We start from the raw sequence: 57,671 nt of genomic DNA, 5'->3' as shown, positions 1-57,671 counted from the left end.
CGAAGTTGATCTCGAACTGGCCGGGGCCGAGCTCGGCCGTGATCACCGTCGCGTCCACACCTTGCTCGCGCGTGGCCTCCACCATCTCGTGCAGCACGTCGGAAAACCGCGACAGGCGTTCGATGTGCATGTTCGGCTGATCGTCGCGGTCGTCGCTCAGGCGGTCGCGCGGATACTGCGGCATCCCGTCCGCGAGCTGCGCGGCAAACAGATAGAACTCGAGTTCGAACGCGACGACCGGCCGGATGCCGCGCGCCGCGAAGCGCCGCAGCACGCGCGCAAGCACCTCGCGCGGCTCGAACTCGATCGGCGCATCGGTGCCGTCGGAGCTGATCAGCATCTGCGCGAGCGGCTGCCGCTCCCAGCGCACCGGCTTCAGCGTGCCGGGGATCAGGCGGCGCGGCGCGTCGGGGTCGCCGTCGTTGAAGCAGTAATCGCCGATCTTGTAGAGGCCGCCCTGCGTGCCGAGCAGCACGCAGTTCTGCGGCAGCTTCAGCAGCGCACCGGCCGCGACCTTCTCGAGCGCATCGATCGGATAGCGCTTGCCGTAGAAGTGGCCCGGCAGGTCGAGACAGATCAGGTCGACATAACGGATCTCGGGATGCGCCTGCCGGAATGCGCGGACTTCATCGACCAGCACGGGAACGACGTCAGTCATGTCTCATCCTTTCCATGTCTTGTATGGCGGTGCCGCATCGCGGCGAACCGGACACATCGGCATGCGGCACGTCACATGCCCGATGTCGATCAGTACTGCAAACCGGTGGCACGGCGTGACAGCCTGTCCGGCCACCGCGCCAACGACTCAGGTGAACACCCAGATCACGCGCGTCAGCGTGTCGCCCAGGTTCGCGTAACGAAACCGCTGGTGCGCGGGCAACTGGAACGCGTCGTTCGGGCCGAGCGTGACGGGGTTGTCGTCGCCGTCGATCCAGATCGTCAGCTCGCCTTCGAGCACGAAGCCGCCCTGCTCGTCGCTGTCGTCGACGGAGCGCTCGCCGCTGCTCGCGCCGGGTGCGAGATGGCTCTCGAGGATCGAGAAGCGCGAACGCATGTTCGGCGACACGAGGATGTCCGTGATGCCGGCCGCGTAATACACGGTGCGCCGCTCGTCGGGCCGCGTGACCCACGGCACGCTGCGCGGCTTGCTCAGGCTGTAGAAATACGTGGTCGGCACGCCGAGCGCCTCGCCGATCGCGGTGAGATCGGCCACCGTCGGGCGCGACAGCCCGCGCTCGACCTGCGACAGAAAGCCGACCGAGCGGCCGATCCGTTCCGCGAGATCGTTGAGCGTGACCTTGCGATGTTTGCGCAGGTCGCGGATCAGGATCGCCAGACTTTCTATCTCTTCCTGTTCGTTCATGTTGGATTCCGGTGCGTCAGACGGTATCGCGCAGACGGTACCAAACCTTGCCGATCGCTTCCAGCGGCGCGGCGAGGCGGTCGCCGCCGGGGAAGCGCGGGTTGCGGATGCGCTGGTACTGCGCGAGCAGGCGATCGTCGCCGAGCACGGCATCGGCGACCGCGCGGGCACCGGCGAGCGTCGGCAGCACGCCATGTCCCGAGAAGCCCTGCAGCCAGAAGCGCTGGCCGCGGCGGCCGATGTCCGGCGTGCGTCGCATGCTGATGTCGATGTGGCCGCCCCACACGTAGTCGAGCGGCACGCCGCTCAGTTGCGGAAACACGCGTTCAAGGTGCGGGCGCGTCGCCGCCGCGATGTCGGCAGGTATGCCACCGAGATAGGTGCAGCCGCCGCCGAACAGCAGGCGGTTGTCGGGGCTCAGGCGGAAGTAGTCGGGCACGAACTGGTTGTCGATCACGCAACTGTTCCGCGGCAGCAGCGCGCGTGCGACGTCCGGCGCGAGCGGCGCGGTCGCGACCTGATAGGTGCCGACCGGCAGCAGCCGGCGCGACAGTTCCGGATCGAGCCGGTCGACGTACGCGTTGCACGCGAGCACGAGCACGTCCGCGCGCACTTCGCCGTGTGCGGTGCGAGCGACGTGGCCGCCTGCCGTCTCGCGATAATCGAGCACGCGGCTTTGCTCGAAGATGCGGCCGCCGGCCCGTTCGATCGTCTGCGCGAGACCGAGCGCGAGCTTCAGCGGATTCAGATGACCGGCCTCGGGATCGTAAAGCGCGGCGAGATAGCGCGCGCTGCCGATCCACTCGGGCATCTCGTCCTGCCCGATCGCGCGCAGCCGGTCGTAGCCCCAGCGCTGCGCCGCTTCGTCGCGGGCCTGCGCGAGCATCGCGACGCGCCGCGGGCGCAGCGCGGCCCACAGGCTGCCGGGCCGGTAGTCGATGTCGAAGCCGTGACGTGCGGGCAGTTCGCGCACTTCGGCCGCGGCCCAGCGCATGCTGTCCCACAGCATGCGTGCGCCGTCGCGGCCGAGCGAATCCTCGAGCGGCTGCATGTCGCACGACCAGCCGAGCAACGCCTGACCGCCGTTGCGGCCCGATGCGGCCCACGCGACGCGGCTCGCTTCGAGCACAACCACGCGCTTGCCCGCGAGCGCGAGGCGCAACGCCGTGTGCAGCCCGCTGAAGCCCGCGCCGACGACCAGCACGTCGGCGTCGATGCGTTCGTCCAGTTCGGGACGCAGCGGGATCGGCGCCGGGTAGGTGCCGGCGTAGTAGCTTGCGACGTGACGGTCGGACTGCACGAACATGCGGACTCCCGTGAAATTCTCGCCAGTTAATTTCATGAAAAATTAGCACGGCAATTTCACAGAGGCAAGGGGGATTGCGCGGCGAGGCGGACTGGCAATACAGCCCGACGAACTAAAGTTGCGCGCTTTTAAGGCAATCTCGGCGCTATCCAACAATTTGCAGAGATGATGCAACTTGCCTGTTCTATATCTTTTAGCGACTGTCGTGACGAGCGTATCGAGTTCGCGCCGCGCGCTATCCTGCCAAAGCTCAACCGGGAGCAAAAGCGCGCTTTCCAACGCGCCTTCGGCATCAGGATTCCGTCCCAAAAATCTGCTGTAAGTGTCCAGGGCATCGGTGCACTCGTACACCAGCTCCTGTAGCTTGTTTCTCGGGCCGGTCACGGCTGTAAGATCGGGTAACAAGGTAATGTAGTCCGGATACACAATTTCGCGGAGCGCGTAGAACGACGTGTACCCAGGTGCACGAAGCTTCGTTTTGTTTATGGGAAGTCTCATCCAGTCGCGATACTTTTCGGCATACTTCCGCTCGAACAACTGACGGAATTCGCGAGCACAACGGGTCACCACCGTACGCTTATTGACCGCACGCTTGCCGAACTTGACATTCCCAATAGTTACTACAGACTTTCCGGTGTCAGTGTTAATTATGTAAAATTCAATAGTCCTAATGAGATTGCTCCGTTGGGGGCATCCTCTACCGCGCCGTCCACAGGCTCACCGAATTCTGGCCGCCCGCTTAGCCCACGATCTCAACAATGGCGCCGACGAATCGAGTGCACTCCCGGGACTATACTGTGCGTGTTGTATGCGACCGCTCGTCGAATACCGATGGGCATTTTACTCACTGGTAATTTTCTAAGAAGATGAGCAACGGCTCAAATCCTATCGCGTCATTGTCCGCCAAAGACAATCTCACTGAGCTGAAACGCGCCGGCGCGTCGCGCATCCGGTTGAAAAGCTCACCTCCCGGCCGCTTCATGTCGCCGCTTGCGGCGAGTCTCTTCGGTTGTCGTGATACTGATGAAATAACACCGAGCACACCAGTGGCCACGTCGAATCGTATTCGGTGTGGCGAGCCATCGATGGCCTCGGGCACATTCCCACTCAAGTCTGGTTGCGCTATTCACATAAGTCGCTGAGATACACTTCCCACCACGCTCAAGCGCAATATTTTTCATCAGATCAAGCCCAAGCTTGGACGCGTCGCGGCTACATACTGGGCACCAATGCCCCCGAACAACTGCCCCAGGAGCAGCCTCCCAGCGATGCCCATGTTCGCACTCCCATTTCAGGCGCGTCGCCGCGTTTCGGTATGTTTCGGACAAGCACCGACCGCCCAGCTGCGTCGCCCGCTGGCGCATGCGCTCGATCCCAAAGCGCATCGAGTCCCGCTGACACTCCGGGCACCAAGCACCACGAAAGATTCTCGCGCCTTGTGTTTCCCACTCGTGATCAGCACCACACCGGAATCTGTAGTAGGCCTTGCTGCCCTCGTAGACCTTCGAGAGACAAACCCCACCGTGGCTCTTCGCTCGTTCACGTAACCTTCGCAGGCCGTCCTTGTGACGATATGCGTGCACCTTCTCTCGGTCCGAACAAATGCGACACCATGCACCGCGCACGATCTCGGTACCGGAAGTCTCCCATTCGTGTCCAACAGCACACCGGAAACGATAGCGCTCTGTCAGTTTCGTGTAGCCGGTCGACAAACACTTGCCACCTCTCGCTTTTGCAGCGGCTCGCATGCGCGTCATCCCATCCGGATCGGCCATGCGCCTCGAATGTTGCGCCCTCGCGCAGAGTACGCACCAAGAGCCTTTTCGCAGATTCTCGGCGGTCTTCTCGAAAACGTGCCCTGCCTTACATACAAACTGGAGTGGTGAGCCTCGGCCCGCGTACTGCTCCGAAAGACAGCGCCCGCCTGCCTGGCGCGCGAGTTGATGGATCTGACGAAGTACCTCGTCAACGCGACATGCCGGACACTGGACCATCGTATAGAACAGATAGGAGCCGCATCGGCTTGATTCGTGTCCCTTGCGACATCGAAATCGATACTGCGCGTTCCAACCTCTCCATTCTGATTCCAGCAACTTCAGTCCGTATGGACGAAGTGCCTCTCGCATTCGCTTCAACTGATCGAGTGACAACGTTGCTGCTCCGCAAAATTCCTTTCGTCGGCCTACCCGCGCATAGAGGCCCAGAAGTCGACCACCCCAACGTATGATTATCACAAGTTACTCTCGTGAAATCGAGGCCACCCGGGCCATGCTCTGACCAGTCACCGGGAGTTGCGAAATCCTACTTCTCAGATTGCGAAATGACCTCTCCGAAATCGAACCCTTTTAATTTATTTTGCTCTACAAGCTCTCTAAAACGCTCGGATACAAATACTGTAGCAGGACTTTCTTTTAGGCGAAATATATCAGCCCCTTCAATGCGACTCTTCAGAAGAAATATTTTATTAAAAACCGTCGCCTGAGGATAGACTTTGAATTTTGATGCATCCATATCGACAGCATTCTCTATCACCCGGGTTACATGAAATCCGGACATGTCTTTTATCGGGGCCTCGACCTGCAATATCTCCCCGCTGTCACGAAGCACCGGCGCCAATACAACAAGTGCCCTCTCACTAAACACGAGAAACGGAGATAGCATCGTATGAACGTCGCTGGTCTTTTTTCTGCGCGAAGTGCCCCACGTGAGCTTAACGGGGTCATAGTCTCGGCCAAACCCTCGCCCACATAGAGCGGTTGCTCGTATAGCTACGCTATTGTCATATGCGATTTCACCGCCATCATCGACTTGAACGAGAGGCTGAAATGCTTCATCCTGCCTCAAACCGTAAACGTTACTCACGCACCGCCCCACATCCAAATTCCATAAATACCGAGAATCCATCAGCTATTATGGCGCGGTGCAACTCCTCGCGCATCCCGGCCTCACACGGCTCAAGAAAAAATGTCGGCGTGTTACTCTCAGCACCCACGATATCCAGACCGATACTATTTACCTTTCTGCACGGAATCAAAGGGTGTCTCATTCCGCCAGGCTTGACAATGCCCAATCAGAAAAACGGGGCGAACGACGTTGTTAGAGAACTGAACGCTGCCATTTGTCGTTAAAATTAAGAAACTCTTTTTTCTTCACCATCCATTTACCCGCCTTTTCCTTCATCGTGAATCGGGATATCGTCAACATTCCCAATGTCTGGCGAATGGTGAAAACCACCTCTCCGTCTTTGGATTCGACGCTATCTTCAACATCAGTTTCAGGATCGTATGTCGGCGGATCCGAACAACCCAAATCAATCAAACGACCTTGGTTTGTTTTTTCCTGGAACGCCCATTTCTCTAAAATAGCAGAAAGATCTTTCCGTGCACGGTCATCAATACCAGAAACATCGCCACCACTTTTCAGAGCACTATGCTTTTTCTCGTAAAAATCCTTTTCCCATTGATTCATCTCCAACATAAATGATCGCAACGCCGCTCGTGCTTGCTCAACATTATCATCCATCATCTTAAACCTTTAATTATTGAAAATACCACCCATAATCTTCTGCCCATTCTGGAATACGTCATAGATTATCTGCGTAGGCCGAGTGCCACCGTTACCGTAGACGAATTGGATGTCCACATCAGCCGAGCCAGCCCTCTTCACATAAGCTGCGACCCGTCCCTCGAAATCCCTGAACAAACCACGGTTGATGCCTGGCAACTGAGGGAAGACACCGTCCTTTCCACCACTCCCGCCGAGAAGTTTTCCTAGAATGTGGCCCGCATCGTCAGTTGGATACCCCAATAATCTCGCCCACGCTCGAGACGACGCATTCGTTGCGGTTCCGGTGCCGAGGTCCGCAGCCGTGATCGTCGCGGTTGCACGAAGTGGCTGACCGGCGGCCCCACGCGAAACAGCAGGTGTAACACACCATCCCCACGGATCAATCCATCCGGTTGGATTGGGCGCATACGCGTACAGATTGTCACCACCCAACAAGCCGATCGGATCTTGGTTGATGAACCGCCCTACGTCCGGATCATAGTATCGAAACGTGTTGTAGTGGAGGCCAGTGCTGTCGTCGGCATATTGCCCAGCATAGCGCAACGGCTGATCGGTGCGCGCGGCGGTTACTTGCCGGCCGCCTGGTTCGACCTTACCCCAAGCCGCATATTGGCCGGCCCACGCTAGCTCCCCCGCCTCGTCGGTCACTTCGAGCGGCGCCCCCACGAGATCGGTATGGAAGTAGTAGATCCGCGCGGCACGCTTGGCCGTGTCGATTGCCGCTGCAGCCAACGCCTCTGCAAGTACCGCGTCGACGCGCGCCACTGGCGAGTAAGGTGCGTCTGGACTGTACACATAGCTGCTCACACCAGTCTCGCGGACCTCCTGAGCCAGTCGCGCCCCCTCCCAAACAAACCGTTTCGTCTCGGACCGTTGCTTCGCGCCGCGCACATCGAAAGTGGTATCGGTTTTCGCGATGCGCCGACCGAGCGGATCGTAGGCAAAATGAGTTTCGACGACGCCACGCACGTCCTGCGTTCGGACCAGAATCAGCCGGTCCTGCCCGTCATACGTGAAGCGCTGCGTCCGGTTCGCCCCGCGAAACTTTGCCGCCAGATTGCCGAACGCGTCGTATTCAAAGCGCAGGTCCTGCCACATGCGCAGGCGATTGCCTTCGACGTACCCACGACTTCGCCGCTGCGCTTCGTCGAGCAGATTTCCGGCGGCGTCCCAAGCAAATTCCTCGAGCTGCCGGTCCACGGTGTTTGCGCGGCGAGTCAGTTGCCCAGCCGGATCGTAGTTGTACTGCGTGTTGCCGCGTAGGCTGTCGCTCATCTCGATCAACTCGCCGGCGGCATCGTATCCGTAGTTTCGCCACAACTGACCGCGCCCGCGTCCCAACGCTTCAGGTTGGAGGCCAGACGACTGCCAGACCTTACGACCGAGCGGATCATAGGCGGAGCGTTGAGTCAGCCGCCCCTGTGTACGCGTGATCTCGCGATGCAAGTCGTCACGCTCGAAGTCGCTCACCACCTGATCGCCGCAGCGGATCTGGTGCACGTGCCCAGAGCCGTAACGCAACATCTGCAACGTCTGGTTGTGAGGCAACTCGAGCGCCATCACGTTATCGAGTGCATCGAGCGCATATTCGACCCTGCCATTCGCCCCATGCTCGGCAACCAGTCGACCGGCCTTGTCGTATTCGAAGTTCACAACGTCCGGCGAGATCCCAAGTGCTATGCCGACTGACGTCGGCGTCCGCTCTACCCTCACTAACTGGTCGCCCTTGTTGTACTCGAAGCGCGTGACTTCGGTCGGCGAATATTGCACCTTCACATTTCCCATCCGGTCACGTTCCAATCGGATGGTTCGAATCGGACGATCTTGCGCCGAACGGCCTTCTGGCGCACCAACAAAGTCTACAGCCAACAATTCACCAGCTTCCCCATACTCAAACCGCCGCTGCACGCCATCCGGACGGGTCTCGGTCAACAGGCGGCCGCCTGCGCTATACGTGAATGTGTAGTGGGCGTGGCCCTGTCGGAGCTCGCGAAGCCGTCCTTGTGCATCGTAGCGATAGCAAAGCCGCCTTCCGGCGGGATCGATCGTCTCGATTAGCTGCCCTCGAGTATTCCGCAGCAATTGCTGGACGTGTCCGCCACGGTCGACGTGTCTGACCATCAATCCTGCCGCATCGTGCTCGAATGTCTCCGCGCTGCCGTCTGGATACCTAATCTGGCGCGGCTCCCCGGTGGCGCGCAGATCATACGAGATGCGTTGCCCCAGAGCATTCTCGCGCGCGAGCGGCAGGCCGAACGCATCGAAAATCGTCCGCGTCGTTTTGCCGGAACAGTCCGTGTAGCCGACCAGCTCGCCGAGGCCGTTCCACTCCAGCGTCGAACGACCGCCACGCGCGTCGACGTGCGCGATCGGCAACGCGGTCAGCCCTTTCGGATACTCGTAGCGATTTTCCCGACCAAGCGGATCCTGACTCAACAGCAGCCGGCCCTGCGGATCGTATTCCGCGCGCCAGGCCCCGCCGTCAGCCCCAACAATCTCCACGGGCCGCATGCTGTTGCCGTCATAGCGAGTGCGAGTCGTGCGACCGAGTGGATCCGTCTCGGCGACAATCCGACCTGCCTCGTCGTACTCGAACTGGACGGTGCGCTCACCCGGCAGCATCAGCATCACCGGCATGCCAGCGTCGTTGTACTTGATCCGGTAGAGTCCGCCGTCGAAGTCGGTGTACTCGACAATCTGAAATTGTGCGTCGAAGCGCCAGTGCGCGGTGCGGCCATCGGCGTACCGAACGCGAGTTTGACGGCCTTCGATGTCGTATTCGAGCGTCGCGTCCTCGCCTTCGCTGGTGCGTGTCGCGACAACCCGCGGCTGCCCTTCGATCGTCGACCACACGTAACTCGACGTGAAACCCAGTGCGTTCACGTGACTCGCCATCAGGCCGTTGGTATATGCGAACTGGCGCACGACCGCCCCATTTGCATCCGTCACCGACGCCAGTTGGCCGTTCTCATCGTATCCATAAGCGACGGCCAGCCGGCGCTCATTGCCATGAACGAGGGTGACCGCGCTAAGCCGTCCGTGTTCCTGCTCGTAATCGAGCACGGCATTCAATCCGCCGCACGTCAGAATCTCGGTGACGCGGCCGCGGCTGTCGCGCTCGAACTGGCACCACTGTCCCGCCTGATCCTCGATGCGGCGCACCCATGCGATGCGGCCGGAGTCCGGCTCGTATCGGCCGAAGTCGTAATACGTCTCGCCAATGTCATGCAGGATGTAACGTCCATCGGGCGTACAGGTCAGGTATTGCTGCTCGGCTTCGCTGAACGCAGCTTGCCCAGATCTCAGCAGCGGAAACCCACTCTCGCGCCCTTGCGCGTCGGTGTACCAAAGTCGCCCGTCGCGAGCATGTAGACGAAGTTCCCACGGGGCGACCCAGCCGCGCCCGAGCGTCCCCGCATAGTCGATACTGCTCGAATAAAACCGCTTGATCGCGACTGGCATCGGGCTCGGGATCACGAAGTCTGTCTCCGATTCGGCCAACAGGATCTTTCTTCCGGTCGTGACGTCGACCGGGTTGCCGAACATTCCCCCGATCGCCTTGTTGATCGCCGGGCCGGCAACATAGCGCCCAAAGGCTTCTCCAAGGACGAACCCACCGATGAATTTTGCCGCGCACGGTAGAACCGCGCGCGACAAGCCCCCGGCTGCCTTCAAGAGTCCGCCAAGCCCCCCGATCAGCCCCGCCAGCGCGAACGCCCAGTCGGTAGTGGTTCGTAGCCAAGGCGGCACTTCGTCATCAATCGGCAGGTAAGTCTGCGTGCCGCCGTGAAAGAACGTGTCGTGAGAACCGTCGCCGATCGTCGCGCCGCAGGTAATCTTGTCGTCCTTCCGCGCCGCGGGCCGCCCGTTGATGAAGATGTTCGTCGATCCTTGCGCGACAAGCGGGATGGGATTGTGCTTGCTGCAAGCCACGCCGCTCAGCGTCGCATACGCCGCCGAAAGGGAGTTGACGTAGACGTCCGGCGAACCAGTGATGATGTTGCCAGATTGCGAGCTGAACATCTTGCCGATCGACTCGCCTATTGATAGGAGAGCCTGCGCTCCGATACCGGCCATCATGCCCGCCAGCAACGCCACGCCGAATCCGCACGTGAATGTGGCGAACGCGACTGCGGCGATCAGGGCAATGCCCAGCACAGCGCCGACCAGAAAGCCTGCCAGCGCGCTGGTGTGATCGATCGGGTCAGTGACTCGTGCGGCTTCGTACACGATGATGGTCCTTTGCTGTTGTTATGCCGACTCTTGTTCTGCCGGACGGTAGCCGTCGAGCCAGTCGCGCCACAATGCGTCGAGCGTTTCGCCGAAGCTCTTCGCGCTCGACGCGGTAAAGATCAGCACGCGTCCTGAGGCAACAATGAATGCACCTTGCCTTTGAAAAACGGTCTTGGGGCCGTTCCGATAGGCAGCGTCGATGCGCTCCCCGGGCATCCCGTCAGTTTCCGACCCAAGCCGTTCAGTTTGACGCGAAAGCACCCGGTGTCCCTGCAACCGCGATTTGAGCAGCGCGATCTGACGATCGATATACGGCGCAAGGGTCTCTCCGTCCTTGAGCCAGTCGCGTGCGACACTGAGGTTCGGCTGCGCGGCCGTATCGGCCGGCACGAAGAGGTTGGTCGTGCGATCCTCGAAACCGTTCGGCAGAACGATGCTGCCTTCGTGAATCCGGATACGGTTTTCGGAATCCGTCATGCTGGTTCTCTCGTGATGTGTAGTTGTTGGAATGACTGGAAATCAGCGCCCACACGCGCCGACACTCATTTTCCCTGCAGCGCGACGGTGCTTTCCCGACGCAAGCGCAAGCTGCCCGCGAGCAATACGACATGCGCGACGAGCCACGCGTAAAACGCAACGCCGTAGCCGGATATCGGCGTCGCAGCTGCTTCGTTGAAGTACCACTTCGTCGTGAACAGTGAGCAGAGCGCACAGGCGAGCGCAGCGGCCGAAAACTGGCTCGCGCGGGTATGTCGGCTCCGAGCGAGCTGGACGGCCGCAGCCACGTAGAGCGGATTGGCCAGCCATGCTGGATTGAGCATGAACAGTCCCAACCAGCCTTGGGCGAGAACCGACAGCCCGCTGAGCGACGCTTCCTTTTCGAAATACATCGCCGGCATCACCAGCGAGAGGACGTACAGCGCCCCGGATACGCCGAGGACCGTCTCTCGTCTGACACGCGGCGTCGAATCAACAACGTTCATCATTTCCCGAATCCATTGCACGACGCTTCAACCGTCACGCGTGCGTTCAATCCGTCTGGCCGGCCGGCGTCACAACCTTCTCGCCGCGCGCGCGCATCGCTGCGCGTTGCGCCTTCGGATCGAGCGGCGGCCACGGCGCGCCGGCCGTGACGATCTTGCGACGAACCTCTTCGATACGCGTACGCGCCGGCGAGTCCGCGGCCGTATGGTTCTTCAACTCGTTCTGCAGCACCCACCCGTACGACACGCCGAGCTGGCTGGCAATCTTCGGATCCGCGCCGTGCGAGAGGAGATAGTCGACGACGTCCCACTGCTGAATCATCGTCGCCTCGAAGAGTGCGGTCTTTCCAAGCGAATCGCGAGCGTTCACGTTGGCCTTGTGCTCAACCAGCAGCTTCAGCTGGGGCAGCAGCCGGTTCTCTGCAACCGCGAAAATCATCGGCGTGTCGCCGTTGTATTGCCAGTTGGGATCGAGCCCACTGTTCAACAACACGCGCAGGAGATTGGGTGTATCGGCCCGCAATGCAACATCGACTACCGATCCGCCGCTGCTGCCAACCGGCGCCTTGGGATCCGCACCGTTCTTCACGAGCACCGAGATGATTTGGTAGCGCGGATTGGACGCGTCATTCTTGACCGGAACGATTTCCTGCACGGCATACGACAGCAGCGTCGTATTCTTCGCGCCCGGCGCATTCAGATCGGTCTTAGGCGCAAGCTGCTGAACGCGAGTGAGGTCGCCGTCATGAATGGCCTGAGCCAACGTGAGTTGCTGCCCCGAAAAGAAATCTTCCGGTGCGTAACGCTTGAAGCCAGTCATGTTCGTCCCTTGGGCTTGAGTGGGCCACCAGAGCGGCGAGGACACTCCAACGAGTGCGGCAATCGCGCCGGCGGTTATCGCTTTTTTGTATCGCATCAGTGAGATGAATTCAGTTGGGAGACCAGGTCGAGTTGATCCTTCGCGACCTGCTGGTTGATCCCATTCGTCACGTCACCCATCAGGTGACGGCCGACCGTGGTCACGCTTTCACCGTCGAGCGTGACGGGGCTGCCAACCGCCTTGGGCATCAACGCCGCCGTACCGTCGCTGATCGGTCCGAGGCGGCCTTCCTGCAGGCCGGTCAGGATATCGCCGTCGACGCGGTAGGCCGTGATGTTGGCCGGCTGGGCGGTCCCGCCGTATTGCGCGACGGTCTCCGGATTGAGGCCTGCAGCATTGAAGGTCACAGCCGAACCGCCGCTGGCCTCGGCTCCAGCGGACGCCAGGCCACCGCCGAGCGAATGCCCGGTGAAATCGACGCCGGCCGACGCGCCCGTGGTCTCGATGTTCTTGCCGATCGTGACCGCATTGCGGTAATACGGCGCATCGGCGCCGAGCCCTTGCGCCATGTTGTTGCTCATGTCTTCGCCGAAGAGCTGCTGGGTGCCCTTGAACGCTACCGTCGGCTTCATGCTGTCGCCGAAGACATTCGGATCTGGGATGTACATCTGCGACCCGAAGTTGCTACCGCTTTTCTCGAAGTCGCTCGGCTTGAGCCCGAACGCCTTCAGTGCTTCCGGATCGTTGGACGCCATTTTCCACCCAGTCGGCGGCGGATCGTTCGGGTGATACACGTGATCCGCGAGTTTCGCCAGTTGCTGCGCCTTCAGCGAGCTCGCCAGCTTGGCCGCCGCCGCCCGCGTCGCCGGGTCGGGGCTCGCCAGCCCCTTCGCGATCGTCGCCTGCTCTGCGGCCCACTCGAGCGCGAGCGCCTGTTCCGCGGACTGCGCACTGCCGCGATTCAGATGGATGACCGGCCCGTCGAGATAGATGCCGTTCGCGTTGATGACGATCGTTGACGGACCGAAGGTCAGCTTGATGCTGTCCGGCGTCATCGTCACGACGCCATCGCCGACACGATGCTCGATGCCGTCGCTCGCCTGATGGCTTTGCATACCGGGCCCGGCCTTGCTCGCGATGGCCTTCGTATTGATCACGTTCGCCGTGGTGTCGCGAGTCAGCGCGATGGTCTCCTTCAGTCCGCCCTGCGCGATCTGCTTCGTCTCGCTGCCCTTGAGCAGCGACACCGTGCGCCCGCCGGCTTCGACCGTATGCGTTTCCGAATCCTTGATGACAGTGTTCATGTCCTTCTGCGCGTGCAAAAAGACTTCTTGCGCGCCGTTCACGTCGGAGAACCGCAGTTCGTTCGAGCCGGCGCCCTTGTGCGTCTGGCTCTTGATCCCCATCGTCTGCCCGGCGGCCCCGTGATAAGGATTGCCCTGCTCGCCGTTGTAGACGCGGCCCACAATGACCGGATTGTCGGGGTCCCCTTGATTAAACGCGACCAAGACCTCCTGATTGATCCGTGGGATGGCGGCCGCTCCCCACCCGTCGCCCGCCCAAGGTTGGGACACGCGGACCCACATCGAATCCGAGCCGTCCAACTTGCCGCGCCGATCCCAAAGAAAGTGCACCTTCACGGCACTGCCGTTCGTGTGGATTTCTTCGCCCTTTGGGCCGACCACGATTGCCGACTGCGTGCCATGAATGACGGGTTTCGGCGTATTTCTGGGTGACCGATATGGAAACTTCTTTGGAAGCAGAGAAAATGTATTGCGGTACGGCAGTTTGGCGTTGTGTTCCGTGTAATCGTTCACGGCCTCGTGACGAACGTGCAGGATTGCGTATTCCTGATTGTTGGCCATCACTGGATGGTTGGTCACCGTCACACTGCCTGCAGCGCTCATCCGCCACGCATAGCCGCTGCCCGTATACCGATGCGCGCTCGCTTCTTCTGCTTGCATCGCAATGCGTGCGTAACGGTCGCCGTCATCGCCGTGGTCGAATAACGACTGATGTTCGAAACGCTCTGTCGTTTCGAGCCCCGCATGCCGGAGATTCTCCGGCTCGGCCTGCGCCAGCATCAGCGGCGACGACGGGTTCTGGTGATTGAAGTCGCGAAAGGCGATCTTGCCGACACCAAAACGCCGGCCTTCATGCAACTGGTCGATACCGTTGTCTTCACTCGCCGCGCTCGCGTTATACGGCAAGTTGGCCAGCCCGTCGATCGGGCGGAAAACGAAATTCGTATCGCCGATGACAAGGAAGTGCTTTTCCTTCTCGAAGCGGTGCGTCCAGATCAGGCCTTCCTGCTCCATCAGACGCGCACAGAAGTTGTAATAGGACTCCTGGTACATCACGATGTATTCGAGCGGCTTCTGTGCGGTCCGGATGTCGAATTCGAAATCGGTGAACCCGTGATCCTGGAAAATCTCGGTGAGGATGTCCTGAGCGGTCTTGTTCTGGAAAATCCGGCAGTCGGTCGAGCGCGTCAGAAACCAGAACCACGGCGCCACCGTCATTTGATATTGCGTCACCTTGCCCGGGTTGCCCGCCCGGTCGAACGATGTGACGTATCCGTCGAAGTAGCGAATGCTGTCGGCCCCGCCTGACGAGACGATCCGCTCGAGCGTGGATTGCCGGGCGCTTTGGTCGAATCGAATCTTGATCGGTTGCCCGATCAGCTGATCGGGCACCAGATCATGCTGGTGCGACAGCAAATCGAGGTGGATTTCCGGCAACCGATTGACGTGTTCATCGATGACCGCGGTGCTGACCAGCAGCACGTCCGGACCGAGCGGCGAGTCGATGGTCACGTATCGATTTAGCTGAGTCAGTCGAGCAACGCCGCCGGCCGCATTGTTGAGCGCGTCCGCAATCGCGGCCGGCGTTTTGTTCATCAGCGAAAAACCGGTCTGAGCAAGCTGAACCGCGCGTTGCACGGTGTCGATATGGCTTGCGACGCCGGCGAGCGGGCCAATCTGGCCTGCCACCGTGGATGCGACCGGCCCGGCAAGGCCGCCAAGCGCGCTCAGCGAGCCCAACAGATTCCCGCCGGAACCGGCCGGAATACCGCCATTCGGGGCGAAACTCATTTGAATTCCCTTTATTTTCGTCTCAGGTTCTGCCCCCAATTGGCTCACCAGCTTGAGGCCCCGTTACTGTAGGACAAAACGTTTGCCAGCGAAAGATACCTGAAATTCCTTTGCAATTTCCCTGCCGATACTTTTCCACTCGCCAATCAAATAAGTGGTTGGGAACCGACGCAGGGTTCACCGCGTCGCAGTACCGCGCGGGTTTCTGCCGAGACCAATACGATTTGCACGAAGCTGGTGACTGGAACGTACGGGGAAAATAGTCGATCCATCACGCGCCCCAATCCGGCGAGACTGAATTGGACGAAACGAAGCTCGTCGATCACGAGACGAACCTCCAATCCTTGGACGAACGCTGAAGCCGGCTTGCCCGGCATCCAGCGCCGCACCCGTTCAGTCGAGAGGGAGACGAGCGCGTCGAATCGCCGGCCGGCGTCGGGCGCGGACATGCCGAAGCGAGTGCAAAAGCGCTTGAACTCATTGAGGCCTTCGGCGTTCAGTCGTGCTGCCTGCGGAACCAGCCACGACAGCAGTTCCCACTGGTCACCGCGGCGAAGAATCGGCGCGGGACTTGCACTGGGCTGAGCCAACAACTCGATCTCGTCACCAGAGTCCCCATCGCGCACGGCTAACTGGCGCTCGCGCATGTCCGCCAGGTTGCCATTTGTGCAAGACAGCACGATGTCGAGCTGGCGCTGCGCGGCCGGATCAACGGGCTCGCCGCGAGCGTTCACAAGCGCGAGTTCCAAGCCACGCAATCCGTCTGCGCGCGCTCCAGTTGCCTGTCCGCGCAGCACTTCCTGTCCCGTCTTGCCGGGCTCGGAAGGCGGCTTCGGCGCACGCCGGGCTTCGTCGCGCAAAACAACCCAATACGGGCCTGGCGCTGCGCCAAGCGCGTGCTGCAAGGATTCGAAGGGCGGCAGAAGCGCGGCGCCCTGGGCGGTCGTTATACGGACCTGATCAACTGACCAGATCTCGGTCGTGGCCGCGGTCTTCAGCGAAAACGGTTTCAGCGCATAGTACGCTTGCCCAGCCTTCGTTTCGATTGGCTCCGCATTGCTCGAGAACAAGTTGACTACTGGTGTGCAAAACAGCCGGAGATTGTCGGCCGACGCTGCAATCAGTCGTTGGGCGCAACGTGAGTCAGGGTGGACGCCGGCAAGGGCCAAATGCAACGTGATCCTGCGCGCACCGCCCGCCAACCGTTTCAACCGCGCCAAATCCAGATCGAGGTTGTCAAATCGAGCGGGAAACGCACCGTACTCCATCAGCAGATGAAACGGCGTAATCGCATTGTCGCGAGGCGGCGGAAGCAGCGCGTCGGCATCGTCGAAACCTGCGGCCGCCAGCGGCATGTCCACCCAACGCCAACGCCCGTTGCCGTCCAGTTCAACGAAGGCCCGTGTGGCGTGCATCAGCACGCTGTCGGCGAGCGCAGCCACCACCTCCCTCTCCCCCGCCAAGTGCAATCGCACCGTATCTGGAGCGATGGAGAACTGGGCTGACGGTGCCGTGAGCTCAAGGGTGAAAGACAAAATCCCCGTGGTGTCGGACGGCAGTGTCGTTTGCACCGGCGCGACGGTCGACGTCGCGTAACGTACAGCGGAAACGGTCAACGGTACCAACGTGACGTCGGCGGCGGTGCGGAACACCAGGCGGCTATTCGGCGCCACCAATTGGGTGCCGCGTGGAACTATTCGCGGCTCAGTCTGCTTGCTGTCTCGATCCACGCGGAATTGGGCCATCGCACAAGATGGAAACGGCCGCAGGAACGCTCCATGGATCGTGTCAATCAACGCGTGAGTAAACTCCGGCACCTCATCTTCGAGTCGGATGTCGTGCCGAGCGCACATCAACGCGAACGATTGCAGCAGCCGTTCGACGTGTGGGTCATCCGAGTGCTCACCGGACATCGCAAGACGAGCCGCGATTTTGGGGTAAAGCTCGGCGAATGCGCGCGTCGAGCGGCGCAGCAGACCCAACTCACGCTCAAATTGCGGTAGAAGATCCTCGGGTTCGATGGCCATACGCGTTTCAGATAGTCACGCCGATCTTTCAATCGGTACCCTGCTCATGGATAGACGCAGCGATTCTAACCGGGCGTCGCGCACGCTTATCTCGAATTTATCGAGTCGGGAGCGAATCAATCATAGTGTTTGAAATACGCAGGCCATGAGGCATGCCGTGAAACGAGGGCCGCCACTATGGCCCTCGTGACAGCCCTCTGGGCTTCGGGAGGTTCGGTTGCCCATCGCCAAGCGAGCAAAAGCGATGAGCACGCTCTCGAAACTTCTCGGCATCGTAGCAGAGCACGTTCGTTCGTCGACAACGTTTAACGATTGTTCACCGATTGCCAGCGATGCGCTCAATATCGCCCATTCGCAGGCACCGATCTCGAGAACGGTTTCCACGTCGACACAACTCTCCAGTGTGGCCAAACGATCGTCGCAGCGCGTACGTCCCTGTTCCTCGCGCCTCCGACGGCCGACACTTTCGGCCACCTACTCGGTACGCAGGATATGCGCAGGCCCGCCCCAGAAATGGTGTGCGCTTGCAGAACGAAGCTCGCTCGCCTATACCGTACTCGATGCGGCACCTGTAGGAGTTCACAACCAATGCTAGCCGTGCCCAAAGGAGTGCTAGCAATGTTCACTAATACCGCTAGCGTAGTGTTTTGCTCAGCCTAAGCGGTGGGCATCGATAACGTGATATCGCCTGCAGCGCGGCGTCGAAATTCGGAGCTCTGGCGAAAATCGATTGCGGAACAGTCTCGAGCAGGGTGTGGTGCACCCGGCAGTAGTCGGCTGACGGATCGAGCCACTCCCTCTTCCACCGTGATGCAGTGACATCGGCGTCGTTCAGAACAAGACATCTGAAGCAATACACCAAGTACTTCTGGTCGAAGACCCACTCATGCGGCGTCTGGATCATGCTCAGAATGCCGTCGTTGAGCCGCGCAACGCGAGATAGACGGCTCAGGGTTGGGGATGGAACTGGGGGAAAGAGGATCCAGCCGGCCTTGGTCAGGCTAGGCATCGCTACGCCTGTGCCCGATTCCCAGATCAAATCTACGCTCGTCTGATACCGCGCCGCGATTCGACCCAACCAGCTACCAAACGCCTCTTCCAGGAAGGGGCGAGGTGCGATGGGCCACGGCCTGTGGGTGTCAGACATGCGCGCGGGCAACTCGTTCAAGGTGAGCGATATCGATGCACTCGTCATCGTTCCTGATCGCCAACTCTGCTGCTTCGTTGAGGATCGTAGATATGGCGCCAGTCAGCCCCCCGCTTATCTCGAGAACGAGCTGGACAATCTCACGTCGCGACAGATTCGATGGTTTTCGTAGCGGCAAGACTTTCTCGAACGCAGCCATGAGCCTGCGAAGACTTTCACTTTCCCTCCACCTTGGGATCTCGAATGGTCTGTAGCGGCTGATCATCTGTGAATCGGTCTGAAGCCCTAGAACGGCATCGCGCGTACCGACGAGGACCATGCTAGTCTGCGGGTCGTTGGCCAGGTATTTTAGAAGGTTCAAAGAGGCGCGTTGCTCACGGTACGTTCCGGCGAGCAGGTGATGAACCTCGTCTACGATTAGCATCTGCGGCGACATCCGCCGCAAGATGTCGCGAGCGAGCCGCTCGAGTGTGGCAAGCCCCGCGGCGGGGTTATGTGGCGCACCGAGCTCAAAGAGCAAGGCGGCGTAAAAGCGGTGCTGATCGGGGGTGGGAGGCATCTGTACGCTCACGACCGGACACCGCTCTACCCCAGTTCTCTCGTCGAACTCGCTGGGGTGCGCTCGCCTGAACTTGGCCGTTATCTTGGTTTTCCCGATGTTCGAGTCGCCGTGCAGCAGAAGACACGGCATGCGCTCACGTCTCGGCGTGTCATAGAGCCGCTGCAGTAGCTGCAAGGCTTCAGTCGCTCGGGGATAGTCGATCCACCGGTCACGTAGCAGACCCTTTATGCGATCCTCTTTTCCGAGCAGGACCTGATCTCTTGCTGCGGGTAGCAGATGCGCGAAATCACACTGCTTCATGCTGGCCCCCTTCGACGCCGCCGTCCGCGAACGGATCGGCATGCTCGCGGCTGAGGTCGAAGCCGGCAGGCACCTGTTCATGCAGAGCCTGCGAGCGGTCGCGTCTGGCGGCAGCGGCCTGCACGAGGCCGCGATCACGAAAGCCTATACCGGCGAATTGCTGGAGCGCCTCGCCGAAGCGGCCCTCGACCTGCTTGGCCCCGGGGCCGGTCTCGCCCAGGGCGCGGCCGGCGCGATCGGCGCCGGCCGGTTCGAGCAGCTGCTCTATGCCGCGATTCCGATCGTCGTCGGCGGCGGCACCGCCGAGATTCAGCGGAACGTCATCGCGCAGCGCGGCTTGGGCCTGCCGCGCTGATGCGTGCGCCACCCGTAGACCGAAGCAAAGTTGTCACCGTTTGCGAAGTAAAAATGTCACTTCGCCGATCGGCATCGACTGGGAAACGGAAAACTGCCGCAAATTCATCGACTTGAGTGTCGCGCAATAAAGTCGTCACCGGTCACGACGTTGCGAAAACAGGTGTCAACTCGCCCAAGACGCACTTGCACCGCCGGCAGTCGCGGTCACGCGTGCCGCGGAACCCGAGTGTGACTGGGCAGTCATGCTGTCGTGATAAGCAGGCTTGTGCGAAACTCGCGTTTGAGCGGGTAATCGGAGCATCGTGATAAGGTTCCTCTATCCTATCATCCACACCGTTCTCACCGATTTGTGCGCGTGTTTGGGATGCCTTCTCGTCACTACCTTTAACCACTGAAACGGTCTCGACGCGTCCCAACTAGAGGCTTGAGCGGCTCGCCAGTTTAATATATCGCTATAAGACTGCGATCGCCCATCAAACATAGACCAACGATGCGATTCCCGTTGTGTACACCGCTCCAAGGCCTGACGCGCGAGTTCCAGACCGTCAGGCACCACGACCGCCCAACTGGGCACCTTAGCTGGCTCCCTCGACTCAGACGGAGTAACGATTTTCGAACCGGTAATGAAAGGTTGCCTCCTCTGAGTGGATTAACAACGACCTTGAGGTTAGAGCCAACATGCCCCACCTCGAGCTCCATCCAAATCCTCAAGAATTCAGCGTAAAGCACGTGTGGCACCAATTCAATGGATGGAGCCAAGCCGTCCAATGTCGGCATACGTAGCTTCCAGTGCCTGATCGATCGGTTTCGCGCTCCGGGAAAGTAGAGCTTTGCTCCGTCGAACATGTTGCACGACGAGCCGACCGGGATTGGAACTCGCTGCCACGAGGGTGCATAGGCTTGCTCACGGTCGAGACCATAGAGATCCGCGCGCTTCGCTGACGTAAGGATCGACAGATAGCGGCGATGCGGGCGGACGAACTTTCGGAATATCTGTCGACGCACCGAGCGATAAAGTCGAACAGCCAGTATGCGTCCCGCTTCCAGGTCATCGGCCGTATCGCGTGTGTGCATCGTCCACTGGTCGATTGTCGCTGGTGTTGCACCCGTGCCTGTCAACCAACATTCCGGCGGCCAAGCCAGCCCGCTTACAGCGCCCCACTTTTGCGCAACAACGTGCTCCTGTTCTGCCACATTTGCGACGCCCGGCGTGCCTCCCATCAGTTCATGGCACCGGCAATGGCGCCGTCATCACCGTGGTGGAACAACGACTGGTGTTCGAAACGCTCCGTTGTCTCGAGCCCCGCATGCCGGAGATTCTCTGGCTCGGCCTGCGCCAGCAGCAGCGGCGATGGCGGGTTCTGGTGTTTGAAGTCAAACGAAACGAACGGAATAAACGCATCGGCCGGTCCGTTTACTAACGTCCCAATCGTGTTCGGAGCCCGGTCATGAAACAGGTCCATACAACGCTCGGCGCTGCGATGATCGCATTCGTGCTGACCAGCGTCGTAGCATGCGGCAATTCATCCCACGTCAGTCAGTACAAGGTCGATGTACTGGTTTCCGACGGTGCCCTACCCGCTGCTCACGTGGATACAAACCTGAAGAATCCGTGGGGCATTGCATTCAATCCCAGGGGTTTTGTGTGGGTCGCGGATAACGGGACGCAGCACGCAACGCTCTATGACGGCAATGGCGTCCCGCAATCGCTCGTCGTGACGATCCCCGCCGGCTCGCAAGGCGACGCCTCCCCCACGGGCATCGTATTCAATGGCACGTCGGACTTCGTGGTGACCCAGGGCACAAAATCGGGTCCGGCATCCTTCATTTTCGCTGGCGAGGGCGGAACGATCACGGCGTGGTCGCCAGCCGTCAATCCGACCTCGGCCGTCACCGTGTTCGACAGCGGCGGCAGCGCCGTCTACAAAGGGCTCGCCATGGCCAGCAACAACGGCGCGAATTTCCTGTACGCAACGGATTTCCACAACAACAGGATCGATGTTTTCGACAGGACCTTCACAAAGGTGACGACGACCGGTGCATTTCAAGATCCCGCTTTGCCGGCCGGGTTTGCGCCGTTTGGAATTCAGGCCATCAACTCGAAACTTTACGTTGCTTATGCGAAGCAGGATGCAGCAGCACACGACGACGTCGCGGGTGCAGGATTGGGTTTGATCGACGTGTTCAGCCCATCGGGACAATTCATTCAACGCTTCGCCTCCGGCGAACCGTTGAATGCGCCGTGGGGCATGGCGCCTGCACCCGCGGATTTTGGCCGCTTCAGCAACACCGTTCTGATCGGCAACTTCGGTGACGGCATGATCCACGCGTTCGATGCGACGTCAGGCATGCTGCGCGGGACCCTGCAGCAACTCGACGGCAAGGCGATCGTCGAGCCGGGGCTGTGGGGCATCGCATTCGGCAACGGTCTCAACAATCAACCTGTCAATACGCTGTTTTTTGCTGCCGGCTCCAACGACGAAGCCGACGGTGTCTATGGCCGCATCGACGTCGGCCCGTGAGCGTTCTCGCCGGGATTGCTTGCGGCAATCGCTCGACGCCGGATAGGCGCATTGTTTCGATGCAAAGGAGGCCCCCATGGACGCCACTTACAGAATCGCTGTCATCGCCAGTGTGACTGCCCTCGGCATGACATCGCATGCCGGCTGGGCGGAGCAAACCGTCGACGCGACGTTGCGTTCGAACTCGATCCAGCTCGACACACACAACGTGAAAGCGGGTCGCGTCACGTTCGATGTCAAGAATGCCGTGGACAACAACATGGAGCACGAACTCGTCTTGCTCAGGACCAATCTCCCGGATGATGCACTTCCTGTCCGCAAAGGGCAGGTGCTGGAGCGCAGGTTGAGAAAGATCGGCGAAGTCGAAGACATCGCCCCGGGAACGAGCAAGCGTGCGTCATTCAAGCTCATGCCCGGCCACTACGTGCTGATCTGCAACAAGCCGGGACATTATGTTGCGGGCATGCACACGGCGCTTGTCGTGACGCCGTAAGTCACTTCGGCGGCCCGAAAGACAGCCCGGAAGCGCCGCCGTGCGATCGGAACAGGAGACTTCGCCGCGCGGCGCGCCAGGCATGTGCGCCGCCGACCTCGGCTCCTGTTCAGTTCGTCCGTCGCGCAGCGCCGCTCGGCGTCACGCCGACGGATGCCCTTGTGCTGCTGCCCCCACCTCCAAAAGAGCGCAACTTTAGTTCGTCGGCCTGCGGCCGCGTCGCTTTTCCCCCATCCAGTCCCGACGGATAATGAACGCCTGCACGCGTTGCCGTCACGGTACGAACAACCCGCGCCGCGACGGCAAGCGAACGCGGCATCGACGCAAGGAGGCTTCCCGCATGACGCAGCCATTCAGACTGGGCGACCACGTCCGCTGGAATTCCGAAGCCGGTTACGTAACGGGCACGATCATCGCGATCCACACGCAGGATTTCGACTACAAGGGGCATCGCCATCGCGCGTCGCCCGACGATCCGCAATATGAGATCAAGAGCGACCGGACCGACCACATCGCCGCGCATCGCGGCCGCGTGCTCGAACGCATAACGGGCAAGCGCGACGCATGACGCTCCCGTTCTTCACAATCGGCCATTCGAACCGCACGCTCGACGCGTTCGTCGAGATGCTCGACGCGGTCGATATCGCGCTGCTTGCCGATATCCGGAAGATGACGCGCTCGCGCACGAATCCGCAGTTCAACGAAGCGACGTTGCCCGACGCGCTGGCCGCGGTCGATATCGCGTACGAGCACATCGCAGCGCTCGGCGGCCTGCGGGGCAAGACGCGCGGCGTGCCCGACGAGGTCAACGACTTCTGGACCAACCGCAGCTTCCATCGCTACGCCGACTACGCGTTGTCGCCCGAGTTTCGAACGGGCCTCGACCAGCTGATCGAGCAAGGGCACCGGCAACGCTGCGCGATCATGTGTTCGGAAGCCGTGTGGTGGCGTTGTCACCGGCGCATCGTGTCCGACTACCTGATCGCGCGCGGCGAAACGGTGCTGCACATCATGGGCCGCAATCGCGTCGAGCCCGCGCGTCTCACGGCCGGCGCGGTGATCCGGGACGACGGCACGATCGTCTATCCGGACGTCGACAGCGATGCAGCTGACGACGGCAGCGCCGGGCAACCGAACGAGTAACGCGCTCGGGTCGTGCTCGTGCGCACGGCGGTGATTGCCTGACGCGCGGCGCAACGGCAACGCTCCACGTGGGCCGGCCGTCGCCCCTGCGCGTCCGACACGCCGCGCGCTCGCCGCGGTTTGCGCCGCCGCGATCCTGCATTACCATCGGGCGATCATCGCGCGAGCCGCTTCCGGCCCGCGCGCCCCGCCACCTCCGCACTCCTTCACCGATGCTCGTTCTCATCATCATCGCCGGCCTGTGGGCCGGCCTGCAAAATGCCCTCGCGGGCGGCGGCTCGTTCGTCACGCTGCCCGCACTGATCCTGTCGGGCATGTCGCCGCTCGCGGCGAACATCACGTCGACGGTCGCGCTGTTCCCCGGCCAGGTCACGACGGGCTGGGCGAGCCGAAACATGGTGCGTGGCGCGGGCAAGCTGCCGTTTCGCGCGCTGTTCGCGATCAGCGTGGTCGGCGGCGCACTCGGCGGGCTGCTGCTGCTGAAAACCCCGTCGTCGATCTTCTCGCACCTCGTGCCGTGGCTCGTGCTGTTCGCGACGGTCGTGTTCGCGTGGGGCAGCTTCTTCCGCAAGCCCGGCGTGGAGACGCAGCATCTCGGCCCCGTGACGGCCGCGATCGCGCAGTTCCTGATCGCGATCTACGGCGGCTACTTCGGCGGCGGCATCGGCTTCCTGATGATGGCCGCGCTGACGATGGCCGGCTTGTCGCCGCGTCACGCGATGTCGACCAAGAATGCGCTCGCGGGCGTGATGAACGCATCGGCGGTCGTGCTGTTCCTGACGTCGCCGCACCTGCACTGGCAGGCGGCGATCGCGCTCGGCGGCGGCGCGATCGTCGGGGGCCTGCTCGGCGCGTGGGCGCTGCACCGCGTGAACGAGCGCGTGCTGCGGATCGCGATCGTCTGCATCGGCGTCGCGCTGACCGTCGGGCTGTTCGTCAAGCCGATCTGACGCACGCGCGCCGATCGCACGCTCGGGCAAGCGTCCGTACGTTGAGGGAAGGCGGGTAGCAGGTAATGCGCGCGCCTCGATGTCTGGGGCACCTGGGGCGGCTCATGCGCCCCGCTCGTCAATCCTTGCAGGCGGGCACGTTCAACCGAACGGCCGCACGCCGATCAGCGGTCCGTGCAGGAACAGCGCGAAGACGGCCCATACGACGAGCCCGGCCCCGATCGTCACGGCATCGCCCGACAGCCTGCCGGCCGGATAGCGGACGCCGTCGCGGCGGTCGCGCGCGCGCCACACGATGAAATCCACCAGCGACCACACGAAAAATGCGCCGAACAGCACGACCGCATGCAGCGTGCCGTTCGCGAGCAGATGCGCGACCGCCCACACCATCACGCCGGCCACCATCGGATGGCCGACGAGCGTCTTGATGCGGTTGCGCGGCACGTAGGACGCGGCGATCAGCACGAATGCGATCGCGGTCAGCATGCCGGTGAGGTGGCGCACGCCGACGGGTGACACCCACAGCAGCGTCGCGCTCTGGCGCGCGATCCCGTAACCCCAGATGATCAGCACGAAGCCGACGATCGACGCGATCGCATAGGGGCCCTTCCAGCGTTTCTCGCCGATCCGCTCGATGGTGACGGAGCGCCAGCCATCCGCGACGATCCGGATCGAATGCACACCGAGGAAGATCGCTAAACCGAGAATCAGGACGAGCATCGGCTATCTCCGTCTGGAACGATGAGTGGGGGGAAGCATTCGCGCGGCTTTCGATGCACCGTTCGCGAGGCCGGCGGCGACACCGGCTCGGGTTGCGCCGGGCACGGACGCAATCGCGCCGATCATAAACGCCGAGGCCGCCGTTGTGAAGCAGGCGGAACACGCGGTGCGTCAAGCCCGGCGCTTGCGCGCACCCGCCGTGGCTCGACAGAAAGGACAAGGAAGGAACAGCGTCGTCTTACGGCCGACGCTGCGTGCGCTTGCGCGTCGCCTCCGGTCTCGGCGCCGGCTTCGACTTCGGCCGTGCATTGCGCTTCGGCGCCCCCGCCAGCAGCGCCGCGCGATACGCGCCGCGACACCAGTCGAACAGCGCGCCCGCATCCTCGAGTACGTCGGCCGGCGTTTCGTAATAGCCTTCGAGCGCCACGGTGCGCGTGGGCCGCTCGTACGAGAACGGCCCCATCCCCGCCGCAACGAACGCCGGACGGTTCACGTCGTCGACGCGCAGGAACAGCGACCCGCGCGACATGAAGCCGAACATCACGCCGTCGAGCCGCATCGCGGCGCCGCTGAAGAAGCGCACGACCTCTACCTTGCCGAGCGGCGCGAGCTGGTAAGCGATCTCCTCGCCGTGCGCCTTCTCCGCCTGCCAGCTCATGCGAGCTCCGTACAGCGCTGCGTCCACCCGTCGAGTTCGGCGTCGTCGAAGCCGACGGCCGCCGCGCTCTCGCGGATCTGCCGCCACGTCGCACGATCGACCGGAATGCCGTCCGCGCCACGCGCCGCGCGGCTCGCCTCCTCCGGCTCGCCGGGCATCCGCACCGGCGCATCGCCCGCCTGCGGCGACGCCTTCGCCCAGGCGACGAACGCATCGGCTTCACGCTCCGCGTCGGCCGCATCGAACGCGTTCGGGTCGATCAGCACCGACAGCATCCCGTTGACGATCGCGCTCGTCTTCTGCAGCGTGTCGCCGTAGGTCGTATGCCCGCCGACCAGCGCGCCGCCGAAGATCTCGCACATCGCGGCCAGCGCATAGCCCTTGTGCAACCCGAACGGCAGCAACGCGCCGAACGGCTGCTCGTGCATGACGGCCGGATCGTCGCTCGGCTGGCCGCGATGATCGATCAGCGACCCGGCCGGCACGCGCTTGCCCTGGTTATACGCGACCCGCGTCTTGCCGTACGCGATCGCGCTCGTCGCGAAATCGAGCAGCAGCGGCGGGCGGCCCGCGCGCGGATACGCGGCGCAGAACGGATTCGTGCCGAAGCGCGGATCGGTGCCGTTGAGCGGCGCGACGAGCAAGTCGCCCGGCACGTTGACGAAATGGAACGACACGAGGCCCGAGCGCGCGCACTGCTCGGCCCAGTGGCCGATGCGGCCGAGGTGATGGACGTCGCGCAGCCCGATCGCGCAGATGCCCATGCGCCGGGCCCGCTCGATCCCTTCGACCATCGCCTCGAACGCGATCACCTGGCCGAAGCCGCGCCCGCCGTCGATCGTCAGCACCGCGCCGCCGTCGCGAACGATCGACGCGTGCCCGTTCAGCTGCAGCTGCCCTTCCCGCCACGATGCGACGTAGTTTGGGATCATCCCGATCCCGTGCGAATCGTGCCCCGCCAGATTCGCGCCGACCAGGTGATCGGCGACGAGCCGCGCCTCGCGCTCGCTGCTGCCGGCCCGCTCCCAAAGTGCCGCGACGAATGCGTGCAGCGGTTCGGCGCGCAGGCGCAGCGGGTCGGTAGCAGGTGTCGGCAGCGCGGTCATCGGCAAGTCTCCGTCAGGTCAGGCGGGATCCGGTCGGGTCGGGTTGGGTCGGGTCGTGACAGGCAGCGCGAACGCTCAGCGCGCGGTCGCGATCACGTCCGCGACCGCCGCGGTGAGCTTCTTCGCGTACGGCACGTGCAGGAACTCGTTCGGGCCGTGCGCGTTCGACTTCGGCCCGAGCACGCCGCACACCATGAACTGCGCGGACGGGAACCCTTCCTGCAGCACGTTCATCAGCGGGATCGTGCCGCCGAGGCCCATGTACGCGCAGTCCGCGCCGAAGTGGCGTCGCGACGCCGCGTCGAGCGACGACGCGAGCCACGGCGCGAGATCCGGCGCGCTCCAGCCGGTCGCGGCGCCCGCGTCGGGCTTGAACGTGACCTTTGCGTTGTACGGCGGATCGAGTTCGAGCAGTTCCTTCAGCTGCTGCACGGCCTGCGCGGCGTCGACGAGCGGCGGCAGGCGCAGCGACAGCTTGAACGCGGTGCGCGGACGCAGCACGTTGCCCGCGTCGGAAAGCGCCGGCAGGCCGGCCGCGCCCGTCACCGACAGCGACGGACGCCACGTCGAATTCAGCAGCGCCTCGCGCGGATCGGTCGTGGTCGGCAGCACCGGTTTGCCGTCCATCCCGCACGCCCACGGCAGCCCCTTCCACACGGTGTCGCCGAGAATCGCGGCGGCCGCGTCGGCTTCGCGCACGCGGCTGTCGGGAATCTCGCAATGGAACACGCCCGGCAGCAGGTTGCCGTTCTTCGCATCTTCCAGGCGTTCGAACAGCTGACGCATCACGCGGAAGCTCGACGGCGCGATGCCGCCGAAGACGCCCGAGTGAACACCTTCCTCCAGCACCTCGACCTGCAGGTCGCCGGACACCAGCCCGCGCAACGAAGTCGTGAGCCACATCTGGTCGTAGTTGCCGGCGCCCGAATCGAGGCACACGACGAGCGACACCTGGCCGAGCCGGTCGCGCAGCGCGTCGACGTACGGCAGCAGGTCGTAGCTGCCCGACTCCTCGCAGGTTTCGATCAGGCCGACGCAGCGCGGCCGTTCGACGCCCTGCTCGTCGAGCGCGCCGAGCGCCGCGAGGCTCGCGTAGATCGCGTAGCCGTCGTCCGCGCCGCCGCGGCCGTACAGCTTGCCGTTCTCGAACTTCGGCGTCCACGGGCCGAGGTCCGCGCGCCAGCCGTCGAATTCGGGCTGCTTGTCGAGGTGGCCGTACAGCAGGATCGTATCGGTGCTGCCCGCGCGCGTCGCGGGGGTTTCGAAGAAGATCACCGGCGTGCGGCCGGGCAGGCGCACGATTTCGAGCTTCAGGCCTTTGACCGGCTGGCGTTCGGCCCACTGCGCGGCATCGGTGACGACACGTTCGAGATACCCGCGCTGCGCCCAGTCGGGGTCGAATGCGGGACTCTTCGCGGGGATCGCGATGTAGTCGGTCAGTGCGTGGAGGATTTCATCGTTCCACTTGCGCTCGACGAAGGTAACGAGCTTGTCATGGTCGAGGACGGGGGTAGTGTCGACGGAGGTCATGATGGGTGCCTGGATCGGGCTGATGAAAAACCGGATGATACGCCGATGGCCCTTCGGCCGGGGTCTTTCCGCGCCCGCTTCCGCGTCCGTTTCGGGCCCGTTTCCGCTGCTGCTCGAACGCGTCGCCGCGCAGCAGATTCACCGGTTCTTCCGATACAAGAACAAGAAGCGTATTAGCCGGCGGCACGCCTTTAATGCGCTCGACAATAATCAATCGACTCGATCACGATTCGACGAATCATTTACGTCACGAACTGATTTAGCCGATTCGTCAAGAATCGATTATTCGCCGGCGGCCGATCCAGCCGACTTTCGATTTTCCGCCTCCGTTGCCGCCCGCGCCGGCCCCGTCGCATCGCGCCGCCGATTCGGCACCGCAATGCCGGCCAACCCATTTCAATGACATCGATCAACATTTAACTCATTAAATGTCGGCGTTTACCATTAAAAAATCGATGAGCGATATACCATGACGTCGTTTAATAAAACGGCGATCCATTCCGGAATCGTCGACCGGCGCCGGGCCGCGCCACCTCAATCGCATCACGTCCACTCAAGGAGCCCCGCATGTCCGATGCCAGCTCGTCCTCCTCCCGCTCCGCCGCCGCGCCAGCCGCGATTTCCGCGCCGAAAATCGGCGTCGTCCCCGCCACGCTGATGGTCGCGGGCAACATGATGGGCTCCGGCGTCTTCATGCTGCCCGCGAACCTCGCCGCCACCGGCGGCATCGCGATCTTCGGCTGGCTGATCACCGTGGTCGGCGCCGTGTCGCTCGCGCTGGTGTTCGCGAAGCTCGCGGCGATCGACCCGGCCGCCGGCGGCCCGTACGCGTATGCGCGCAAATCGTTCGGCCCGTACATCGGCTACCAGACCAACCTGATCTACTGGCTCGCGAACGTGCTCGGCAACGTCGGCCTCGCGGTCGCCGGCCTCGGTTATCTGACGCACTTCTTCCCGGTGCTGCGCGACCCGCTCGTGTTCGCGCTCGCCCAGATCTTCGTGATCTGGCTGTTCACCTACGCGAACATCCTCGGGCCGAACGTCGTCGGCCGCGTGCAGTCGGTCACGACGATCTTCGCGCTCGTGCCGATCCTCGGGATGGCCGTGTTCGGCTGGTTCTGGTTCAGCAAGGACGTGTATTTCGCCGGCTGGAACGTGTCGGGCGCGAGCAGCTTCAGCGCGATCGGCGCGACGCTGAACTTCACGCTGTGGGCGTTCATCGGCGTCGAGAGCGCGTCGGTGTCGGCGGGCGTCGTCGAGAACCCGTCGCGCAACGTGCCGATCGCGACCGTCGGCGGCGTCGTGCTCGCGGCCGTGTGCTATGTGCTCAGCTCGACCGTGATCATGGGGATGATCCCGAACAAGGCGCTGCTCGCGTCGAGCGCGCCGTTCGCGGATGCCGCGCGACTCGCGCTTGGCGACACCGCCGCGAACGCGGTCGCGATCTGCGCGGCGCTCGGCTGCCTCGGCTCGCTCGCGGGCTGGACGCTGCTGGTCGGCCAGACAGCGAAGGCCGCGGCCGACGACGGCCTGTTCGCCGGCGTGTTCGCCCGCGTCAACTCGAAGAACGTGCCGTCGGCCGGCCTCGCGATCGTCGCGGTGATCATGTCCGTGCAGGTGCTCGCGACGATGTCGCCGAGCGCGAGCGAGCAGTTCGGCAAGATCGCGTCGATCGCCGTGATCATGACGCTGTTGCCGTACATCTACTCGTGCATCGCGATCAAGGTGCTCGGCTACGGCAAGATGCCGTCGCACCAGTTCACCTTCTACACGATCGTCGGCCTGATCGGCGCCGTCTACGCATTGTGGGCGATGGTCGGCTCCGACGGCCAGCAGACGCGCTGGTCGCTGATCTTCGTGATCGCGACGATCGTCTTCTACGAGCTGTCGATCAACCGCCAGCGCGAAATCGAGGAAACCCATGTCCATCCGGGCGGCCGTTCGCCGCGCTGGGTGCGCTATCTCGCGCTCGGCGTCACCATCGTCGCGCTCGTCGCGACCTTCTGGATCTCGGTGGGCCGACACGAGGCCGACATTCTTCACGCCCGCTCGCCGGCCGCGGGCGTCCAGGCAACCCAGCAAACGGGGGAATAACCATGACCGCTACCTTGACCCAACCGGCGTTTCGCCGCCTCGGCATGAAGGCGCTGCTCGTGCAGCACGACATCGACGAACGCACGGCCACCGGGCGCGCAGCCACCGCCCTCGCCGAAGAATTGCGCACCCGGCTCGTCGACGTCGTGATCGCGACGTCCGCCGAAGACGCGCGCGCAGTGGTCGACGCCGATCCCGCGATCCAGTGCCTGCTGCTCAACTGGGAGCTCGGCAACGATCCCGATCATGCGCCCGCGCAGGCCGTGCTCGACGCGATGCGCGCGCGCAATGCGACGGTGCCGGTGTTCCTGCTCGCGAGCCGCGCGAGCGCGGCCGCGATTCCCGTCGACGCGATGCGCAAGGCCGACGACTTCATCTGGATGCTGGAGGACACCACCGCGTTCATCGGCGGGCGGATCGTCGCCGCGATCGAACGCTATCGCGAGACCGTGCTGCCGCCGATGTTCCGCGCACTCGCACAGTTCTCGCGCGTGTACGAATACTCGTGGCACACGCCGGGCCACACGGGCGGCACCGCGTTCCTGAAATCGCCGGTCGGCCGCGCGTACTTCGAATTCTTCGGCGAAGCGCTGTTCCGCTCGGACCTGTCGATCTCGGTCGGCGAACTCGGCTCGCTGCTCGACCACTCGGGCCCGATCGGCGAAAGCGAACGCTACGCGGCGCGCGTGTTCGGCGCGCACCGCACGTATCACGTGACGAACGGCTCGTCGATGTCGAACCGCGTGATCCTGATGGCGAGCGTCACGCGCAACCAGGTCGCGCTGTGCGACCGCAACTGCCACAAGTCGGCCGAGCATGCGATGACGATGTCCGGCGCGATTCCGACCTACCTGATCCCGTCGCGCAACCATTACGGGATCATCGGGCCGATCATGCCGGAGCGGCTCACGGCCGCCGCCGTGCGCCTCGCGGTCGACGCGAATCCGCTCGCGCGCGGCCGCGACGGCATCGATCCGACGCCCGTGCATGCGCTGATCACGAACTCGACCTACGACGGCCTCTGCTACAACGTCGCGCGCGTCGAGGAACTGCTCGGCCAGAGCGTCGACCGGCTGCATTTCGACGAAGCCTGGTACGGCTATGCACGTTTCAACCCGATCTACCGCGACCGTCACGCGATGCACGGCGATCCGTCGCAGCACGACGCGAGCAAGCCGACCGTGTTCGCGACGCAGTCGACGCACAAGCTGCTCGCCGCGCTGTCGCAGGCATCGTTCATCCATGTCCGCGACGGCCGCAACCCGATCGAGCATGCGCGCTTCAACGAGGCGTACATGATGCACGCGTCGACGTCGCCGAACTACGCGATCATCGCGTCGAACGACGTAAGCGCCGCGATGATGGACGGCCCCGGCGGCGAGGCGCTGACGACCGACGCGATCCGCGAGGCCGTCTCGTTTCGCCGGATGCTCGCGCGGCTGCACGCGGAATGCGAGGAGAACAACGACTGGTTCTTCAACGGCTGGCAGCCGGACACCGTGGTCGATCGCAAGACGGGCCGGCGCGTGCGCTTCCATGAAGCGGACGAAACGCTGCTCGCCGCCGATCCGTCATGCTGGGTGCTGCATCCGGGCGACACATGGCACGGCTTCGGCGAGATCGAGGACGACTACTGCATGCTCGACCCGATCAAGGTATCGATCGTCACGCCAGGCGTCGCGCCGCACGGCGGCTTGATGCCGGTCGGCATTCCGGCGTCGGTCGTCACCGCGTATCTGGACCGGCACGGGATCGTCGTCGAGAAGACGACCGACTTCACGATCCTGTTCCTGTTCTCGCTCGGCGTGACGAAGGGCAAGTGGGGCACGCTCGTCAACACGCTGCTCGACTTCAAGCGCGACTACGACGCAAACGCGCCGCTCGAACAGGCGCTGCCGGAACTCGTCGCGCGTTATCCGGACCGCTACGGCAAGCTCGGCCTGCGCGATCTGTGCGACCTGATGTTCAGCGCAATGAGCGACCTGAGGACGACCGAGATGATGTCGCGCGGCTTCTCGACGCTGCCGCAGCCCGACTTCAGCCCGGCCGAGGCGTTCGAGCATCTCGTGCACAACGACATCGAGATGCTCCAGCTGTCGGAGATGGCGGGCCGCACCGTCGCGACGGGCGTCGTGCCCTATCCGCCCGGCATTCCGCTGCTGATGCCCGGCGAGAACGCGGGGCCGGCCGACGGCCCGCTGCTCGGCTACCTGAGGGCGCTCGAGCAATACGACCTGCGCTTTCCCGGCTTCACGCACGATACGCATGGCGTCGAAGTCGAGGATGGCGTTTACCGGATCGCATGCATCCGGCAAGTCGATCGCAAGACGAACACGCGCTGAGCGTGTGCGTCGCGACGCCGCGCCGGCAACCCGCGGCCGGCATCGCGACGCTGGATGACCCGCCGGTTATGCCGGCAGTCGACCGACCCACGCGGCAAGCTGCGCTTCGCCGTCTTCATCGAGCTTGCCCTTCAGTTCGCCGTACCACGGCGCGATCGCGTCGGCCGGCTGCGTGGCCTTCAGGATCTCGAGACTGTTCTCGAGGAATGAAGAAAAGAACGGAATGCCGCGCAGATGGAGGAAGGTCGAGTCGGTGATGCGCACGTGGCCGTACACGTCGCGCACCCATGCGAGATGCGGCAGCGCCTCGCGCAGGTGGCCGCTTTGCATCAGCGCGGAGATGAAGTTCACGCGCGCGGCGACATCCGACTGCTCGTGCGTGTCGTGATTGACCTCGGCGGCCTTCTGCAGCCACGCTTCGCCGCGCTCCACTTCGTCGCACATCACGGATGTCGTCGCGAGCTGCACCGCGTTGTGCGCGCTCGGCTCGTGGTCGAACAGCGCGAGCCAGTACGGAAACGCTTCCGGGTAACGCTTCATCGCCGAGTACGACAGCGCACACAGGCGCGCCGCATCGGCGAGCCGCTCCGCATGCGGCGCGGCGGCCGCGATCGCGGCTTCGTGCCGGCCGGCCTGGAATGCCTTCAGCGCGGGCGCGAGTTCCGGTGCGATGTCGGGGCCGTCCTGCCCGGCCGCGTCGGGTGCTTCCGGCGCGTCCGGCGCTTGCGTCGAAGGTGCGGGCGATGCCGCTTCGTCACGCGGTTTCTTTCCGAACAGCTTTCCCAGCAGGCCCATGGTGATTGTCCTTGTCGTTGTGAGGGGTCGATGGCGGCGCCCTGCAGCGGCGCGGAATGCGCGGCATGCGTGGATCACCGCACGGCGACCGCCATCTTACGCGCGCTCGAAGTCGACTAGAAGCGCCCGACGGCCGGGCACCGCTGTTGCAGGAGCAGACACGACGCTCACGCGTCCGTGGGCCTGACGCCGCGATCCATCCCGCGCCGGTACGCGGCGGGGCTCGTTGCCGCGACGCGCCGGAAATGCCGGCGCAGCGACTCCTCGGAACCGAACCCCGAGCGCGCGGCAATCTGCGCAAGTGACAGCGCGGGATGCGTTTCGAGCATGTCCTTTGCGATATTCACGCGCTCGCGGATCAGCCACATGAGCGGCGACATCCCCGTCGCATCCGCGAACTGCCGCTGCAGTGTGCGCGTGCTCATCGCGGCCTGCGCGGCCAGCGACGCGAGCGTGTGCGGTTCGGCCGCATGCGCGCGCATCCAGTCGATCAGCTTCGCGAGCCGGTCGCCGCCGCCCGGGGCGACCGGGCGCGGCACGAACTGCGCCTGGCCGCCATCGCGATGCGGCGGCAGCACGAGGCGCTGCGCGACGCGGTTCGCAATCGCACCGCCATGATCGCGGCGCACGAGATGCAGCAGCATGTCGAGCCCCGCGGCCGAGCCGGCCGACGTGACGATCTGCCCTTCGTCGACGTACAGCGCGTCGGGATTCACGCGCAGCGCCGGATAGCGCGCCTGCAGGCGCTCGGCGTAACGCCAGTGCGTCGTCACGGTCAGTCCGTCGAGCACGCCGGCCGCTGCGAGCACGAACACGCCCGAGCAGATCGAACAGAGCCGCGCGCCGCGGCGATGCGCGGCACGCAGCTTCTTCAGCAACGGTTCCGGCGGTAGTTCGTCCGGATCGCGCCAGCCGGGAATCACGATGGTGTCCGCGCGATCGAGTGTCGCAAGCCGGTACGGCGCGGCGACCGTGATGCCGCCCGCCGCGCGCACGGGCCCCGGCTCGCTCGCGCACACCGCGAAGCGATACCAGTCGACGCCGAGTTCCGGGCGCTCGAGCGCGAACAGTTCGACCACGCAGCCGAATTCGAAGGTGCAGAGGCGATCGTAGGCGAGCGCGACGACGAGATGATTTTGCATGGCGCGATGTTACCGGAACTTGTCGATCGCGCCACTGCCGGAAAAGGCGGCGAACCGCGATACTGCCCTTCATTCCGGCGCATTCCGCGCCGTCCTCATGGAGCGCCTTTCATGTCATACGTAACCGACGTACCCGCCGCCGATAACGCCGCCGCCCTCGCGCACTTCGAAGCGTCGCTGCGCTTCGAGACCGATTGCTGGGACGTGCACGACGCGCTCGCGTCCGGCGCGCCCGATTTCGTGCTGCTCGATGTCCGGAGTCCGGAACTGTTTTCCGCCGGCCACGTGCCGGGCGCACGCAACCTGCCGCACCGCAAGATCGTCGCCGGCAAGCTCGCCGAGCATTCGGCCGACACGCTGTTCGTCGTGTACTGCGCGGGCCCGCACTGCAACGGCGCCGCGCGTGCGGCGGTGCGGCTCGCGCGCCTCGGCCGCCCCGTGAAGCTGATGATCGGCGGCGTCACCGGCTGGCTCGACGAAGGTTTCGCGCTGAGCAACGATGCGGCACTGAAGGACGTCGCCGCTCGCTGATCGTCACTAAAACCGCAACAATCAATTGCCAGCACACAACCGGAAAAAGCGCGACAATCAGCCTCATTGCAGTTCGGATGGAGCAGCAACATGCAACACGCAGTCCTGATTCAGGTGGCCGGTTCGGTCGCAGCGATCGCGCTCTATTTTCTCCCTGCCGTCGTCGCCGACCGGCGCGGCCGGCACGACAAGCTGATGATCGCGATGTTCAACGCCCTGTTCGCGTGGACGGGCATCGGCTGGCTGATGACGCTGTACTGGGCCTGCCAGCCGAACCCGCAAACCGACGTCGCGCAAACCATCCTCGCGAAGCGCCGCGGCAGCAGTATGCGGACCTTCTCGACCGGTCTCGTCGAACGCGTGCAGCGCCGCGTCGCCGCCCAGGAGCAATGGGCCGAGAAGCAAGGTTGCCGCTAAGTCCCGCTATTCCGCTTACCTCGCCGGGCCGAACTTCGGCATCCTGACGTTGGTCGAGGCCCGGTAGTCCCACACCAGCCCATCGCGCGGCGCCTCCCCGCCCGCGCGCAACCATGCCCCGAATGCCCCGGCCGTGACCGCCCGCGCGATCCGCTCGCCCGGGCAGCCGTGCGGCCCCGTGCCGAATCCGAAGTTCGGCCCCGGCGCGCGGCCCGGCAGCAGCCGATGCGGCTCGCGATGCACGGCCGGATCGCGGTTCGCGGCCGCCAGCACGACCAGGATGGCTGCACCGGCATCGACGGTCACCCCCTCGATCGTCGTGCGCGACGCGACGAAGCGGCGCGTGTTCTGCACCGGCGAATCGAATCGACCGACCTCGGCGACGAATGCATCGAGCGCGGCGGTGTCCGGCATTGCGCGTTCGCCACCCGCCACGTCGTCCGCCGTACCGTCCCAAGCAACCAGCACATTGCCGAGCCACGCGGCCGTGGCCTCGCACGTCTGCGACAGCAGGCCGACGAGATTCGCGACGAGCGCACCACTCGCGTGCCAGCCGGCGGCATCGGCCGCCTGCTGAATCGCCGCGACCCATGAGCCGTCCTGCGCACGGGTGCGCGCGACGCGCTCCGTCATCCGGTCGAGCAGTTGCCGCGCGGCTTCACTCGCGCGGGCCAGCGCCGCGTCGTCGGACAGCGGCGACAGCGCGGCGACGAAGTCGACCACCAGCGCGGCGATGTCGTCGAGCTGCGCATCGTCGAAACCGAGCAGATCGGCGACCGCGCAAACGGGCACCGACAGACACCACGCGTTCAATGCATCCGCGTCATACGGCGCGCGCAGCCGGCTGCCGGCCAGCTGTGCGGCACGCCAGCGCAACGCCCCTGCATCGATCGGCGCGCACGCCGCGCGCAGCGCCTGCTTCGGCGCGTCGTGCCGCAATGCGCCGTCGTTCATGCGCACCAGCTCGCCGAACAGCGCGCCTGCCGTCGTGCCGCGCAACGCCGGCGGCACCGGCGCATCGAGTGGCCTGACGCGGCATGCCGGATGGCCGAGCACGGCGGTCACGCTCGCCGCCCGGCTCGCGACCCACAGGCCGAGCGTGGCGTCGAACGCGAGCGGAGGGCCGTCGACGAGCGTCGCGTAATAGGGATAGGGATCGCGGTGTGTCACCGCAGCAATCGGATCGGTCGGGTTCATGCGTGAAGTATCGGCGCGCCGGGCCGCCGCATGTTTCCGGATGACGTGAAATGTCGAGGTTGCCGCGGGGGGCCGGCTGTGCGGCCGCTGCTGCACAGCAGCATACGGGCGGCAAGCGGCGCCACGCCGTAATGGATGCGGCGGGATGCGACGGGCTGCGGCGTCAGGCCGCCGACCGGTAGCGGTGCGCCAGCATCCGCAGACGGACGCGCCCGGCGGAAATCGCGCGCGGCTCAGCCACCACCGTCTCGTGGTGAAACATTTCCTGCCGGAAGTGGCCGCTCTCGTCGAACCACTGGCAGATCAGCCAGTCGGCATCGTCGAACACGACCGGCCCGGCGTAGGTGACGGTCATGCGTGGGCCGCCGGTTTTCAGCGTCACGACATCGCCAACGCGAAAGCCGCGGTGATTTTCTCGGATTGTCATCGCTCTCTCGATTTTTTAGTTATTCATTTTCCAGCGGCCTGCCGACCGCTCCCTCGGATAGGCCGCAGATTACCAATCCGAAATATAACCGGCAACTCCCGACACCAAAAAAATTATCGCTCGGAAAATCGCAACAATACGGGGCATCGGTACACCTGACGGGCATCTGGCACCCATAACCGGCGCGGCTTGTGCCGGCTATGGTCGGCCGACCGGAATGCGGAGAATAAACGATGTATTTCTCGACGTCATCGCGACTTTAAATCAGTCGCGATTTCGGTTGATTACGGTCAATCGATTTTCGGCTGGAAACGTTCCCACGTTTTATCGGCCGTCATAGTGGAAAATGAACATGTGCATTATCGGGCGCCGAAAACCACCGATCGAGGTCGCGGCCCGACACCGCCGCCTGCGCGAACGTAAATGTGCCGTTGCGCGCCATTTCCGTCGCGGCGCGCAGGAACGCGCCGAGCGCGGCCCGCGCCAGTGCGCCGCCGACGCTGACACGCTTCACACCGAGCGCCGCGAGCGCATCGAGGCTCAGCAACTCGCCCTGCAGCCCCATCACGACATTGACCGGCGCACCCACCGCGCGCGTGACCGCCGCGATGTCGTCGGCGTCGCTCAGGCCCGGCGCGTACAGCACGTCGGCCCCCGCGTCGCGGTACGCGACCAGCCGCGCGATCGTATCGGCGAGGTCGCGGCGGCCGTGCAGGTAGTTCTCGCAGCGCGCGGTCAGCGTGAACGGAAACGGCAACGCGCGCGCCGCGTCGACCGCCGCCGCGATGCGCTCGACTGCCGCGTCGTGCGGGTAGATCGGCGTGTCGGCGCGGCCGGTCGCATCCTCGATCGAGCCGCCTACCGCGCCGGCATCGGCCGCGAGGCGGATCGTCTCGGCGACCGTGTCGGGCGCGTCGCCGAAGCCGTTCTCGAGATCGGCGCTGACCGGCAGGCCGCCCGCCGCGACGATCTCGGCGATGTGGCCGAGCATTTCGTCACGGCCAATCGCGTTGTCGGGCCGCCCTCTCGAATAGGCAAAACCGGCGCTCGTGGTGGCGAGCGCGTCGAAGCCGGCCATCGCGAGCAGCCGGGCGGAACCGGCATCCCACGGGTTCGGGATGATGAAGGCGCCGGGGCGCGTATGCAGCGCGCGGAAGGCTTCGGCGTGGCGGAACTGCACGTTGGAATCGGACATCGCTGTCTCCTTGGAACGGGAGATATCAGCATAGGCGCGCGCGGTACCGCGACGGTTCGCGCCGCGGTGAAATGTCGATGTGGATGCCAGGACCTCGCGTGCGCGGTGCGCCGCCGGTCATGCCGCCGCTCAGGAACCGAGCTTCTTCGTCAGGAGAATATGCGACTGCGCGGCCGGACAGTCCGGCGGTCCGGCTGTTCGCCGAAGCGGACATAACCGAGCTGCTCGCAGAACGGCCGCACCTGAACGCCGAACGTGTCGAGCATTGCGCCGTGACAGCCGCGCGTGCGGCTACACGACATACGCGCCCTTCGCATGCAGTTCCGCTTCGGTGCGCTCGAGCGCCGCGACCGCATCGCTGCCTTCGAGCGCGAGCAACTGCGCGACCAGCGCTTCGGCCATCGCATGCGCGGCGACCAGCGACGGAAAGAACGACGGGCTGTCGTGCGTGAAGATCAATTGCGCGTCCGCATGCAGCGCGATCGGCGACACCGCGCTGTCGGTGATCGCGACGATCTTGCTGCCCTGCGCCTTCGCCGCCTGCGCAACGCGCGTCGCTTCCGCCGAATACGGCGCGAAACTGATGATCACGGTCACGCTCTGCTTCGCGATCGTGCGCAACTCCATCTCGAGCGAGCCGGCGACGCCGTTGAGCAGCGACACGGTCGGCCGGAACAGCCGGTAGCCGTACACGAAACCGAACGCGACGGGATAGCACGACCGGAATCCGGCGACGTGCACGTGCGATGCCTTGCGGATCAGCTTCGCCGCGTCGGCGAGCGCGTGCTCGTTCTGCGCGGCGGTGGCGGCGAGATTGTGTTGCTGGGCGGCCAGCAGGTCATGCGCGAGCGACGCCTTGGCGTCGGGCCGCACGAGCGAACGCGCACGCTGCGTGAGCGGCTCGGGACGCGTGCGCACGCGCGCGACGCACAGGTCGCGCAGCTCGTTCCAGCCGGGGAAACCGAATTGCTGCGCGAGCCGCACGAGTGACGCGGGTTGAACCTGCGCGCGCTGCGCGACCTTGCGCATCGACGAGGTGGCGACCTCGTCGGGATGATCGAGCAGAAATGCAGCGCCCGCCTGGAATTGCGGGCTCAGTTCGGAAAATTGCGCCCGGATCCGGGACGCGAGTTCATCGAAATTGGCAGCCATCTGGGTGAGAACGGGAACCGGACGTCCATGGTATCACCGGCCCCGCGCGCACCGGTCAGCGCAGCACTTCGACGTGGTCGGCATCGACCTTCACACGGCCCGACCATTTGCGCTCGAACTCGCCGGTCACCTTCACTTCGTTCTTGTCGCTGACGGGCTGGCCGGCGGCCCACAGCTTGTGATCGATCTCGACGCGGATCGTGCCCGTCGTGTCGGCGAACTCGTAATCCTCGCCGCCGACGTGCTTGACGATGCGCCCCTGCAACTGCACGTGCTGATCGTCCTTGCCGTTCGCGAGGAGCTCCTTCACGGTGGTCGTCGTCAGCGCGGACGGCCCGGTGTATTGCGCATAGACGGCAGCCGGCAGCACCGCCAGCGCGACCGCCAGGATTCTGGTCAGGTGTTTCATGATTGCGATCCTCTTGCTTGATGGGACGCCGCGCCCCGTTGAACGCGACGGCCCAAGATTACGGACCGTAAGATTAAGCGAGCCTGAAGGGCGTGCCGACGCGACACGGCGCCGCATAGGACGCGTACGAAAGCGCGGCCGCCACCGCCGTTTAAGCTCGGCCTAAGACACCTGCGCTTATCATGGAAACCCCGGGCGCCCGTGCCCGCCAACAGAACACGAATCCATGCGCGTACTGCTCGTCGAGGACGATCCGCTGATCGGCAGCGGGCTCGAACAGGGCCTCAAACAGGAAGGCTTCGCGGTCGACTGGGTCAAGGACGGCGACGCCGCGTCGCTCGCGCTGCGCTCGACTGCCTATGGCCTCCTGCTGCTCGATCTCGGGCTGCCGAACCGCGACGGCCTGTCGGTGCTCGCATCGCTGCGCCGCCGCGACGAAACCCTGCCCGCGATCATCATCACCGCGCGCGACGGCGTGCCCGACCGCATCGCCGGCCTCGACAGCGGCGCCGACGACTACCTCGTCAAGCCGTTCGTGCTCGAGGAACTGCTCGCCCGCATCCGCGCGGTCAACCGCCGCCATGCGGGCCGCGCGCAAACGACGCTCGCGATCGGCCCGCTGCGGCTCGATCCGGTCAAGCACCTGGTCTGGCTCAACGACGACGAAGTCACGCTGTCGCCGAAGGAATTCGTGCTGCTGCACGAGCTGATGCGCGACCCCGGCGCGGTGATCTCGCGCGAACAGTTCGAGGAACGGCTGTACAGCTGGGGCGAGGAAATCGAGAGCAACGCGGTGCAGGTGCACATCCACAACCTGCGCAAGAAACTCGGCCACGACATGATCCGCACGGTGCGCGGCGTCGGCTACCGGATCGGTGACGGCGCATGACGCGCGTGCGACTCGCGATCGAGCGCTGGCGCAGCGCGTCGCTGCGGCGGCGCCTGTTGATGTGGCTGCTGCCCGCCGCATGCGTGATCGGACTGGTCGCGAGCGCGGGCACCTACTGGGGGGCGCTGCGCGAGCTCGACGATCTCCTCGACGACCAGATGCGCAGCATGTCGAAGCAGATCGTCGTCGGCCCGAACGGCGAGCTGTCGTTTCGCGACCATGGCGACGGCAAGCACGACTTCGAGGCCAGCGATCCCGACGCCGTGCTGCTGCAGGTCTGGCGCAACGGCACACTGGTCTACTCGACCGATCGCGAGTCCGCGCTGCCGCCGCCCGCGCAGACGGGCGTCGGCAGCGTCGACGTCGGCGGCCAGCCGTGGCGCACCTATGTGACCGAACGCGGCGGCACGACGATCCGGCTCGCGCAGGCGCGCCATGCGCGCTGGGAAGCGATCGCGGGCATCGCGGTGCACCTGCTGTGGCCGGTGTTCTCGATGCTGCCGGTGCTCGCGATCGGGCTGTGGTTCGGCATCGGCGCGGGGCTGCGGCCGCTGCGCACGATCGCATCGGGCCTGAAACGCAGGAATGCGAACAATCTCGAACCGGTCGACGTCGCGTCGATGCCGAACGAGGTCCGGCCGCTCGCCGAAGCGATCAACGACCTGCTCGCGCGGCTCGACCGCTCGTTCACGCTGCAGCGCCACTTCATCGCCGATGCCGCGCATGAGCTGCGCACGCCGATCATGGGGCTGTCGATCCAGTCGCAATTGCTGCGGCGCGCGGCGAGCGCCGACGAACGCGAGCAGATTCTCGCGCAGATCCACGCGGGCACGACACGCCTCGGCCACCTCGCAGAGCAATTGCTGACGCTCGCGCGCCTCGAACCCGATGCGCAGGCGGGCGCGTCGGCCTCCACGCCCGTCGATCTCGCCGCGCTGTGCCGCTCGGTGGTCGCCGACCGCACGCGCGTCGCCGATGCGCACCGGATCGACCTCGGCGCGATCGTGTCGTCGCCGGTGATGGCTGCCGGCAATATCGATACGTTGCGCGTACTGCTGAACAACCTCGTCGACAACGCGATCCGCTACGCGGGCAACGGCGCGCGCGTCGACGTATCCGCGCGCCTCGATGGCGCCACACCGGTGCTCGAAGTCGCCGACGACGGCCCCGGCATCCCGGAAGCCGAGCGCACGGAAGTGTGGGAGCGCTTCTATCGCGGCGAAGGCGCGCAGGCCGCCACGGCGTCAGGCAGCGGACTCGGGCTGTCGATCGTCAAGCGGATCGCCGAACAGCATCGCGCGACGGTCGCGCTCAGCACGACGCAAGGCGGGCGCGGGCTGACCGTGACGGTGCGCTTTCCCGTGCCGGCCTGACGCACGCTCGATGCGCGGCTTGTCCACAGATTGTGTTGGCAAGCTTGTGGACAACCTGCCGCTAACGGCAGCAAGCCATTGATCCGAAAGAACTTGGCGATCGTGCGCAGCGAATGCGCCAGCCGGGGTGAGCCTGCGTCGCGAAGCGCTCGGCCTATCCGTCGTCCGCCGTCGCGAGTCCGCACTTGTTCCAGAAAGTCGCCGTGGCGGGTATTGGCACCGCCTGAGCCAATGCATGAGCCGGCGCGCCGCGTACGGGTGGCACGCTGTGCGGTGCGACCCGATCGCGACGCGGAGTTCTCCACAGAAAATGTTGGCAAGCTTGTGGATATCCTGCGCACCACAACGCTAAGCCCTTGATCCGACGGACTTTGGCACGCGTGATGCAGACGCGGCGCGCAACGGGCCGTCACATGCGCCGGTTCGCCGCACATCGCATCACGATGCCACGTCGGCGCCCCGGCGACGCACGACGCACGACGCGTGTCGTCCATCACTTACCCACAGATTTTGTTGGCAAGCATGTGGATAGCCTGCGCATATCGCGATCAAGCGCTTGATCCGAAACGCTTTGTCCGCATCGCTTCGAATGCGGCACGCGGCGGGCGATGGGGCCACCGGCGACCTGCAAAGCACTGCTCGCGCATCGTCACGTGATGCGCATCGCCGCCTGTCGCGCGCGCCACGCCGCTTGTCCACAGATTTTGTTGGCAAGCATGTGGATAGCCTGCGCATACCGCAATCAAGCGCTTGATCCGAAAGACTTTGTCCTTGCAGCTTCGAACCGTGCAGGCAGGCCCGCACAACGCCTGCCGCATGCGATCGCGGCGGTCGCCGCGCGATGAGCGCGAGCGGTGGCGCGCTTGTCCACAATTTTTGTTGGCAAGGATGTGGATATCCTGAGCATGCGTGACCTAAGTCGTTGATCGCACAACATTTCGACATGCCGGTCACGACTGCGGCACGGCGTGCGTCCTCGCTTCATCGATCCATGGATCACGCACGCCGCGCCGCCCGCTCAAGCGAGCGTCGCGACCGCGATGCGTGCGGCGGCCGCGATCACGTCGTCCTTCGGCTTCGCATCGGCACGCGCCTGCGTGTAGTACACGGCAAGCACGATAGGCGCGCGCGACGGCAGCCAGATCACGCCCGCATCGTTCGTCGTCCCGTAGTCGCCGGTGCCGGTCTTGTCGGCCACCTGCGACCCGGCCGGCACGCCCGCGCGAATCCGCTTGTCGCCAACCTTGTTGCCGCGCAGCCATGCAACGAGCTGCGCACGCTGCGCGGGCGGCAGCGCGTCGCCGAGCGTGAGCACGCGCAGACTCGCGGCCATCGCGGCCGGCGTCGTCGTGTCGCGCGGGTCGCCCGGCAACGCCGTGTTCAGTTCGGTCTCCCAGCGATCGAGCCGGAACGCGTCGTCGCCGATCGAGCGCGCATACGCGGTCACCGCCGACGGTCCGCCGATCAGCTTCATCGCGAGATTCGCGGCCGAGTTGTCGCTGTACTGGATCGTCGCCTCGCACAACTCGGCGACGGTCATCCCCGTACCGACGTGCTTGCCCGACACCGGCGAGTAGTTCACGAGATCGGACGGCCCGTAGGTCACGCGCTGCTGCAGCAACCCCGGCTGCTCGACGCTGCGCGCGAGCACCGCCGCGCCCAGCATCGCCTTGAAGGTGCTGCAGAACGGGAAGCGCTCGTCCGCGCGATGCTGCGCGCGCCGGCCGCTCGCGGTGTCGATCGCGCACACGCCGAGACGGCCGCCGGCCGCGTGCTCGAGCGCGGCAAACGACGTCGCGGACGAAACGTCCTGCCCCGCGGCCGGCGACGACGCGCATGCGGTGACGGTCAGGACGAGCGGCGCCGTCGCGGCGGCCAGCAACAGGGTTCGACGTTGCGATGAGTAGGTCATGTCAGGTCTCTCGTGGTGGAATGGATGCAAAACGGCCGGCCGGCGAGACAGCACTATCGTGACTTTACGGTTGCCTGACAAGCAACGATAATTGAGCGCTGCCACAAGAAATTCTTATGACGAAGCTCCGCCCTCACCTTCCGCTGAATGCATTGCGCGCGTTCGAATCGTCGGCGCGCCACCTGAATTTCACGCGCGCCGGCCTCGAGCTGAGCGTGACGCAGGCGGCCGTGAGCCAGCAGGTGCGCTCGCTGGAGGAACGGCTCGGCTGCGCGCTGTTCACCCGGCTGCCGCGCGGCCTCGGGCTCACCGACGAAGGACGCGCGCTGCTGCCGGTGCTCAGCGACGCATTCAGCCGGATCGAAACGGTGCTCAAGCAGTTCGACGGCGGGCGCTTCCACGAGGTCCTGACGCTCGGCGCGGTCGGCACCTTTGCCATAGGCTGGCTAATGCCACGGTTGAAGCGCTTCGGCGACACGCACCCGTTCGTCGAGCTGCGGCTGCGGACCAACAACAACGTCGTCGACCTCGCGGCCGAGGGCCTCGATTTCGCGATCCGCTTCGGTGAAGGGAACTGGCCGGCGACGCGCAACGAGCGGCTGCTCGACGCGCCGCTCACCGCGCTGTGCGCGCCGGAGATCGCGCGGCGCCTCGCGGCGCCGGCCGATCTCGCGAACGAAACGCTGCTGCGCTCGTACCGCACCGACGAATGGCTCGGCTGGTTCGACGCCGCGCAACTCGAACCGTGGTCGGTCAACGGGCCGGTGTTCGATTCGTCGCGGCTGATGGTCGAGGCGGCGATGCAAGGCGCGGGCATCGCGCTCGCGCCGGCCTGCATGTTCGCGCGCGAACTGCAGCTTGGCCTGCTCGCGCGGCCGCTCGATATCGACGTGCGCGCGGGCGGCTACTGGCTCACGTCGCTGAAGTCGAAGCCGCTCACGCCGGCGATGACGCTGTTTCGCGACTGGATCGTTGCGGAAGCGGCCGGCGCGGCACCGGTCGAATGACGGGCCCGGCTTGTCCACAGATTTTGTTGGCAAGGATGTGGATATCCTGGGTACCCGGGACCTAACTCGTTGATCGCGCACGATTTACGGCGACGATGCACACATCGGGCAGCCCGTGCGCACGGGGTTCGACGCAGCGGCCGCCGCCCACGGGATCGTCAACCATCAGGAAGCAATCAGGTGAGACTTATCCACAGATTTTGTTGGCAAGCCTGTGGATATTCCACTGATGTGACACGTAACATCCTGATACAAAAGGGGATTCAGTAGATCGTGCCCGGCAGGTCAACGACGCGGCATCGTTGGCGACCTCGCAGCGTGCGCTGCGCGTCCGAATCGGGGCCGGCCGGTTCTCCACAGATTGTGTTGGCAAGCTTGTGGATATCCTGCGCACCAGCCGGCTAACTCATTGAGCGCACGGGGTTTTGTGCGGGCCGCGCAGGATTGGGCAGCCCCGGCGCGGGCCGTGCGGCCGGCGCCGGGGCTGCCGGTTCGTCAATGCCGGTCGAGCCCCCTGCGCAATTCGCTCGCCTTGTCGCGCAGCGCCTCATAGCCCGAGCGCGCATGTTCGGGCAGGTCGGGATCGCCGATCAGCGCGCCGAGCGTTTCGATCAGGCTGAACAGGATGCCCTTCGCCGCCCCCGCCGCGATGCTCTGCGACTCGATCGACTTGTGCAGGTGGTCGACCGCCGCTTCCAGATTCTCGAGCTTCTGCTCGCCATCGTCGGGCCGATTGTCGGTCGTCATCGTAGTTGCCTCCCGTATCGTTCAAGGGTCATGTCACGATTCTATGCCGCTGCGCGCGAACGTGGCGCGACATCGCGCAACGTCCGCGCCCGCCTGCGCTACAGCAGCGCGACCACCTTCACACGCCCAGGCTGCGCCGCCGCCGCGACCACCTGGCCGTCGACACGACGGAAGGTCAGCGAGACGGTTTCGTCGCCGACGCGCAGATCGTCGATGCGCAGCCAGTCGACGCCTTCGGGCAGCATCGGGCGCTCGACCCGCACCTCGTGGCGCGCCGCGTCGACGCTCACGCCCAGACACGCCTGCAGCATCATGAACGGCGCACCGGCCGCCCACGCCTGCGGCAGGCACGCGACCGGATAGGCCGTCGGCGGTTCGCCGCGCCGGCGCGGGAACCCGCAGAACAGCTCCGGCAGCCGCATCTCGAAGCTGACCGCCGCCTCGAACAACGCGCGCAGCAGGTTCACCGCGGCCGTCTTGTCGCCGTAGCGCGCGAGCCCGCGCGCGATCAGCGCATTGTCGTGCGGCCACACCGAACCGTTGTGATAGGCCATCGGGTTGAAGCGCGGCTGGCCGGCCGCGAGCGTGCGGATGCCCCAGCCCGTCTGGAACAGCGTCGAGCCGAGCACGCTCGCGACCGACGCGCCGCGCTGCGCGTCGGGCAGCCCGAACGCGAGCAGATGGCCCGCGTTCGACGCCAACACGCGGCACAGATCGCCGTGACCGTCGAGCGCGATCCCGTAGAACTGGCCGTCCGGCATCCAGAACAACGCGTCGACCTGATCGCGCAGCGCCTTCGCGCGCAGTGCATAGCGCGTCGCATCGGCCGCGTGGCCGCGCCGGCGCGAGCACATCGACATCGCCTCGAGCGCCGCGCACGCATACGCCTGCACTTCGACGAGCGCGATCGGGCCGTCCGGGAAGCGGCCGTCCGCGTGGAACACCGAGTCGTGACTGTCCTTCCAGCCCTGGTTCGCGAGGCCGCGCTCCGACGTGCGCTGGTAATCGAGCAACCCGTACGGATTGCGGTCGCACTTGTCGATCACCCATTGCGCGGCACGCTCGAGCGCGGGCCACAGCTCGTCGATCAGCGCATCGTCGCCGGTGTGTTCGACGTACGCGCCCGCGAGCACGATGAACAGCGGGGTCGTGTCGACGCCGCCGTAATACAGCGCGAACGGCACCTCGCCCGTCGCGGCCATCTCGCTGCGGCGGAACTCGTGCATGATCTTGCCGGGCTCGGCGTCGCGGAACGCGGAGGTCTCGCGCGCCTGATGCGCCGCGAGAAAGCGCAGCACGCCGCGTGCGAGCGACGGTTGCAGCCACAGCATCTGCAGCGACGTGATCACCGCGTCGCGGCCGAACGGGGTCGAGAACCACGGAATGCCCGCATACGGATACGGCCCGGTATCGAGCTGCGTCGTGAGCAGCCCGAGATCCGCGAGCGACCGGTCGAGCCACGCGTCGAACAGCGGATTGCCGGTGTGCACGCGCGCCATCGACTCGCGTCGCGAACGCATCTCGCGATGCACGCCGACGAGCGCGGTGCGCAGCGCGACACGCCCGCATCCCGGGTCCGCGCCGTGGTGCGCCGAATCGAGCGTCGCGTCGACGGTCAGGTAGATCGACACGCATGCCTGCGCGGCGATCGTCAGCGTGTAATCGGCACGATCGACCGACAGCGCGTCGGGCGCCGGCGAGAAATGCACGGTCACGTTGCGCTCGACTTTGTCGAGGCCGTCGTAGCGCAACCGCACCGCACCTGCGTCGACGCGCGGCGCGCCCACCGTGCCGCGCTTCGGGCGCAGCGTGCCGCGCACTTCGAACATGTCCTTGAAATCCGCCGCGAACGACAGCGACAGCGGCACTTCGGCCTCGCTCGCGCCGTAGTTCGTCAGCGTCAGCGCTTCGTACAGCACGTCGCCCGCGAGCACGCGCGTGCGTTCGATGTGGATCACGCCCTCGGGCGTCTCCTTGCCGCCGAGCGGCGGCAGCGGGCGGTTCGTCAGGTGCGCGGTAAACGATGCGTTGTCCGCGCTCGTCGCGCCCGACAGCAGCGACGGCGCGCGGCCGCCGAAGGTCAGACGCCATGTCGACAGCACGCGCATGTCGTCGACGAACAGGCCGTCGTCGTGCCCGCTGATGTCGCCGAGCGCGTCGCCGACCACGAACGCGTCGCCGGATTTCAGCACGTACTGGTTGTTGCGCGCGAGCGCCTGCGGATCGGCTTCGGGTGCGATGAATGCGGGGCCGGACGCTTGGGTCGGAGGAAGCGGCGCGACTTGCGGCGCCTGCGTCGTGGTGGCTTCGGCGTGATTCGGCATCGATGCTCCTGTGTCGAGGCGCAACGCGCGGCGCGCGTCGCGTGTTTCGCACAGGATAGGCCAGAACGGGGGAAGCGCGCAGCGACGAACACGACGCGGACGCCATGCGACGTTGCCGTCGCCGCATGGCGTCGCGCACAGGCATGTCACGCGCCGGTCAGAACTTCCACAGGATGTTGCCGAGCACCGCGTTGTCGCGCACGCCGCTGCCGTACTGGCCGCTGAACGTGAGGCCGAGCGTCAGGCGCTTCGTGATGTTCGCGTCGATGCCGGCCTCGAGTACCGCGCTGTCGCGCGCAATCGGCACGCCCGACACCTGGAACGACGTGCCGCCGTTCGCGAACGTGAACGCCGACGACGGCCGCACGTTGCCGAACGCATGCCGCCAGCCGACCATTCCGCGCGCGGTGAACGTGCCGCTCGCGATCGAGCCGAGCTGCGACGCAGCGCGCAGGCCGAGCGTCGAGAACCCGATGTGGGTCGTCTGGCCGCCGGCCCGCAGCGCGGCCGGACCGCCGCTTTCGGTATAGCCGTCGGTATGCAGGTTCACGTAGGCCAGACCCGCGAACGGTTCGAGCGCGACCGGCCCGAGCGGCAGCGCGTAGCCGACTTCGCCGAACACCTGCGCCGAATGCGCGTTGTAGCCGGCCGAATCGTGGTCGGAGAAACCCGCGAAGCCCGGATAGCGGTCGGTGTTGATCCGGTACCACGTGTACGACGCGCCGCCGCGCACGCCGAGCGCGCCGTACTGCGCACCGCCGTACAGCGACAGGTAGTAGCTGTTGACCGACGCCGACGAACTGCGGTCGTTGTCGAGCGAGCTGTGCGTGACGCCCGCGGCCAGACCGGCACGCCACTTGTCGTTGAGCGCCATGTCGGCACCGGCGATGAAGCCCGTCATGCTGCGGTTGATCGTCGACGCGTTGCCGTCGCCCGCGAGCCGGCTGCGGCCGCCGAACGCCTGCCCCCAGACCACCGGCTGGTAAGGCGTGCCGCCGTAGCAGCCCTCGCGCGAGCCGATCCGGCGCTCCGGCGGCAGCGTCGGATCGGTCACGCCGGCCGTGTTGTCGCCGCACAGCGCGGCCCCGCCCGACGACAGCGCCGCGAGCGGCCCCGATCCGGGCGCGAGGCCCTGGCGCACGCGATCGGTCACGGCATCGCGCACATAACGGCTGTCGAGCAGCAGCATGCTCTTCATGCTCGCCTGCAGTTCGCCGTCGAGCATCCCGTAGGCCTGGCGCGCGGTGGCCGCATCGGTCGTCAGCACCTTGTCGTACAGCGTGTTGCCCGCGCCGAGTGCACCGATCGCGGTCGCGACCGCGCGCTGGTTCGGCGTCGTCGCGACGTCGGGCAGCGCCGTGCCATTCGTGACGAGCTTCAGGTACACGTGGTTCGGATCGTAGCTGAGCGTCGGCATCAGGAACGCGTAGTTCGAATTCACCTGGCTGAACGCGCCCTGCACGCCCGACGATGCGCTGAGGATCGTGTACGTCGTGCTCGGCTGGTAGCTGGCCTGGTTCGCGAGCACCTGCACGGTGCCGCCGTTCAGCGTCGCCGTGCCGCCCGCGGCAATGCTGCCGCTTTGCTGCGGCGTGACCGCGACCTGCAGCGTCGAGCCCGGCTGGAACGTGACGTTGCCGGCGACGTTCAGCGCCGCGCCCGGTTGCGACGCGGCCGCGACCCCACCGCCCTGGACCACGACGCCGCCGACCGTGCCGGTGCCCGTCAGCGTCGCGCCGTTCTGCACGGTCACGGCCGACTGGCCGAGCGAACCGGCGACGGCGAGCGTACCCGCGGCGACGGTCGTCGGGCCGCTCAGCGTATTGGTGCCCGTCAGCGTCAGTGCTCCGCTGCCGGCCTGGGTCAGCGAACCGGTGCCGGACAGCACATTCGCGAGCGTCACACTGCCGGACTGGTTGACGATCAGTGCGCCGTTGTCGACGACATTGCCGACCACGCTCCCCGACGTGCCGCCGTTGCCGAGCTGCAGCGTGCCGCCCGACGCGATCGTCGTGCCGCCCGTGTACGTGTTGCTGCCGGTCAGCGTCTGGACGCCGGTGCCCGCGACCGTCACGCCGCCCGTGCCGCCGATGACGCCGCCGAAGGTGCCGCTCGCGGTCCCGCCCAGCGTCAGCGCATTCGCGCCGAGGCTCACATTGCTGCCGGTCGCCCCCGACAGCGTGCCGATCGTCTGCGTGCCCGAGGCGCCGCTCAGGTCGAGCGTCGCGCCCGCGACCGCGAGATTCATCGCGCCGGTCGATGCCAGGCTGCCGCCCGCGCCGACCGCCAGCGTGCCGGCGTTGATCGTGGTGCCGCCGGTATAGGTATTCGTCCCCGTCAGCGTGGTCGTCGCCGCGCCGTCCTTCACGAGCGCGCCGGACCCGGAGATCACACCGCTCAGCCCGAGTGCGTTGGTGCCGCCGAGCGTCAGCGTCGCGCCCGTGCCGAGATCGATCGCATTGGCGACCGACAGGTTCGCGTTCGTATCGAGCGTCGCCGCGCCGCCGACATTCAATGCGCCGGTGCCGAGCGCCACGTTGTTGCCGAGCACGAGGCCGCCGCTGTTCAGGTTCGTGCCGCCCGAATAGGTGCTCGCGCCGTTCAGCGTCTGCGTGCCGGTGCCGTCCAGCGTCAGGCTGCCGGTGCCGCCGATCGCGCCGCCGAAGGTGCCGCTTGCGGTCCCGCCCAGCGTCAGCGCGTTGCCACCCAGATCGATGCTCGTCCCCGCGACGCCGGACAGCGCGCCGAGCGACTGACCGCCCGACGCGGCGCTCAGGTCGAGCGTCGCGCCTGCGCCCGCGAGATTCATCGTGCCGGTCGATGCGAGGCTGCCGCCCGCGCCGACCGCCAGCGTGCCGGCGTTGATCGTCGTGCCGCCCGTGTAGGTATTCGTCCCCGTCAGCGTGGTCGTCGCCGCGCCGTCCTTCACGAGCGCGCCTGCGCCGGAGATCGCGCCGCCCAGCCCGAGCGCGTTGCTGCCGCCGAGCGTCAGCGTCGCGCCCGTGCCGAGATCGATCGCGTTGGCGACCGACAGGCTCGCATTCGTATCGAGCGTCGCCGCACCGCCGACGCTCAGCGCCCCGGTGCCCAGCGCCGCGTTGTTGCCGAGCACGAGGCTGCCGCTGTTCAGGTTCGTGCCGCCCGTATAGGTATTCGCGCCGTTCAGCGTCTGCGTGCCGGTGCCCGCCAGCGTCAGGCTGCCGGTGCCGCCGATCGTGCCGCCGAACGTACCGCTCGCGGTCCCGCCCAGCGTCAGCGCGTTTGCACCCAGGTTCACGCTCGTGCCGGCCACGCCCGACAGCGCGCCGATCGACTGTGCGCCGCCCGCGCCGATGTCGAACGCGGCGCCCGCATTCGCCAGGTTCACCGTACCCGTGGACGACAGGCTGCCGCCCGCGCCGATCGCCAGTGTGCCGGCGTTGATCGTCGTGCCGCCCGTGTAAGTGTTCGTGCCCGTCAGCGTCGTGGTCGCCGCGCCGTCCTTCACGAGCGCGCCGGCGCCGGAAATCGCGCCGCTCAAGCCGAGCGCGTTGCTGCCGCCGAGCGTCAGTGTCGCGCTGGTGCCGATATCGATCGCGTTGGCGACCGACAGGCTCGTGGTCGTATCGAGCGTCGCCGCGCCGCCGACGCTGAGCGCCCCCGTGCCCAGCGCCGCGCCATTGCCGAGCACGAGGCCGCCGGCGTTCAGCGTCGTGCCGCCCGTGTAACTGTTCGCGCCCGCCAGCGTCAGCGCCGCCGCACCGTTCTTCACGAGCCCGCCCGCGCCGGAGATCGCGCCGCCCAGCCCGAGATCGGTGCTGCCGCCGAGCGTGAGCGTCGTGCCGGTGGCGAGGTTGACGCCGTTCGCCAGCGACACGTTGGCGGTCGCATCGAGCGTCGACGAGCCGTTGACGTTGACCGTGCCGAATCCCAGTGCCGTGTTGCTGCCGACGACGACGTTGCCGCCGTTCAGGTTCGTGTCGCCCGTGTAGATGTTCGCGCCGGTCAGCGCCTGCGTGCCGGTGCCCGACAGCGTCAAGCCGCCCGTGCCGGCGATCGTGCCGGCGTAGGTCGTATTCGCGCTGCCGTTGAGCGTCAGCGAATTGCCGCCGAGCGTCACGTTCGTACCGGCCGCGCCGGCGAGCGAGCCGATCGTCTGCGCGCCCGTCGCGCCGGTCAGGTCGAACGTCGCACCCGCGCCGGTGAGGTTGACCGTGCCCGTGGACGAAAGGCTGCCGCCCGCACCGAGCGCCAGCGTGCCGCTGTTGATCGTCGTGTCGCCGGTGTACGTGTTCGCACCGGTCAGCGTCGCCGTCGCCGCGCCGTTCTTCACGAGTCCGCCGGTGCCGCTGATCGTGCCGGCCAGGCCGAGCGCGTTGCTGCCGCCCAGCGTCAGCGTCGCGCCCGTCGCGAGATTGACCGCGTTGCTGAGCGTCACGTTGGTGCTCGTGTCGAGTGTCGCCGACGCGTTGACGTTCAGCGCGCCGATGCCGAGCGCGCCGTTGTTGCCGACCACGAGGCCGCCGGCGTTCAGGTTCGTACCGCCCGTGTAGTTGTTCGCGCCCGATAGCGTCAGCGTGCCGCCGTCGTTCTTCGTCAGCGCGCCGGCGCCCGTCACCGTGCCCGACAGCGAGAGCCCCGTCGCGCCCTGCACCGTCAGCCCGCCCGCGCCGAGATCCACGTTGTTGCTGACGTTGAGCCCGGCGGCGCCTGCCTGCAGCGCACCGCCGGTGGCCGTGATCGTGCCCGTGCCGAGCGACGCGTTGTTGCCGATGATCGCGACGCCGCCCGCCAGCGTCGCGTCCTGCGCGGACGACGCGCCGTTGATCGTCCAGTTACCGCTCGTGACGTCGAGATGATTGAAGTTGACGTAGTTGTTGACCGCGATGGTGCCGTTGGCCGACGTGCCTTGCTGCAGCACCAGCGTGTTGTTGCCGCCGGCGCCGCCGTCGACGGTGCCGGTCGCCGCGACGCCGAGCGTGACCGGGCCGACCGTGATGTTGAACGCGCCGCCCGTGCCGCCCGCCGTGTTGACCGACGAGCCCGTCACGGCATTGAACGTGTTGGTGCTGTTCGCGCCCATCGACACGCTGCCGTTGATCGTGCCCGAATTGGTAAAGGTATTGCCCAGCCCGGGCGTGCCGTTCGATCCGAGCGACACGCGGCCGGTGATCGTCCCGCTGTTCGTCATGTTGACCGTGCCGCCGCCGTACGCGGCGACCACGGGCGCATCCGCGCCGACGAGCGTCGCGCCGACCAGCGGGGTCGAGCCCATCGTGCCGGTGTTGGTAATCGTCGACGTGCCGCCCGTGCCGTTCTGCACCGACAGCGCCATGCCCGTCACGCCGCTGATCGCGACACCGGTCGAGCCGTTCATCGTGCCGTTGTTGGTCACGGTCGTGGTGCTCGCCGCCGCATTGCCGACCACCGCGCCGCTCGACAGCACGCCCAGGCCCGTGCCGAGCGCGGACGGATCGATCGTGCCGTTGTTGGTCAGCGTGGTGTTGCTGCCGGTCAGCGACATCGCGTTGCCACCCACGCCGAGCAGCACGCCGACGCTCGCGCCGGGGTTCACCGTGACGTTCAGGTTGTTGGCGCTGTTCGAATAGCTTGGCGCCAGCGGATTCGCGACACCCGAACAGGTCACCGTCGTGCCCGCCGTCGAGCAGGTCGCATAGGCGGAAACGATGCCCGCACCCGACAAGGCCAGGAAAACGCCGGTCGGCAACAGGAACCTCGGAAACGACTCGCCGCTCTTCTTCGAATGCGCAATGTTCATGCTTCCCCTCGGCATCGGCATGACCGCTGAATCGGACCGGCGACGGCGGAACATCCGGGACGAAAGCGTCCCCGCCGGCAGTCGCGGAACGACGTCGGTTTATTCGTGGATGAACTGCTGGTTAATCGATTCTCGTTTGCGAAAGCAAAACTAGCCGAATGACATGACCCTGGCCCCTTGTTTTTACGCAGCGATTTTCTGGTTGATTTGATTACTGCCCTGCTTTTTGTCAGACAAGGCTATATCAAAAAAATAGGGTTTTCCAGTGGATGTTTTGCCATCTGAATCAAATCAACGAAATATGTACTTTTTACTGGTGTTGACGTACCGCCAGTAGAACTACTGAAGCATTCCGGTAATTCCGCGCGAGGCGTGGCAAGGCTTTCCGGGCGTTGCAGTCAGTGGAAACACCGATACTCTCTATCCGGAATTTGGAACGGAATTTGCGCGAGGGGATATATCCGCGCTCACGCCGATAGGCCGAAAAAATCGCCGAGCGCCTTGATCCGCCGAACCAAAAGCGGATTTTCAACATCCTGCAATCACTTTCGAATCCGGCGTTGCTTGAAGTCTGCGATGCGGATCGTCGTTAATGATCCGGTGACGGCGGTACCGATCCATCAATGGGATAGCGCACCGGATTCGGCGTGAATCCGCGTGACTCGGCGAGAAAAATCGGAAACGGAAAAGGACCGCGGCGCGGGAAAATCGAAACCCGGCACGCGGGCGGCAGACATCGCGCCGCGTCGCGTTACGAAAACAGGCTCATCAGATAAAGCATCGGCCGGAACGACACGGGCCGCGCATCGGGATTGAGCCACAGACGCAGCCCATAGATCGCATACGCCGGCACTTCCCGCCAGCTCGAATAGATATCGCGCAACTGGAAGTGGTGCGGATACGCGGCGGAGATGTTCGCGCCGGCGATGCCGGCCCGCTCGAACGCGAGGCGCGCCCGCGCGAGGTGGTAATACTGACTGATGATCAGCACGCGCGACATCCGGTGCGCCTGCATGTACGCGCGGGTGTGCTGCGCGGTTGCGAGCGTGTTGTCGCCCTGATCGTCGACGGCGATCCGGTCGGCCGGCACGCCGTGCGCAACCAGATAGTCGCGCATCGCGGTCGCCTCGTTCAGCCCCGGGCCGTCGATCGCGCCGCTGACCAGGAACGCCGGACACTGCCCTTCGCGATAGCAGCGCACGCCGACGTCGAGCCGCGCGGCGAGCACGGGTTTCGGCGCGCCGCGGTCATCCAGCGCATTGCCGAAGATCACCGCGACTTCGGCCGGCTCGCTCGACATCCGCATCCCCGCGCCGACGAGCACGACTGCCGCGACGATCCACAGGCACGCGAACGCTGCCAGCACACGGCCGATCCGGGCCACGCTGCCCCGCTTGAAACGCTGCTTCAATGGTGTCGGACTCCTGGAGAAGTGCGCCGCCGGCTTGGGCGGCACGCGGCCCGGCATACTGCCACGCCGCCCTCGCGCATGTCCAGATCACGCGGCCGGCATGACGTGCGAACGTGTCCGGAGGAGCCGGACGACGTTCGGCATGCTGGCGCTTCGGGGTTCGAAAGACTTTCAGGAAACGTCAACGAGCCTGCCCGGCCGGCGTCAATCCACCGGACACATCGCAAGCCGCCCCATCGCCTCACCGGCGCCACGCACGGCGCAGGTGGCCGGGTCGTCGGCGATCCGTGCGATCAGGCCGGTCTCGTCGCGCAGCAGGCGCTCGAGATTCGCGAGCAGCGCGCCGCCGCCCGTCAGCACCACGCCGCGATGCGCGATGTCGGTCACGAGTTCGGCCGGCGCGTTTTCCAGCACCGACTTCACCGCGCCGATCACCTGCTTGAGCGGCGCGGCCAGCGCATCCGCCACATCGTGGTTGGACAGCTCGATCGAGCGCGGCAGGCCGTCCTCGATGCCGCGCCCGATCGCGCGGGTCGACGTGCGCGGCACGGCGCGGGTGGCCGAGCCGATCGTGTTCTTCACGCGCTCGGCGGTCTGCTCGCCGAGCAACACGCCGTACAGGTTGCGCACGTAGTTGATGATCGCCGCGTCGAACTGGTTGCCGCCGACGCGGATCGCCTCGCGGTAGACGATGCCGCCGAGCGCGATCACCGCGACTTCGGTCGTCCCGGCGCCGATGTCGACGACCATCGAGCCGACCGGCTCCGTCACCGGCAGGCCCGCGCCGAGCCCGGCCGCGAGCGCTTCCTCGATCAGTTCGACCTCCGACACACCGGCCGCGAACGCGGCCTCGCGGATCGCGCGGCGCTCGACCGCCGTCGCATCCGACGGCACGCACAGCGTGACCTCGACACGGCGGCTGAAGCGCGACCGCGTGCGCGACATGTCGATGAAGCGGCGGATCATCTGCACGGCGGCGTGCGCATCGGCGATCACGCCGTGCCGCATGGGCCGCACGGCCTCCAGATGCCCTGGCTCGCGGCCGAGCAGCGCCTTCGCGAGCTCGCCGACCGCTTCGAGGGTCGGCCGCGCGTCGGACGCCCCGCCCTTGCGAAAGCAGACGACCGACGGCTGGTTCAGCACCACGCCGCGCTCCTGCGTATAAATCCGCGTACTCGCCGTTCCAGGGTCGATCGCAACGGGTTGCGCAAACAACTTTCCGAACAGCGGTGTCGACATATCAAGCCTTTATTGAACAAACCAGCCGCATCCGCGCGGCGCGCCTTTACCGCCCCATCACGGACTTAGCGGCAAATCGTTCCGATACTTTAGACACTTCGGATGATTTTTTCGCGACGAAATTGCCGAAAACGCGTTTCGGCAGGCCTGCGCCTACGCATCGGCGGCTCGCGTTGCGCTTGTGAAACACGGTAATCTCTCGGTCTTGCCTGCTCCCGGCAGGCGTCTCACGCCCGATCACGCCAGGTATTCCACCATGACAGCGACCGCTACTCTCCGCTGGCTCGGGGTGCGCCAGATCGGCGCAACGCTCGTTGCGCTCTGGTGCAGCACCGTTGCCGCGCAGGCCTTGCCGGCCGCCGACACCGCCACCCGCACCGCGCCGGTGGCCGCTGCCGCCGCACTGGCCGCCCTCGCCGCGCCGACCT

47 protein-coding genes and 2 pseudogenes (1 of these 49 running past the window's edge) are annotated in these 57,671 nt (G+C 65.2%); 15 read left to right on the top strand and 34 right to left on the bottom strand.

The window, feature by feature from the left end:
* From F3J14_RS10210 to F3J14_RS10140, 15 genes are all read right to left on the bottom strand, one after another.
* On the bottom strand, nucleotides 1-658 hold the start of the coding sequence (locus tag F3J14_RS10210; RefSeq protein ID WP_166722867.1) for a glutamine synthetase family protein. 689 nt of this gene lie to the left of the window's left edge; only the first 658 of its 1,347 coding nucleotides appear in the window; it begins with the start codon at nucleotides 656-658; its stop codon lies off the left edge, out of view.
* A 147-nt stretch (nucleotides 659-805) separates the two neighbouring features.
* A complete protein-coding gene (locus F3J14_RS10205) occupies nucleotides 806-1,363 on the bottom strand; it encodes an XRE family transcriptional regulator (RefSeq protein ID WP_166722866.1) in 558 nt (185 codons plus the stop codon).
* A 16-nt stretch (nucleotides 1,364-1,379) separates the two neighbouring features.
* Entirely contained in the window at nucleotides 1,380-2,669 is a 1,290-nt protein-coding gene (locus F3J14_RS10200) for an FAD-binding oxidoreductase (RefSeq protein WP_166722865.1), read from the bottom strand.
* 42 nt (nucleotides 2,670-2,711) lie between these two features.
* Complete coding sequence (locus F3J14_RS10195) at nucleotides 2,712-3,239, bottom strand: hypothetical protein (protein WP_166722864.1); 528 nt, start codon at nucleotides 3,237-3,239, stop codon at nucleotides 2,712-2,714.
* Nucleotides 3,240-3,513: 274 nt separating this feature from the next.
* Nucleotides 3,514-3,723 (bottom strand): hypothetical protein, encoded by a 210-nt coding sequence (locus F3J14_RS10190; RefSeq protein ID WP_166722863.1) that lies wholly within the window; start codon nucleotides 3,721-3,723, stop codon nucleotides 3,514-3,516.
* A gap of 1,247 nt (nucleotides 3,724-4,970) precedes the next feature.
* Nucleotides 4,971-5,531: a DUF1629 domain-containing protein gene (locus tag F3J14_RS10185; RefSeq protein ID WP_348771977.1), complete on the bottom strand. Its 561-nt coding sequence runs from the start codon at nucleotides 5,529-5,531 to the stop codon at nucleotides 4,971-4,973.
* A gap of 234 nt (nucleotides 5,532-5,765) precedes the next feature.
* Entirely contained in the window at nucleotides 5,766-6,191 is a 426-nt protein-coding gene (locus tag F3J14_RS10180; protein ID WP_166722861.1) for an NTF2 fold immunity protein, read from the bottom strand.
* A gap of 12 nt (nucleotides 6,192-6,203) precedes the next feature.
* Nucleotides 6,204-10,466: an RHS repeat-associated core domain-containing protein gene (locus tag F3J14_RS10175; RefSeq protein WP_166722860.1), complete on the bottom strand. Its 4,263-nt coding sequence runs from the start codon at nucleotides 10,464-10,466 to the stop codon at nucleotides 6,204-6,206.
* 21 nt (nucleotides 10,467-10,487) lie between these two features.
* Nucleotides 10,488-10,946, bottom strand: a complete 459-nt coding sequence (locus F3J14_RS10170) for a DUF1795 domain-containing protein (protein ID WP_166722859.1) — start codon at nucleotides 10,944-10,946, stop codon at nucleotides 10,488-10,490.
* 65 nt (nucleotides 10,947-11,011) lie between these two features.
* A complete protein-coding gene (locus F3J14_RS10165) occupies nucleotides 11,012-11,455 on the bottom strand; it encodes a hypothetical protein (RefSeq protein ID WP_166722858.1) in 444 nt (147 codons plus the stop codon).
* Between the two features lie 43 nt (nucleotides 11,456-11,498).
* Nucleotides 11,499-12,368: an ankyrin repeat domain-containing protein gene (locus F3J14_RS10160; protein ID WP_060043280.1), complete on the bottom strand. Its 870-nt coding sequence runs from the start codon at nucleotides 12,366-12,368 to the stop codon at nucleotides 11,499-11,501.
* Entirely contained in the window at nucleotides 12,368-15,367 is a 3,000-nt protein-coding gene (gene tssI, locus F3J14_RS10155; protein WP_166722857.1) for a type VI secretion system tip protein TssI/VgrG, read from the bottom strand. The genes F3J14_RS10160 and tssI overlap by 1 nt, the downstream gene beginning before the upstream one ends.
* Nucleotides 15,368-15,513: 146 nt before the next feature.
* Nucleotides 15,514-17,394, bottom strand: a complete 1,881-nt coding sequence (tssF, locus tag F3J14_RS10150; protein WP_166722856.1) for a type VI secretion system baseplate subunit TssF — start codon at nucleotides 17,392-17,394, stop codon at nucleotides 15,514-15,516.
* Between the two features lie 634 nt (nucleotides 17,395-18,028).
* A complete protein-coding gene (locus F3J14_RS10145) occupies nucleotides 18,029-18,541 on the bottom strand; it encodes a TniQ family protein (RefSeq protein WP_166722855.1) in 513 nt (170 codons plus the stop codon).
* Complete coding sequence (locus tag F3J14_RS10140; protein WP_166722854.1) at nucleotides 18,534-19,403, bottom strand: TniB family NTP-binding protein; 870 nt, start codon at nucleotides 19,401-19,403, stop codon at nucleotides 18,534-18,536. Before F3J14_RS10140 ends, F3J14_RS10145 begins: the two co-directional genes overlap by 8 nt.
* On the opposite strand from F3J14_RS10140, the gene F3J14_RS10135 reads away from it, so the two are divergent.
* Nucleotides 19,402-19,758, top strand: a complete 357-nt coding sequence (locus F3J14_RS10135; protein WP_166722853.1) for an acyl-CoA dehydrogenase family protein — start codon at nucleotides 19,402-19,404, stop codon at nucleotides 19,756-19,758. The two genes, F3J14_RS10140 and F3J14_RS10135, sit on opposite strands and share 2 nt — an antisense overlap.
* A gap of 1,222 nt (nucleotides 19,759-20,980) precedes the next feature.
* On the opposite strand, the gene F3J14_RS10130 is transcribed toward F3J14_RS10135, so the two are convergent.
* Nucleotides 20,981-21,223 (bottom strand): hypothetical protein, encoded by a 243-nt coding sequence (locus F3J14_RS10130; RefSeq protein WP_166722852.1) that lies wholly within the window; start codon nucleotides 21,221-21,223, stop codon nucleotides 20,981-20,983.
* On the opposite strand from F3J14_RS10130, the gene F3J14_RS10125 reads away from it, so the two are divergent.
* The 5 genes from F3J14_RS10125 (at nucleotide 21,209) to F3J14_RS10105 (ending at nucleotide 24,868) form a co-directional block, all read left to right on the top strand.
* Complete coding sequence (locus tag F3J14_RS10125) at nucleotides 21,209-22,282, top strand: TIGR03118 family protein (protein ID WP_166722851.1); 1,074 nt, start codon at nucleotides 21,209-21,211, stop codon at nucleotides 22,280-22,282. The genes F3J14_RS10130 and F3J14_RS10125 overlap by 15 nt on opposite strands.
* Before the next feature lie 76 nt (nucleotides 22,283-22,358).
* Nucleotides 22,359-22,775: a plastocyanin/azurin family copper-binding protein gene (locus F3J14_RS10120; RefSeq protein ID WP_166722850.1), complete on the top strand. Its 417-nt coding sequence runs from the start codon at nucleotides 22,359-22,361 to the stop codon at nucleotides 22,773-22,775.
* A gap of 340 nt (nucleotides 22,776-23,115) precedes the next feature.
* The gene (locus F3J14_RS10115) at nucleotides 23,116-23,343 is read left to right on the top strand and encodes a DUF2945 domain-containing protein (RefSeq protein WP_166722849.1); all 228 of its coding nucleotides are present in this window, start codon (nucleotides 23,116-23,118) and stop codon (nucleotides 23,341-23,343) included.
* Nucleotides 23,340-23,918 carry a DUF488 domain-containing protein gene (locus tag F3J14_RS10110; RefSeq protein WP_166722848.1) on the top strand — a complete coding sequence of 193 codons (579 nt, stop codon included), beginning with the start codon at nucleotides 23,340-23,342 and terminating at the stop codon, nucleotides 23,916-23,918. Before F3J14_RS10115 ends, F3J14_RS10110 begins: the two co-directional genes overlap by 4 nt.
* Nucleotides 23,919-24,130: 212 nt before the next feature.
* Complete coding sequence (locus tag F3J14_RS10105; RefSeq protein WP_166722847.1) at nucleotides 24,131-24,868, top strand: sulfite exporter TauE/SafE family protein; 738 nt, start codon at nucleotides 24,131-24,133, stop codon at nucleotides 24,866-24,868.
* Between the two features lie 141 nt (nucleotides 24,869-25,009).
* On the opposite strand, the gene F3J14_RS10100 is transcribed toward F3J14_RS10105, so the two are convergent.
* From F3J14_RS10100 to F3J14_RS10085, 4 genes are all read right to left on the bottom strand, one after another.
* Nucleotides 25,010-25,588, bottom strand: a complete 579-nt coding sequence (locus F3J14_RS10100) for an NnrU family protein (RefSeq protein WP_166722846.1) — start codon at nucleotides 25,586-25,588, stop codon at nucleotides 25,010-25,012.
* Between the two features lie 238 nt (nucleotides 25,589-25,826).
* A complete protein-coding gene (locus F3J14_RS10095) occupies nucleotides 25,827-26,246 on the bottom strand; it encodes a TfoX/Sxy family protein (protein ID WP_166722845.1) in 420 nt (139 codons plus the stop codon).
* Nucleotides 26,243-27,352, bottom strand: coding sequence for a malate/lactate/ureidoglycolate dehydrogenase (locus tag F3J14_RS10090; protein ID WP_166722844.1), 1,110 nt, complete (start codon nucleotides 27,350-27,352; stop codon nucleotides 26,243-26,245). Before F3J14_RS10090 ends, F3J14_RS10095 begins: the two co-directional genes overlap by 4 nt.
* A gap of 75 nt (nucleotides 27,353-27,427) precedes the next feature.
* The gene (locus tag F3J14_RS10085) at nucleotides 27,428-28,882 is read right to left on the bottom strand and encodes a M20 family metallopeptidase (RefSeq protein WP_011659327.1); all 1,455 of its coding nucleotides are present in this window, start codon (nucleotides 28,880-28,882) and stop codon (nucleotides 27,428-27,430) included.
* A 1-nt stretch (nucleotide 28,883) separates the two neighbouring features.
* On the opposite strand from F3J14_RS10085, the gene F3J14_RS10080 reads away from it, so the two are divergent.
* The 3 genes from F3J14_RS10080 (at nucleotide 28,884) to F3J14_RS10070 (ending at nucleotide 33,318) form a co-directional block, all read left to right on the top strand.
* Nucleotides 28,884-29,285 carry a hypothetical protein gene (locus F3J14_RS10080; protein ID WP_166722843.1) on the top strand — a complete coding sequence of 134 codons (402 nt, stop codon included), beginning with the start codon at nucleotides 28,884-28,886 and terminating at the stop codon, nucleotides 29,283-29,285.
* Nucleotides 29,286-29,449: 164 nt separating this feature from the next.
* Nucleotides 29,450-30,976: an arginine/agmatine antiporter gene (gene adiC, locus F3J14_RS10075; protein WP_006758159.1), complete on the top strand. Its 1,527-nt coding sequence runs from the start codon at nucleotides 29,450-29,452 to the stop codon at nucleotides 30,974-30,976.
* A gap of 2 nt (nucleotides 30,977-30,978) precedes the next feature.
* Nucleotides 30,979-33,318 carry an Orn/Lys/Arg decarboxylase N-terminal domain-containing protein gene (locus tag F3J14_RS10070; RefSeq protein ID WP_166722842.1) on the top strand — a complete coding sequence of 780 codons (2,340 nt, stop codon included), beginning with the start codon at nucleotides 30,979-30,981 and terminating at the stop codon, nucleotides 33,316-33,318.
* A gap of 66 nt (nucleotides 33,319-33,384) precedes the next feature.
* Here F3J14_RS10070 and F3J14_RS10065 read toward each other — a convergent pair whose 3' ends face one another.
* On the bottom strand, nucleotides 33,385-34,113 hold the full coding sequence (locus F3J14_RS10065) for a hypothetical protein (RefSeq protein ID WP_166722841.1): 729 nt from the start codon (nucleotides 34,111-34,113) through the stop codon (nucleotides 33,385-33,387).
* 167 nt (nucleotides 34,114-34,280) lie between these two features.
* On the bottom strand, nucleotides 34,281-35,255 hold the full coding sequence (gene ftrA / locus F3J14_RS10060; RefSeq protein ID WP_166722840.1) for a transcriptional regulator FtrA: 975 nt from the start codon (nucleotides 35,253-35,255) through the stop codon (nucleotides 34,281-34,283).
* A 111-nt stretch (nucleotides 35,256-35,366) separates the two neighbouring features.
* Between ftrA and F3J14_RS10055 the strand changes: the two genes are divergently transcribed.
* Nucleotides 35,367-35,786 carry a rhodanese-like domain-containing protein gene (locus F3J14_RS10055; protein ID WP_166722839.1) on the top strand — a complete coding sequence of 140 codons (420 nt, stop codon included), beginning with the start codon at nucleotides 35,367-35,369 and terminating at the stop codon, nucleotides 35,784-35,786.
* 90 nt (nucleotides 35,787-35,876) lie between these two features.
* Nucleotides 35,877-36,203 carry a superinfection immunity protein gene (locus tag F3J14_RS10050; protein ID WP_006751398.1) on the top strand — a complete coding sequence of 109 codons (327 nt, stop codon included), beginning with the start codon at nucleotides 35,877-35,879 and terminating at the stop codon, nucleotides 36,201-36,203.
* A 15-nt stretch (nucleotides 36,204-36,218) separates the two neighbouring features.
* Here F3J14_RS10050 and F3J14_RS10045 read toward each other — a convergent pair whose 3' ends face one another.
* The 6 genes and pseudogenes from F3J14_RS10045 to F3J14_RS10025 all read right to left on the bottom strand — a co-directional run bounded on the left by F3J14_RS10045 (nucleotide 36,219) and on the right by F3J14_RS10025 (nucleotide 40,583).
* Entirely contained in the window at nucleotides 36,219-37,400 is a 1,182-nt protein-coding gene (locus tag F3J14_RS10045) for a cytochrome P450 (protein WP_166722838.1), read from the bottom strand.
* Nucleotides 37,401-37,563: 163 nt separating this feature from the next.
* Nucleotides 37,564-37,827 carry a YodC family protein gene (locus F3J14_RS10040; RefSeq protein ID WP_166722837.1) on the bottom strand — a complete coding sequence of 88 codons (264 nt, stop codon included), beginning with the start codon at nucleotides 37,825-37,827 and terminating at the stop codon, nucleotides 37,564-37,566.
* A 334-nt stretch (nucleotides 37,828-38,161) separates the two neighbouring features.
* Entirely contained in the window at nucleotides 38,162-39,022 is an 861-nt protein-coding gene (locus F3J14_RS10035; RefSeq protein WP_166722836.1) for an isocitrate lyase/phosphoenolpyruvate mutase family protein, read from the bottom strand.
* A 129-nt stretch (nucleotides 39,023-39,151) separates the two neighbouring features.
* A pseudogene (locus F3J14_RS35615) lies at nucleotides 39,152-39,306 on the bottom strand (GNAT family N-acetyltransferase); the annotation flags it as partial.
* A 7-nt stretch (nucleotides 39,307-39,313) separates the two neighbouring features.
* A complete protein-coding gene (locus F3J14_RS10030) occupies nucleotides 39,314-40,174 on the bottom strand; it encodes a MurR/RpiR family transcriptional regulator (protein ID WP_166722835.1) in 861 nt (286 codons plus the stop codon).
* A 55-nt stretch (nucleotides 40,175-40,229) separates the two neighbouring features.
* Nucleotides 40,230-40,583, bottom strand: a complete 354-nt coding sequence (locus tag F3J14_RS10025; RefSeq protein WP_166722834.1) for a NirD/YgiW/YdeI family stress tolerance protein — start codon at nucleotides 40,581-40,583, stop codon at nucleotides 40,230-40,232.
* Nucleotides 40,584-40,809: 226 nt separating this feature from the next.
* On the opposite strand from F3J14_RS10025, the gene F3J14_RS10020 reads away from it, so the two are divergent.
* The 3 genes and pseudogenes from F3J14_RS10020 to F3J14_RS35610 all read left to right on the top strand — a co-directional run.
* Nucleotides 40,810-41,472, top strand: coding sequence for a response regulator (locus tag F3J14_RS10020; protein ID WP_006753954.1), 663 nt, complete (start codon nucleotides 40,810-40,812; stop codon nucleotides 41,470-41,472).
* Nucleotides 41,469-42,845 carry an ATP-binding protein gene (locus F3J14_RS10015; protein WP_166722833.1) on the top strand — a complete coding sequence of 459 codons (1,377 nt, stop codon included), beginning with the start codon at nucleotides 41,469-41,471 and terminating at the stop codon, nucleotides 42,843-42,845. Before F3J14_RS10020 ends, F3J14_RS10015 begins: the two co-directional genes overlap by 4 nt.
* 137 nt (nucleotides 42,846-42,982) lie before the next feature.
* Nucleotides 42,983-43,072, top strand: a pseudogene (locus F3J14_RS35610) (antibiotic biosynthesis monooxygenase); the annotation flags it as partial.
* Between the two features lie 791 nt (nucleotides 43,073-43,863).
* On the opposite strand, the gene blaPEN-bcc reads toward F3J14_RS35610, so the two are convergent.
* Nucleotides 43,864-44,757, bottom strand: coding sequence for a PEN family class A beta-lactamase, Bcc-type (gene blaPEN-bcc / locus F3J14_RS10005; protein WP_166722832.1), 894 nt, complete (start codon nucleotides 44,755-44,757; stop codon nucleotides 43,864-43,866).
* A gap of 116 nt (nucleotides 44,758-44,873) precedes the next feature.
* Here blaPEN-bcc and penR point away from each other — a divergent pair, with 116 nt between their 5' ends.
* Nucleotides 44,874-45,764 carry a beta-lactamase transcriptional regulator PenR gene (gene penR / locus F3J14_RS10000; RefSeq protein WP_006758175.1) on the top strand — a complete coding sequence of 297 codons (891 nt, stop codon included), beginning with the start codon at nucleotides 44,874-44,876 and terminating at the stop codon, nucleotides 45,762-45,764.
* 495 nt (nucleotides 45,765-46,259) lie between these two features.
* Here penR and F3J14_RS09995 read toward each other — a convergent pair whose 3' ends face one another.
* The 5 genes from F3J14_RS09995 to F3J14_RS09975 form a co-directional block, all read right to left on the bottom strand.
* Nucleotides 46,260-46,511 (bottom strand): hypothetical protein, encoded by a 252-nt coding sequence (locus F3J14_RS09995; RefSeq protein WP_166722831.1) that lies wholly within the window; start codon nucleotides 46,509-46,511, stop codon nucleotides 46,260-46,262.
* Between the two features lie 98 nt (nucleotides 46,512-46,609).
* Nucleotides 46,610-48,835 (bottom strand): amylo-alpha-1,6-glucosidase, encoded by a 2,226-nt coding sequence (locus tag F3J14_RS09990; RefSeq protein ID WP_166722830.1) that lies wholly within the window; start codon nucleotides 48,833-48,835, stop codon nucleotides 46,610-46,612.
* A gap of 157 nt (nucleotides 48,836-48,992) precedes the next feature.
* Entirely contained in the window at nucleotides 48,993-54,593 is a 5,601-nt protein-coding gene (locus F3J14_RS09985) for an autotransporter domain-containing protein (protein ID WP_166722829.1), read from the bottom strand.
* Between the two features lie 751 nt (nucleotides 54,594-55,344).
* Entirely contained in the window at nucleotides 55,345-56,004 is a 660-nt protein-coding gene (locus F3J14_RS09980; RefSeq protein WP_166722828.1) for a YdcF family protein, read from the bottom strand.
* 204 nt (nucleotides 56,005-56,208) lie between these two features.
* Complete coding sequence (locus tag F3J14_RS09975; protein WP_166722827.1) at nucleotides 56,209-57,243, bottom strand: rod shape-determining protein; 1,035 nt, start codon at nucleotides 57,241-57,243, stop codon at nucleotides 56,209-56,211.
* Nucleotides 57,244-57,671 lie beyond the last annotated feature (428 nt).

This window comes from Burkholderia sp. Tr-862 (assembly GCF_011753085.1).
Classification (GTDB): Bacteria; Pseudomonadota; Gammaproteobacteria; order Burkholderiales; family Burkholderiaceae; genus Burkholderia; species Burkholderia ambifaria.
Note: the sequence above shows the minus strand (reverse complement) of the source record. Positions and strands in the feature narration are given on the sequence as shown.

Excerpts from the sequence above, each read along its gene's own strand:
- tssF (WP_166722856.1), bottom strand. The coding sequence starts at position 17,394 with ATGGCCATCGAACCCGAGGATCTTCTACCGCAATTTGAGCGTGAGTTG.
- F3J14_RS09990 (WP_166722830.1), bottom strand. The coding sequence starts at position 48,835 with ATGCCGAATCACGCCGAAGCCACCACGACGCAGGCGCCGCAAGTCGCG.
- F3J14_RS10165 (WP_166722858.1), bottom strand. The coding sequence starts at position 11,455 with ATGATGAACGTTGTTGATTCGACGCCGCGTGTCAGACGAGAGACGGTC.
- F3J14_RS10100 (WP_166722846.1), bottom strand. The coding sequence starts at position 25,588 with ATGCTCGTCCTGATTCTCGGTTTAGCGATCTTCCTCGGTGTGCATTCG.
- F3J14_RS10035 (WP_166722836.1), bottom strand. The coding sequence starts at position 39,022 with ATGTCCGATTCCAACGTGCAGTTCCGCCACGCCGAAGCCTTCCGCGCG.
- F3J14_RS10050 (WP_006751398.1), top strand. The coding sequence starts at position 35,877 with ATGCAACACGCAGTCCTGATTCAGGTGGCCGGTTCGGTCGCAGCGATC.
- F3J14_RS10145 (WP_166722855.1), bottom strand. The coding sequence starts at position 18,541 with ATGTCTGACACCCACAGGCCGTGGCCCATCGCACCTCGCCCCTTCCTG.
- F3J14_RS09975 (WP_166722827.1), bottom strand. The coding sequence starts at position 57,243 with ATGTCGACACCGCTGTTCGGAAAGTTGTTTGCGCAACCCGTTGCGATC.
- F3J14_RS10125 (WP_166722851.1), top strand. The coding sequence starts at position 21,209 with ATGAAACAGGTCCATACAACGCTCGGCGCTGCGATGATCGCATTCGTG.
- F3J14_RS09985 (WP_166722829.1), bottom strand. The coding sequence starts at position 54,593 with ATGAACATTGCGCATTCGAAGAAGAGCGGCGAGTCGTTTCCGAGGTTC.
- F3J14_RS10200 (WP_166722865.1), bottom strand. The coding sequence starts at position 2,669 with ATGTTCGTGCAGTCCGACCGTCACGTCGCAAGCTACTACGCCGGCACC.
- F3J14_RS10095 (WP_166722845.1), bottom strand. The coding sequence starts at position 26,246 with ATGAGCTGGCAGGCGGAGAAGGCGCACGGCGAGGAGATCGCTTACCAG.
- penR (WP_006758175.1), top strand. The coding sequence starts at position 44,874 with ATGACGAAGCTCCGCCCTCACCTTCCGCTGAATGCATTGCGCGCGTTC.
- F3J14_RS10015 (WP_166722833.1), top strand. The coding sequence starts at position 41,469 with ATGACGCGCGTGCGACTCGCGATCGAGCGCTGGCGCAGCGCGTCGCTG.
- F3J14_RS10160 (WP_060043280.1), bottom strand. The coding sequence starts at position 12,368 with ATGCGATACAAAAAAGCGATAACCGCCGGCGCGATTGCCGCACTCGTT.
- ftrA (WP_166722840.1), bottom strand. The coding sequence starts at position 35,255 with ATGCAAAATCATCTCGTCGTCGCGCTCGCCTACGATCGCCTCTGCACC.
- blaPEN-bcc (WP_166722832.1), bottom strand. The coding sequence starts at position 44,757 with ATGACCTACTCATCGCAACGTCGAACCCTGTTGCTGGCCGCCGCGACG.
- F3J14_RS10090 (WP_166722844.1), bottom strand. The coding sequence starts at position 27,352 with ATGACCGCGCTGCCGACACCTGCTACCGACCCGCTGCGCCTGCGCGCC.
- F3J14_RS10020 (WP_006753954.1), top strand. The coding sequence starts at position 40,810 with ATGCGCGTACTGCTCGTCGAGGACGATCCGCTGATCGGCAGCGGGCTC.
- F3J14_RS10130 (WP_166722852.1), bottom strand. The coding sequence starts at position 21,223 with ATGGACCTGTTTCATGACCGGGCTCCGAACACGATTGGGACGTTAGTA.
- F3J14_RS10120 (WP_166722850.1), top strand. The coding sequence starts at position 22,359 with ATGGACGCCACTTACAGAATCGCTGTCATCGCCAGTGTGACTGCCCTC.
- F3J14_RS10080 (WP_166722843.1), top strand. The coding sequence starts at position 28,884 with ATGGGTGCCTGGATCGGGCTGATGAAAAACCGGATGATACGCCGATGG.
- F3J14_RS10205 (WP_166722866.1), bottom strand. The coding sequence starts at position 1,363 with ATGAACGAACAGGAAGAGATAGAAAGTCTGGCGATCCTGATCCGCGAC.
- F3J14_RS10105 (WP_166722847.1), top strand. The coding sequence starts at position 24,131 with ATGCTCGTTCTCATCATCATCGCCGGCCTGTGGGCCGGCCTGCAAAAT.
- F3J14_RS10170 (WP_166722859.1), bottom strand. The coding sequence starts at position 10,946 with ATGACGGATTCCGAAAACCGTATCCGGATTCACGAAGGCAGCATCGTT.
- F3J14_RS10045 (WP_166722838.1), bottom strand. The coding sequence starts at position 37,400 with ATGAACCCGACCGATCCGATTGCTGCGGTGACACACCGCGATCCCTAT.
- F3J14_RS10030 (WP_166722835.1), bottom strand. The coding sequence starts at position 40,174 with ATGGCTGCCAATTTCGATGAACTCGCGTCCCGGATCCGGGCGCAATTT.
- F3J14_RS09995 (WP_166722831.1), bottom strand. The coding sequence starts at position 46,511 with ATGACGACCGACAATCGGCCCGACGATGGCGAGCAGAAGCTCGAGAAT.
- F3J14_RS10070 (WP_166722842.1), top strand. The coding sequence starts at position 30,979 with ATGACCGCTACCTTGACCCAACCGGCGTTTCGCCGCCTCGGCATGAAG.
- F3J14_RS10025 (WP_166722834.1), bottom strand. The coding sequence starts at position 40,583 with ATGAAACACCTGACCAGAATCCTGGCGGTCGCGCTGGCGGTGCTGCCG.
- F3J14_RS10140 (WP_166722854.1), bottom strand. The coding sequence starts at position 19,403 with ATGAAGCAGTGTGATTTCGCGCATCTGCTACCCGCAGCAAGAGATCAG.
- F3J14_RS10055 (WP_166722839.1), top strand. The coding sequence starts at position 35,367 with ATGTCATACGTAACCGACGTACCCGCCGCCGATAACGCCGCCGCCCTC.
- F3J14_RS10110 (WP_166722848.1), top strand. The coding sequence starts at position 23,340 with ATGACGCTCCCGTTCTTCACAATCGGCCATTCGAACCGCACGCTCGAC.
- F3J14_RS10115 (WP_166722849.1), top strand. The coding sequence starts at position 23,116 with ATGACGCAGCCATTCAGACTGGGCGACCACGTCCGCTGGAATTCCGAA.
- F3J14_RS10065 (WP_166722841.1), bottom strand. The coding sequence starts at position 34,113 with ATGGGCCTGCTGGGAAAGCTGTTCGGAAAGAAACCGCGTGACGAAGCG.
- F3J14_RS10040 (WP_166722837.1), bottom strand. The coding sequence starts at position 37,827 with ATGACAATCCGAGAAAATCACCGCGGCTTTCGCGTTGGCGATGTCGTG.
- tssI (WP_166722857.1), bottom strand. The coding sequence starts at position 15,367 with ATGAGTTTCGCCCCGAATGGCGGTATTCCGGCCGGTTCCGGCGGGAAT.
- F3J14_RS10085 (WP_011659327.1), bottom strand. The coding sequence starts at position 28,882 with ATGACCTCCGTCGACACTACCCCCGTCCTCGACCATGACAAGCTCGTT.
- F3J14_RS10180 (WP_166722861.1), bottom strand. The coding sequence starts at position 6,191 with ATGGATGATAATGTTGAGCAAGCACGAGCGGCGTTGCGATCATTTATG.
- adiC (WP_006758159.1), top strand. The coding sequence starts at position 29,450 with ATGTCCGATGCCAGCTCGTCCTCCTCCCGCTCCGCCGCCGCGCCAGCC.
- F3J14_RS10135 (WP_166722853.1), top strand. The coding sequence starts at position 19,402 with ATGCTGGCCCCCTTCGACGCCGCCGTCCGCGAACGGATCGGCATGCTC.